This is a genomic window from Mycoplasma todarodis (assembly GCF_965212735.1).
Taxonomy (GTDB): Bacteria; Bacillota_I; Bacilli_A; order Mycoplasmatales; family Metamycoplasmataceae; genus Mycoplasma_K; species Mycoplasma_K todarodis_A.
The window spans coordinates 166,029-223,699 of sequence record NZ_CBDBYJ010000001.1; the positions used below are offsets into that span (position 1 = coordinate 166,029).

The window sequence follows — 57,671 nt, forward strand, 5'->3', positions numbered from 1 at the left end:
ANGATTTGCATTTTCAATTTGTTTTTTATTTAAGTTTAAATGTATAGTTAGTTGATTTTTACCAAAAACAATTTCCATATATTTTTTCGCTCTTTTAAATGATCAATAATCTTTATTTTTAACTAAGATCATTTCTAAATTCTCCTCACTGATATATTCTAATATTTTATTATATAGTTCTACTATGTTATCATTAGAAACATTGTTTAATCTATGTAAGTTGGTGACATCCTCGTTACCTTTTTTATTCCTTACATGTTCAGCTGTTTCCCAATCAGCTTCTAAACCAGTTTCAATATCGATTATTACGTTGATATTTTTACTTTCTGTACTAATTTGTTTTGAAGTTTTTGTTGTGATTTTATTATTTCTTTTTGATTTAATAAATTCAAGATTTATTATTTTGAAATTATCATAAAAACTATATTTAAACATCTCTAAATCAGCAACTCATTCAGTGGATGCTATGGTTCAAGGGTCGAAGTTTTGAGCTACCAATATAATTCTTATATTTCATGAGATATTATTTGCGCGATCTTCTCCCAGTTTATCTTTAACTTCTAAATAAAACTGTCTTCTATTTTTCGAAAGTCATTCTTTATAGAATAATGATTGAATGAGGGCGTGTTTAACTTCATCTCGCTTGTATTCAATTATTACTGGGCGATTATCGTCATCTAAAGCTAAAGAATCCATTCTACCTGTTCCTATATTATATTCGGTTGCTATTAAATCAGCTGATATCAAGTCTTTTAAATGCTTTTCGAAATAACTATGTATCTTTTCTTCTTTGAAACCCTCATCTTTTGGTATTTCTTTTATCTTGACTTCTTCTGTCATATATAATCTTGATTTTTCCATTATTCTCCTTCGTACATTGATAGGGGTATATTTCAACTTATTTATGTAATAAGTATACCCTAAAGGAAGAAATAAAAAAGTATTCACATCCACTTGAGATTTTGATTTTTTAAACTTTTTAAGAGGATAAAACTTAGAACTGAAAAAGTATTTAAATCAACAACGATATCAATGCCTGAAACCCAAATGAATAAAATACCAAGCAAGCTAACTAAACAAGGTGCAGAAAAAAAGGAACTAAATTAGCAAAGGGACACATTAAAGATAAAAAGACAAATACAAGAATTGGTTCTATATTTCGAAAATAAAAACAACCAAAAAGGTTGTTTTTATTTGAGGTTTGATTGAGATGGAGTCTCAATCAAACTTAAATACTATTCTTTGGGTTTGTTTTGTATTTCTTCTTGTATTTTCTTTTTTATTTCCTTTGTTCTATTAGAGAATAAGAGTGCACCACCCCAAAGTAAATCAAATGAAAATAATGCCACTCATATAAAACTAATTGGAGTGATATAACGTCAAGTTTTAAATCTTATCTTTTTCAAATGTAGTTTAAAGGTATCCTCATCAGCATCTAGTGAAGGTCAATTCATATGTTTGAGGATGATCTCCACATTTTCTTTACTATCACCAAAACATTCAAAGATTCTTTTGTAGGTAAAGAAATGTTTATAAACTAATCAAAGTATTTGTAAAGTCTGGAAAATTGTTGTTAAAAGCAATATTCAAAAAACCATTTGCCATTTATAAATTGAAGTTAGCTTGTTATAGAAAATATGAAAGGAAATGGGTAACGTTATTGCTAGAGAAAAAAGCAATAAAGAAATAATGGGTATAAAAATGGTGTGTAGTCCTATTCTATTATTTAACTTAATTGCGTGCTCTTGGATTTTTGCTTGATTGTTAGTTTTCATATATTTTTATTTTACTCCTTGTGTAGAGGGTTGAAATGGTATCTTTAACTAACAAAACTAAATGAACAGCTGAGAGATTATTTTTATCTTTAAAAAAATTTCAATTTGAAAAATAAGTTTATACAACTACTGAAAATCAAAGTCTAAAATTCAAGAAGTGAAATTCCCAATGTCTAACTAAACAAGATATAGAAATTAGATCCAAGTCATTGGTTATAACTGTTAAAGATAAAAAAGATATGAGATTTATTCTATAGAAATATTACATTATTAATATGTATAATTTAGTCCAATACGGAGGAAAAAATGAATAAAAAGATAATTAAAAGAATTGGTTTAGGGAGTATGACAATGGCGGTTGTAGCGACTCCATTAACGGTAATTGCTTGTGGGTTGGATGACGGGCTTAAACCCAAGAAATCTTTAACACAACATGAGGGGCAAGAGCATTTCGGAAAGATACTTGAAGATACTAATATTTCAGCGGCAATCAATTATCGCGTAATTCTTTCCAAAGAAATAGATCCTAGTAATCCAGGATTTACATTTTTTGTAACTATTAGTGAAATTAGTGCAAATCTTCTTTCGGATGGCAATATTGCTGAACAAAGCAATGAGTTTAATAGAATAAGCAGAAATCTTTGAGAAAATGCAAAAAACAAATTTTCAAACCCATTCCAAATGACTATAAATTGAAGAAATGATTTCTTTATTACAAGAGAATTTTATGGTTATGCCCACGGGTGTGAAAAATTATGAACGAATTCACCTTACCATCAAGATGGAAGTCTTTATCAAAGATAATTAGAATTTGCAAAAATAAAACACTGAATTTATCAATGTTTTATTTTTTATCTTGTTTCTTTAACTCAATAATATTAGACGTTATTTGTTCTGCATATGGATCTTCATAGCAAGTTAATTTTTTAAAGTTAAATGCATTTCATCTAAATGTTTTCTTATCTCATTTTCTATATAGTTTTATATCTCCAGTTTCTGAATTTATTTCAATGATATACCTTTGTGAAACTGTATTTGGCAAGCCATCAAGCAATCCAACATTCTTAAGGGGTGATGTTTTTACTTCTTTCGGATGTGTAACGGTTTTTGTTTTATTTTTTATGCGTTCTTGATTTGTTTGTTTTATTTTCAATTGATCTATTACCCTGCAGGCAAAGATATTCGTTTGATATCCACTTGGTTGTTGTATTTTATAACTCGCTAAGCCTTCATCATTCTTGATATTTACAATTTTTCACTTTTTGTGTTCTCATAAGATGGTTTTGCCAATGTGTTGTGTGTATCTTTTCGACTTTTCAATATCGGCATTCTCACTTTCTTCTTTTAATTCTTGGAAGTAATGCCCCCTTTTATCAAATCAAACGGAATGTTTTTGATTTTCTTTATATCTCGCATTACTTGCATAAGTATGTCTACCATCGTATTTTCTCGGAATGTATTTCCACTCGTTTGAGATGTAGTTATCAGCTCTTTCGCTCGCAAGGTTTCACAACTTCCTTTCTTTTAACTCTTTGGCTGAAGGTGCGTTTTTCATGTTGCAAGAAACACCAATAATGATAACGATTAGGAGTATAAAAAAGATAACAATAACAGGCACTATTCAATCCACATTAGATGTTGTATTGCCTGTTGGGGTGCTTCTATCTACATATGTTTTGTTACCATTTGCATTACGGTAATATTTTCCTCCTCTAGGACCCTCTTGAATTGTTCTACCGCACGAAATTAAAAATAAGGGTAATGTAACTGTAAAGAACGTTATCGCTGCAGTGAGTATTTTTTTCATGGTGACAATATTATAACTTATCAAACTACCTAATAACTACTCTTATTGGCGTTAATTTTGGTGTTGATTGAATTGTGTTTTGTTCATCGATATTTCCCTTTCTCTATTTTGTATTGAGAACATTATAATTTTGAAGAATTTCTAAAAAATCTTTTTAAACTTGTTATACCCTCATGTGAGCTTTGTGGTGATAATTTAAGGGTGTGTTCTTTTTGTTTTTCTGTACTGGATTAATGTTGTTTCAAAAGTTCTAATTTTCCCTAAAAAGTCGAAAAATAAATCGTTCATCCGTTTCATTGAGGAATACTGCATAACAAGTCTTGTATAGAGTAAAAACACAAGTTGTTATTCAATAAACTTCAGGTTCTCTTTTTATCATTTGAAAAGCAGTAAATATTTTCTGAGAAACATTCGTTAAAAACTGCATGCGTTCATTGCTTGCTATGTCCAAAATGTTATTATCCCAAATCGTTAAAGTTGATTTTAAAATATAGTTATTTAAACATTTTATTCAAGGTATTTGAGGTTATAATTTATAAATGAAAGGGGTTAAAATGGAATGAAAAAAGATAGATTTACACCACCACACATCAAATGATTTAGATGCTGCTAGACACGTAGGATTAAAAGATTACCAAAAAATATTGGATACTTTCAATGAGGAAGAGGGTTCTCTTTTAGCAATAACTAACCATGATTATATAGATACTTTAGAAAAAGAAAAATACGATGAATACATAAAAGTTAAAAAATATGGGATATCTGTTCTACATGGTGTTGAAATTTCTTTTGAATTAATCCCCAAAACAGATAAAAAACCTAAAAAAACAGGTCATATTATATTTATCTTCGATGGAACAAAAGAACAATGCGAAAGAATTAATGAAGAAGTTTTTAAAAACAAATTAGTCTATCAAAAAAATTCAGCAATAAAAGAAGGTTTGAATACCGTCCTAAATGAGATTAAAAAACATGATGTGCCATTTTACGCCATGCCACATTTTCACAAAGGCTCAGAGAACTTGGAATATGAAACAATTCCAGAGGAATTTTATAAAAGCATAATATCTTTTGACTTATTGGAAGGTAAATACAATTCATCAAAAAATAAAAAATCCGTTGATCAAGCCATTAAATTTATAAATGATGAAACAGGAATTAAGCCAGGTGTGATCCTAGGAACGGATGCTCATGATTACGGAGAGTTTGAAAACGCTATAAAAACAAGAGTTCCTTGAGTGTATATCGAAAATACTTTTTATGGAATTGAACAATTGATAAGATTCAATGAAACTAGAGTAAAGTTCGGAGAGAAACCTTCTTCTATTCAAAATTACATCAAAAGTTTTACGCTTGATGAAAAAAAACTTAGATTCGACAGGGGTTTAAATACAATAATCGGAAGACGTGGTACTGGTAAGTCTTTCTTGCTTGACTCTTTAAAAGAAGCAATAAAAAATGAAAGTAATTCCTTGGAATTTTATGGAGCAAAAATAATACTAAATGATATTTTATATATGAAACAGAATCAACTGACTGAAAATATTACTGATGTACTTAAAATAGCTTATGAAGAAAAGTCAAATGAATTAAATCTAATTAATGAGAGTGGTTTATCGGAAATTGATTTAGATAACGATGCACCAAAGAAATCATTGGGTGAACTTTTAACGATTATGTCTGAGGGGTTGTCTTCTGCAAAGAAAGTGGTTGAGGAAGGCATTGAGACTAAAAAATTCGAGAATTTAATCCAAATAAAAAATTCTATTTACGATTCTATTTCACAAGAAAATACACATATAGTTATAGAAAAAGATTTATCCGTTTTAAAAGCTATAAAGGAAGAGGAGAAGTCGGTGTGGCTTGCTAAAAAACTAAGTGTTCTAGAAGAAGAATTGAACCTATATTCAGATTCTCCCTTTGTAAAACAAAGTAGAAACAACGATAAAATTATCAAATCAATAAAAGCGCTTGATTTAACTGACTTTAATACTGCAAAAGATTCAATTTCTTCAAAATTCGAATCTTTTGCAGGTGAAGTTCTTACTAAGTGAACCACACTTGAAAAAGACTTAAATAAAATAACTCAAGCATTTTTAAAAATAGCTGATATTTATCTTAAATATTCGGCGGAGCAAATAGTAAATAGTATTACAACAAAAAAACCCGTTTTAACAAAACAAACAATAAAAATAAACACTGAAGATGTAGGTGTTATGGATTTTACAAATGAAGTTATTTCAATTTTTTACAAAAAAAATAATTTTATAAAAGATGCAACTTACACAAGTTTCCTCAATCTAACAAAAAGACGGAACAAAAAGAATATAGATGATTTATTTGTTGTTAATTTTAAACATTTTATAGATGATGTTAATATTGATGAATTATCCATAGGGCAAAAACACCAAAAATTATTAGAAAATATATTGCTAAATGACAAAAAAATAATATTTTTAGATCAACCTGATGACGATTTGGATGCCATAACAATTCAAGAACAAATTGTGGATAAGTTAACAAAGTGAAACGTCTCAAAACAAGTTATAATAGTTTCTCACGATCCAAAAATTGTCATTAATTCTGATTCGAAAGAGATAATATTGGCGAATTATAAGGGCGATTCTCAATTCGGAGAAGAGAATTATAAAAATGTTGATTTTAAAGATATTAAAGAAAACGTTTATAAAATATTGGATGCAAAAAAACAATACCCTTATATAAGGTTTAAGGAATATGGAGGATATGATGGAAATTAACAAAACTAAATACGATGCAATTATCTCAAAGGAAGAGACTACAATAATTGGTTTACTGAATTATATTATTGATAAAAAATTAGAAACTTCTATTCTGGATTCGTTCACTTTTGCGGACGATTTAAGTGATCAAGAAACTCAAGCGTTAAAATTGTTTATAGAAAAAATAGCGTTAGAGTTTACAAAATATGATCTTTCTAAAATAGAACTTTCTCAAAAGGTGGATAAAAGCGCAGGATTAGAAGAATATATTTCAACGAACGCGACAGACTAAAGTAACGCAATTCACAAAAATAAAACCCTAAATAAAATTGGGTTTTTTATTAAAGGTTTTTTAAAATCCACGAGGTTTCATTTGCTAATTTATTCATTATATTTTCATAATAATGCGATAATCTTAATATTCAGAGGGAATTAAGTCATATCCTAGTTTTTCTTTTAACTTCAATGGATTATTACCGCCATAAACTCACTAGGAAACATTTTAAAAACAAAAAAACACCAACTGTTGGTGTTTTAAATTCCAAGTATTTTACGTATTGTAGTTAGGAATGTTTTTAATTCATCCATAGTTCTAAAGGTTACTGCATTACCTTGTGGATAAGGGAAAGTATCGGAAGAAAATAAGGTTGTGTTATTCAGTGTTGAAAAAAAGCGTCAAGAATTATTGAAATCCACGGTGTACCCACCATCAATACAACTTATATTGATATTAGTCATTGTTTCCAAATCTGTTTCCATATTTTTAGAACCTTTGAGCTTGTAAATAATTTTATTCCTTTTAAAAATAATATCCCCGAGGCAAACTTCTAAATATAATTGCTTATACTTAACATTATTTCATTGGTATCTACGAGTTTTCACAGCAAACATACTTATTTTTTTAAAATACTCAGAAGTGCCACACTCCTCAAAAGCATCAACCCCAAAAGAATATATTCTTTTATAGGTTTAACCCCTATAGATTGCTTCTTGTAGTTATTTAATTCAAAGGTTTGCTTTAAATCATTTCAATAATCTTTCTCCCATCTTTTTATATCGATATTTACAAATGAGAAGAGTTATACTTTAGTTACATGAATACGAAGATTAACATTATATAACTAATCAAAAAAACGGAGGATTTTAATGAAAAAAATATTAATTATAGGAAATGGCATCCACCAAAATGGGATAACTAAAAACCAATATACAACTAGAAAAATCTTAACAAGACTTCAAAATAGTGAAGAAACCTTTTATTTACTGGATAATAATGAAATAAAAACTTTTCTTTTTGAATTGGTTTTATATCGCGAAAAATGAATGAATGCAATTTGATATAAGGCTAATAAAAATGATTTTACTCAGAGAATAATGTGGAGTGGAGTTTTCAATGAAATATATCAAATACACCGAATGAAACTTAAAGAAATCCTTAATGATATTGAATTACTTTATAAACTTTTTGGTTTTTGGGATTTTTATAAAAACAAAATACCGCTAGGGCCTATGTTTGATGAGGAGGCTTATGCTAAAAATAATGGTTTGATAAATCGCAGAAAGAGGATTATCCAAATGAGTTTTGCCAATGCGATTGCTAACGAACTTAAAATAAATAAAAATCTAAAAAATCTAAACCTTAATTTTTTATCCAATTTTGATATTGTTGCAACAACAAATTATGATGCAAGCCTTGAACAAAATAGTAATGCAGAAATATATCATATGCATGGATCGTTCAATGAGTTATCATTTGATTTAGATCCTCGTTTTGATATTAATCAAATTACAATACCTAATGCACCAACATATGATAATATATATACTCCATTTTTAAAGGAAGAACTGCTAAAAATTGAAAATGAAAAACCTTATTTATTGGGTAATTATATTCTTGCGCAAACAACGTTTCCAAAGGAGTCTCTTGCTTGTTTAAATAATGCATTTACAAAAACCCGTCCATCAGAGATGTTTGAACAGTATAAAGACGCTGATATAACATTTTTTGGTATAAGTCTTAAGAATGAAAGTTTTTTACGGATGGGAGTAGCTAAAAGAATTACTTATATTTATGCCACTAAAGAAGATGAAGAATATTTTATTCGATGAATTAAACGTTTAAAAAATCCTTATATCGATTCTGTTACAAAACCCTTGGAAAAGTTCCTTGAAGAAACAAACATGTTCAAAATTTAATTTGAGGATATTGAAAATGTAGGTAGGAGAGGTTGAGATGCCCTTCTTTTTCTAGAAGTATTCCTTGTGCCTTAAATGCTTGTTAAAGAAGTCTTGTTAGAATACACTTGGATTCTAGCTCTAACAAGATATAGGAATGGGTTCTTAATCATTAAATAGAACTATTAAAGATAAAAAGATAAGCGCAAGAATTAGTTTCTATGTTTCAAAAATAAAAACAACCAAGAAGGTTGTTTTTATTTGAGGTTTGATTTAGAACAAGCCTCAATAAAACCTGAATATTATTCCTTGTATTTGTTTTGTATTTCTTCTTGTATTTTCTTTTTCATTTCTTTTGTTCTATTAGAGAATAAGGGTATGCCACTTCAAAGTAAATCAAATGAAAATAATGCCACTCATATAAAACTAATTGGAGTGATGTAACTTCAAGTTTTAAATCTTATCTTTTTCAAATGTAGTTTAAGAGCGTCCTCATTACTGATACAACTATCTTTTTGTTGGAATGAAAAAAGATGACAAAACTCGAGAACTTTTTTTGGAATTGAAGAAATAATTCTTTCTAAATATTTTTTACACCAAATTATAATTTATATTTTAAAGAAATGACTAATACCAACAAAAATGTTACAAAAAATATAGGTAATGTACACAACCAATTTTAAAATGTATAATTAAATTATTACATCAAAAAGGGGCGTCATGAAAACATCAAATAAATTTTTAACTCTAGGGACAATCTCAACTATTGTAGTAGCGGCACCGTTAATTGCAATTGCTGCAAGGCAAGAAAATCATAAGTGAGTAGAAGTTGACATACAAAACGAGACTTTTAAAATAGATTTAGCAAAAGTAACTGGATATGGTGTTTATTCAGTAACTAAAACTGTTGGACAACCAAATCGAAACACAAATACAGGGGTAGAGGAAACAGTTACAACCTACTATATTAGAGTGCAATACAACGAAGTATCAAGAACTTATGAAATCAGCGAAAGCACTTATAGAGATTTAAAAAAATAAGACACTAAGACTTAAGGGGATTAATGAATAACATCGGCAACACTGGTGTTATTTTTTAAATGTTGATTACCATGTATAAATATGAGGTGGTCAATGCGGGAATTATTGGATATTAGAAAGCGTAGCTTTGATTCAATCATAAGAGAATGTTAAAGGGGATGTCTGCTGCATATTGGATAATTGTTGCATAACCAACTAACTATGTAATTAAGGTGCGAATAAAACTATAGAACAAATAAACATGAATAGAGAAATAGTTAAAGCTTATTCCGAACAAAAATATCCATGAAAGATTGGAAAGTATTTTAGAAACAATCTGTTGATCGCAAACTTCTCATGGGCCGAACCTTATAGAGTATTCGTTATTGAAAAGGATAATAAAATAAGGAAGAGTTAAAACCACTTATGTGAAATCAAGGGGTGGTTACTGGAGCTGATAAATTATTATTTATTTCGCTTAAAAGAGGAGCATTCACAAATGAAGAATGAGTTTTTAAAAGGTGTTATTGTCGTTTTGCTGGCGTTACTGGCAAAACTCATGAAGAAGCCTCTAAACTGGTCGAAACTATGAGTGAGACAGTTCTTAATAAACGCTTAAACAAAGATTAAGCAAATAGTGATAATTGAATAAGTGGATGTAATTTGTAATCATTAGCACACACAAAGCACACAAAATACAAAGTGTGTGTAAAATGTGTGTAAATCATCTATAATATTTATATGAAAGCACAAGAATATAAAAAAATAAATAAATCTTCCACTTCTGGTCCAGATTCTTTTTTGAGAAATTTAAGACAATACTATGGAGAAAAAGAAGTGAGAGTTCAATTAACTAATGAAGTTGGAAGTAATTTCGTTTATTTTAATAATGGGCTTAAAGATCCAAAACAAGAGTTTAAAGCATTGATTAAACAAGCTTTGGAACGAAGAGAGGTTGAAGTTCAAGATTATTTAGAAACTGCTTATATAACTTCAGAAATTAACTCTTCATTAAAAGCTGAGGGTGTCCACTCATCAAGGAAGATTGTTGATCAAGTTTTAAAAGCTAAAAAAAGTGGCGAAACCTTTAAGAAAGACACGATTCAAAGATTGGTTGCAAATTATTATGAATCAATTAGATTCATTATTTCTGGTAAAGAGGTAACAAAAAGAAATATATTTATTCTTTATGGTTTATTAACATCAGATTTAAGTGAAGTTATCGAAGAAGGAAATTTTTATAGAGAAGGTGTAGTTTCAATTGGTGAGGATCAAGGGATGGAGTCGACGCAAATTGAATCTAAAATGAATGAATTAATTGAATTTATAAACTTTGACGAAATGAACGATGATATACAAACAAAAGCAATAATTTCACATTATGTCTTTGAGAATATTCACCCTTACTATGATTATAATGGAAGAATGGGGAGGTTATTACACTTATGAATCCTTAGAAATCATTCAACAGAAGAGTTTTGAAAGTTGGTATTCTTATCAGAAAGTATTTATGCATTTAAAGGTAAGTTAGATACAACTTTTAGAAGAATAACAAAAGCTAAAAAGAATAAGGCTAATATTGATTTAACTTATTTTGTAAGTAATATGTATGAAATATTCAACGAACATACCAAAGCATATATAAAGATGAAAGATCTTGTTGTTGAAATGGATAAAAAACCATCGAGACACTTAAGGTTATTCATTATTGATTTATTATGTTCATCCGGGGAGTTTAATAAGTGATATGATATTTCGGAATTCAAGAGAAGATATGAAGATTATTCAAAAACAGTTTATGATAGAGTCTTAAAAGAAATAAAAGATTCAGGATTATTTGAAATAAGAGGTAGCAGACCAATTCAATTCAGATTGATACAGACAAAATAAATGGCTTGAACGTCATTTTTTTCTTTGAAGAAAATATCCTTAAAATAATCAAATAGAAAACATACCCGCTTTCGCGGATATGTTATTTTAAATAATTCAATATATATTGACTAACTTCAGAAAGTTGTTTTATATCTTGTTTGTTTCCATTAGTTCAAAAAGGGACATATTCTCTGGTATGCATATTACTTTCTAATGCTGGATTATTACCATGGTCGGAGGAAATGACTAAAATAGTATCTTTTTGTTTGGAAAGTTTTTCCAAGAAGTTATCGATTGAATTCAAGGTCTCTATATATTTTCCAATATCGCTGGAGTGCCCAGCTAAATCGGTTTGCTGAATATTTATGCAATGTAAAGTTTTATTGGATAAGTTGTTGTTAACTTGATCAAATATTTTCTTCACATGGATATCTTTGAATATTTCAAGGTTGTCATGTTGGAAGTTTATAATGTTTGAAAATTTACCATATTGAAATACCTTTCAACCCTTATCAGCATATTGATGTTGAAACGTTTGTGTGAAGTCATTCTTGACTGGAAGATGCATAACTTTAAATGTTTCGTTGTATACGCCTGATTTGGGTGTATTAATACCAAAGAAGTCTCCGTCGGATATTGCTTGGTTTTTATAATTATTAATGGTTACACCTTTTGCTGTAAAGGTGATTAGTCTAGGATTTTTTATTATATTGCGGATTTGTTTAGAAATTTTTAATTGATGCTCGAAAGGAAAAACATCTTCCGCACCAGCTATATTAATGGCTAATCCATGCTCGGCTTCGAAATTATCGTAAATTATAAATTTATCTTCTGCTACAATCATTCCTTTAAAGAGTTCGTATTCCAGGTTTTCTGAATCAAGTATCTCCAGAATTTCTTTTTTATAAAATGAAATTGGTTTCAATGACAAGTGGTTTGTTTTAAGTCCTGACATTGTTAAGTGTCCCAAGTATGAATCAGCACCCTTGTAATCTAGTTCTAGCGCTATTCATTCCTTGCTTATTTTTTTTATGAAGGGGAAATCATTGTTAGTAGAAGAAGAATTAACTTCTTTCCAGGTATTTGATTTAACTTTTGCATCATTCATTTGTCCGATGCCAAAGCCATCTATAGAGACTAGAACTACATTCATTCTATAAGATCTCCCTGAGAAGAGTAAGTGCCGATTATTTCTGGTTTACCAGCACTCAATCCTTTTACAACAACAACCTTTGCTCTTGTAACAAAGATTTGAGTTCTAAAAGACCCTATTACTAAATCTCCGATATTGATTTTTTTATCATTATGATTGAAATTTAAATAATAATCAATAGAATTAGGGTCGAATTCGTTAACTTTAAAATCTAATTCTTTATTTTTATTCATCACTACAATATTATTGAAATGACCCCTTCTATAATGACCACCACCATAGAAGTATGCTTTATCTTTTACAAAGTGAGAGACTTCCGAAACATACATAATTGCAAGCATTTCCGCCATATTCTTTTTGGAATTTATTGGCATTGTTCCTGTAAGTGCATGTCCAGGCTCTGCGTGAGTTCCGCCAAACCTAGAAATGTCTTTGAGTGTATTTACAGAATTCGCACTTGGCATATTGATATGTTTGACGTCTAATCCGTTGCTTCGACCGATTTCTACTGCTTTGTTGATAGTGTGTAAATTATTTGTTTTTGTTGTATTTGTACCATCGTATAAGAAGGCGGGGAAAGAGGTGAATCCCACGATTGTTAAATTAGAAAGTTTTTTAATTTGTTTAATTTGTTCTTTCAAATCCTTAATGTGTATACCACCATCTTGGCCTTTATATATGATGTCATTGTCATCATATACTTTTAAAATAATTTCTTGATGAAGATCTAACTCTTGAGCGGCCTTGTTCACCATAATGGCTTTTTCATAACCGAAAATAGTCATAACTTCTGGTTTGGCTGAAAGGATTTTTTTCAATGCATGGGTAGGTGTTTGAACTAAGTGTCCAACATTACCCATTTTTATACCATGCTTCATCAATATTAAAGCTTCTTCAAAATCTACACAAACAGCTTTTTCGATTCCTTGATCAGCGATTGCTTTTGCAACAATTGGGTTTCTACCAAATTGTTTAGTCATTTGGAATACTTGTATATTAAATTTATCTGCTTCTTCCTTCAATAATTTTGCATTATTGGTAATGGCATCTAAATCCAATATATAACTATTTGGCAAGATGCGCCCGTCGTCAAAAGCTTCTTTTGCAAATTCTATAAGCTTTGGATTTCTTTCTCTTAATTTATTTAAAAACATATTTCTCCTTAATTCTAAATATCTAGTACTTTTAAAATGTTATTAAAAGTTATTTTTTTTCATTGGATATCACTCAACTTATCTTTAACCAGTGGGTAGAACTCATTGATTAAATGTGCATAACCATGCCCACCTAATTTCTTTAGATAATCTTGTTTTGAAATATCTAATGAAAGTACTATTTGATCTTCGAAACCTAACTCTATTAGTTTGATAAGTTTTTCCGCTCTTATGCTATCTGATAAATATGATTGTTTTCCAATTGTGTCGATCCCTAAAAAATACCCATCTTTAAGAATTTTCTTAATTGTTTCTAACTCAACAAATTCACCGTGTCCGATAATTGTTTTGGAAGGTATGGCATTTAACTCGTTTAATAAATTTAAATGTTGTTCAGCCATATCTCCAACATTAATGTGTGTATAAATTGGGGTGTTTAATTTTTTTTGCACTCTAGTGGCTGCAGTGAATACCTTGCGTTCAAAACTATGTATTTTATCTGAACTTGTAGCTATTTCACCGATGATTCCTGCCTTGAGTTTATTTTTTCCAACACCCTCTAAAATGTGTTGTGTAAACTCTTTTTCTAGTTCACTGGTACTTTTATTATTATTCTTTTCATATTCATTCAAGTAGTAACCAGTTGCCCCTACTATTGGAATATTTAATTTATTGGAAAGGTTGAATAAGTTATCTTTGTTTGAATCCATGCTTTGATTGGAAACATCGACAATCAGACCTAATTCACCTTTCTTTACGTGGGATAATTCACTTAATACTAATTCTTCATCTTTTACAAATGAAGTCTCATCTTTTCTAATTGGCCTTAAATCAAAATCTAAATGTTCATGGGCAAATATATATTCACCCTTAATATCTTTCAATGGGATTTTTTTATTTAATGTTTGGATCATATTTATGCAATAAAGTAGATAATATTAAATAATATACCAACTATAATTGCCCCCATTGGTCCTATGGCAATATCCGCCATTTTTTTCTTAGAAATTTTATTAATAATTAATAATAGGATTACAATTCCCGCTCCCATTGAAGGTAGTCAGAATGCTAATCCCGCCATTGCTGTTGAGCTTCCTGAAATATGAGCTCCAACATGTTGCCCCATGATGAAAGCTGCAATGATACCACCGATTAGGAAGGCGTAATTTATTGTTTTTGTAATAGCACTTCTCATTGAATCAGATATTTTTTGTATACCTGGTACTCTTGTTAATAATACAGCTATTGATTTTAAAAGATATGTTTCTGCAAACATTGAAACTCCACCGAATACACCTGCTAATGCAATTGCGATAAAGTACATGTTTTGGTTGTTTGTTTTAGCAACTATAGAAGCACCTATAATTTTTGCTAAATCACCTCATACAAATACAGCTGTTACACCAACTGGTGAATATACACCAGTTAGCAACGCTGTTAACACTACTAATGGAATGAATCCTATTACTCATGTAGTATCTGCAATAATTGCTGAAGTAATGTCTCCAGCTTTATTTGTTGTTGTTTGTAAAGCCATTGATACTAATGGTGCGGATGCAAATGATGCAACTACCATTGATGCAATAGCTCCTGAAATTACAAGATATCATTTGTTTTTTGCGATAACAGCAGCATTATCATTAAACATAGCAAATTTTCTTGATTTAACAATTTCCTTTTTATCTTGTGTTTCTTCTTTTGAAGATTTTCTTTTTGCGCTAAAGTAATCTCATAGTGCAAATCCAAATAACATGGCTGAACCAACTAGTAATGTGATTGCCATTGGGTATAAATGTGCTTGGTTTCAACCAAATAGTGAAACCAAGATATAAGTAGTAACCGCCACAAGGATTGTTACTAGACCTCTTTTTCATCCTGATTGAATGAACACTGCGATTGCAGGGAACATTGAGAATATAAATGGGAAAGCTCCATCCACTATCATTCCTAAATCAAAACCAAATCCTTGGTATGTTGTTTTAGTTATGGCGACATTCAATCCTGAAAGTCCTCAGAATAATGCGGCACCAAAAGCCATAGCTATGACTCCTGCAATTATTGATTGCATTTTTCCTTTTTTAATTACTAGACCAATCATCTCAGAACCTAGTAAAACAGTATGTAATATAAGAATATTAGATACCAATGAGAACGGTATAAAACCAACAACATAACCAATACTCATTGCGAATGACATACCGGCTAATGCTTTGTATTTTAAGTTCCCTTGTCTTGCTTGACCAACCAAGGGTCTCACACCATCATTGAATACTGCAATATGTTTATTTGCTAAAAATGCGGTAATACCTGCCAATAACATAATCATTACTCCACCAAAATGGTGGAAAACATTATTATTGGCTAGATCTAGCAAGGTATTATTCATTGTGTTTAATTCATGCCTTAATTATATTTTCTACTGCGTATTCAACTTCACTTTCAACAAATCCGAAAGCAACAACTCCATCTTCAACCATTTGTGCTATTTCTTCATAAGATTTTTTTGAAGATTGTGTAGCTACAGTTTTAGCTTTGTCAATCCCTAAAAAAGAAATTGCCATAGCAAGAGCTCCACCTCCACCTGTATCACAAGAACCTAAATATAAATCGTACTCTTCATCCTGCATTGCTAACGCAGCATCAAGATCACTCATTATATCCACAGTGCTATCAGGGATAAGTTTAAGGACAAGACTTTGTATTTCATCTTTTTTAAGTTGTCCTCCAACTACTATTTTATTTTTATTCATTTTCTACTCCTTTTAATTATTGAAATTGTTCAAGATGTGTAACATTAAATACATTTTTTCATCTTCAACTATTGGATAATCAAAATCAATTAGCATTTCTTTTAAATTTGTTTCAGCTTCATTGAAATTTTGATTACTTTTTAATTCATTAGCTATCATAGGTGACATAGGGTCAACCTTTTCACCTTTTTTAATCCTTGATAAAGCCATCGCTAAATGTGTGATAAATCGTTCTTTATCATCTTGAGGTCAATTTTTACAATCACTTTCGATTTTGGAACAAGTGTCGTAAATTTCCTGGTCAATAACGTTTGCTTTTAATAAAATTTTTAATCTATTCATCTTCCTCCCTTCCAAATAAATTATAAGAAGGGAAAAAACAACCCCAACTTGTAATTACATGTTATATTTTAATTATGACAAAAAAAGAAACAATAAAAAATTATGTAATAAGTCTAATAATTGGGGGAGAGTTAAAAAAAGGTGAAAAAATACCTTCCGAAAAAGCTTTGTGTATTACATTTGACACTTCAAGAAATCCGGTTAGAACAGCATTAAAAGAGTTGGAGTATTCAGATTGAATACAATCAGAGGCAGGCAAAGGATATTTTGTTACAAACACTGGTTCATATGATGCACAATTTGCCAAAGAGGCATTTAAAATAAAGAAAACTATAATTCGAGGATTGAATCATTCTGAAGAAGCATTCTTGGAAGTTTTAGAAGGAGAAAAGGTTAATAATTCTAAAAAATTTGTGAAGGAATATTGAGGTCAAAATAAATTAATTATTAAAACAATCAATATGGTGAATAACGACTTCCTTTTTCATCTATCTCAAAAAGAATTGGAGGCTGGTTTAGTTCAGGGGTTAATTTGACACAAAATACCAATAACACATCAAAACAGAAAATTAGTTTTTCTAGATATTAAAGACGAAGACGTTTATAAAATGTGGAATCAAAAAGAATACCCCGCTATCCAAGCAAGTTTGTATACTGGTAGAACATTAATTGAGAATTCTTTAATATTAGTCGATAAAGAAAATTTTAAATTTGAAAAAAAGGTGGTATTTTAACAAGTGCAAATGTAATAAAAGAGTATTTAATAATGATCGAATGCATTAACTAGAGCTTCAAGCTTTGTTGGTACACCAATTACATGATTTTGAGTAGGGTGTATGTATTTTCAAGGGTTATATTGCTTAAGTTTTTTTAAGTGCTATAACCACTAAAATAGGGACTTATCCCTACTTTTTTTATTGTTTTTTACATTGTTGAAAACATTGTAGAACCAACCCTGAATATATAATTCACGTGCTTCAAAAAATATGAACAAATGTTCATAAAGTATTTTATAAAAGGGGATAAAAAATGAAACAGAAAAACAATATTGCTATAGGTGTCCTGGGTGCCACGGGAGCTATAGCTGCATCAACAACTGGTGTTGTGATAGCTATGGTTGTACAAGGACGGGAAGATCCTAAAAAAGCTAACATCAAAATACATGATTCAAAAAAGACTAATAAAACCTTTCCAAAAGTTAATAAACCTAATATGGATGGTTTAACAATAGAAGATATTAAAAAAATCGAAAAACATTTAAATGATAAAACAAAAGAATTTTTAAAACTTTCAAAAGGTGAATATATACCATTAGAAAAATTAGATATTATCAAGGAATTAGGTTTAAAGGAAAATGAAATAGTTCCTGTGAAAACTATTAAAGATTTCCTAGATAAGAAACTTAATAAATCTGTGACTGATACATGAAGAATCAAAACAAAAATAGATTTAAAAAGACTTAATGAACTTAAGGGTGAATATCAAGATATCAAAAAAGCTTTAGAAACAAATAAAATAAATGGCGAATCAATTGATAAGAAATTAGAAGAAGCAAGACAAAAACAAAAAGAGTTGAACAACGATCTTAAAAAGGCGAATGAGAAAGTTGAATCAATTAAAAAATCTTTAGGTGAAAAAGAAGGGCAAATAAATGAAAAGAATTCAAATGCCTCTCAAGCAAATAAGAAATTAAATGATGCTAAAGATGAAAAAGAAAAGATTGAATCAAGAATAAAAGAAATTGAAAAAGACATAACTGAAAAAAGCAACGAAAATATCAACTTAAATAAAAACCTAGATAAATTAAAAGATGATAAAAAGAAACTAGTTGATTCACTAAATAAAATCAATTCTGAAATAGCTAAAAATAAAACTGATAAAGATAAGTTGAAAGAAAATCTTGAAAAAGCTAAGAAAACTTTAAAAGATACAAAAGATGGTGATGAACTTTTAAAGAAAGAACTTAAAGAAGCTCATGAACAAACACCAATCTTAAAAGAAAAACTTAAAAAGGCAAAAACAGATAAAGAAAATGCTGTTAATGCAGCAAAGGTTGCAAAAGATAAACTTGATTCTGCGAATGCAAAAACAGCAGACTTGAATAAGAAGTTAAGTGATGCAAAATCAGAAGTTAAAAAGATAGAAGAAGCATTGAAAACAAACCAAGATAAACTTGATTCCGCAAATGGGAAATCAGTAGATCTAAATCAAAAACTTGATTCAGCAAAAGAAGCTCTAGCTAAAGTTAAAAAAGACATCGAAGCAGCAAAAGGTATTATTGATTCTGCGAATGCAAAAACACCAGAATTAAACAAGAAACTTAATGTTGCAAAAGAAGAAAAAAAGACAATAGAAGATAAAATAGGTAAAAACAACTTTAAGATTAAAAACTTTAAAAAACGACTGGGAGATTTTGAGGAACAATTAAAAGTCTTGAAAGAACTAGAGGGGAAACAAATATCAGAAAAAGAAGAATTATCAAAACAAAAAGCAGGTTTAGTATCTAGAAAAGAAAAACTACTTGAACAATTGCGGAAAACAACCGAAACAATTGAAAGTACAACTAAATCTATTAAAACAATAGAACAAAAACTAAAGAGTGCAAATGATAAACTTTCAAAAAGTAATACAAGACTAGGTGAATTACCTGACCAAATTATTTATAACGAAAATGAAATTTGAAAACTACAAAAGTGAATTAAAGACTTGAAAGATGAAGATGCTAAAAGGATTGAAGATGCTCAAAACAACTTACAAAGAATTGAAGGTGTAATCAAATGAGCTAAAGAGGTTATTAAGAGCCGAAAAAAAGAAATTATTGCATTAAGAGCTAAGGGTAATGCTAAAGAGCTTAAAAAGGCTGCAAAAGACATCGTAGAAAAAGAAACGATGTTGAACACTGCTTTAATTGAAAGAGAAGCTGCTCTAGCGAAAATTGAAGATGCTAATAATCAAGTTGAACAACACAAACCAAAAATAGAGAGATGAGAAAGATTGTTGAGAGATAAGTTGAGTATAAGGCTTAGATTAAAAGCAGAACAAACAAATCTTAAGAATAATATTCAAAACATCTCTAATGAAATCAATACCTTAACAAGAACTAAACGAGAAAAAGAAACATCGTTGAATAATTTAATAAATAGTAAGCAAGAAATTATTTCTAAAATAAGTGCAATAGATACTTCTTTAAAGGGTTTAAACAGTCAAGATATTGATTCTAGAATTGAAGAAACCAAAACAAAAATTAGAGCTGTCCTATTGAAAATATGGTGATTAAAAGTAATGATTGCTTCACTTGAAAAAGAAGGAACAAAATTAGAAGTATCTAAAAACAAAAACAATGATCTAATCAATAGCACTCAAAAAGATATTGATAACAATAACAAAGTAATTTCAAAAACAACAGAAGATAAAAAGAAATTGGACGAAGATTTAAAAAATACTCAAGCAAAAGTTAATAAAGCTCAAAAAGACGTTGATGACAATAATGGAGTAATTTCAAAAGTGACACAAGATAAAAAAGACTTGGATCAAAAATTAAAAGATGCTCAAGCAAAAGTCGATAAAGCTCAAAAAGACGTCGATGATAACAAAGATGAAATAAAGAAAGCTGATGAAGAAAAAACAAAAGCTGATAATGTTTCAAAAACTGCCGGAGAAAAAGTTGAAGCTGTTAAAAAAGAAATTGCCGATAATAAAAAGAAAATTTCTGATTTAGTCAAAGGTGGCGTTGATGAAGCTATTAAAGATGCAAATGAAAAAGTTAAAGATATCGAGAATAAAATAAAAAGTAATGAAGAAAAAGTTTCTAATGATAATAATTCAAAAGAATCTATAGAAAAAGATATCAAAACCAAAGATGAAGAAATAAACAATGTTCAAAAAGATATTGATAACAATAACGCAGACATTAAAAAAGATGGAGAAGACAAAAAGAACTTGGACAAAAAACTAAAAGATGCCCAAGCAAAAGTTGATAAAGCTCAAAAAGCTGTTGATGAAGTTAATAACGAAGTCAACAATCTTAATGAGGATAAACAAAAACTAAACAAGAAACTTGATGAAGCAAAAGCTGCGCTTGAAGCAGTTAAAAAATCCATTGAGGATAAACAAAAAACAATTGATAATTTATCTAACGCAAAAACAAAAAACAATAATCAATTAGATGGATTAAAAAATAATTTTGATAACTTAAAAGAAAAGCTTAAAAAAGAGTTGGAAACATGAGGTGAAGTTTCTAATAAAGAATTAAATCCAATTGATTTAGGTGGTATTAAAAACACAATTGATTCATCTAAAAATATCGGAGATCTTGAAAATGTGTTTGTTTCGTTAGGACAAAGTGTTTGAAAAATGACGAAAGTTAGAACTGAACAACTTAATGTTGAGGTTGTTGCTAGTGCTTACACCAAAGAAACTATAAAAGAATTTGAAAAGTTACTAGAGAAAATACTAAATAAAGGTTTAAATAAAGATCTAAAACATCAAATCAAATTAAAGTCTAAAAATATTGACGAACTATTGATGGAAGCAAAAAGTATATTCAACAAAAATAAAGCTTATACAATGAATGGTTCAGCAGGAGATATTTATTAATTAAGTTAAACATTTAGAAGAAAAAGAAACCATAGTGATGTGGTTTTTTCTTTGTGAGAATATTTAAGAACTTTAATTAGTTAAGTTAGAAAAGTCTAGTATGTATCTTTTATTATTTGAAGATGAATACTATATAATTAATCCATTATGATAGAAAAAATAAAATCAAAACATAAACTAAATCAATGATTCTACTTCATTCCTATTTTAGGGACAATAATTTACTCGGTTATTGTTGAATATGCAATCAACGGATTCGCACTTGACGGATATAAACAATTTAAGGTTATTAAAAAATATAAAACTATATTTGCATTGATATCGCTTGTAATAAGTGCTATATTCCTTACTCTATTCTTTACATTAAGGAATAAACATGGTTATGGATCTTATCCGTGATTCTTTTGAGTTGGACTGGCATTTGGATTATCTCAAAACTTGGTGCCTGTAATTCCTTGATTCCTTTACAAAAAAGGAATTGAAGATTTTGATAAGAAATACCCTGAAGGGATTGAGATTATTGAAAAAGTTATAGAACCAGAAAAAGCTAAAATCAAAGAGAAAAAAGAGGATACTAAATAGACGCCTGAAGGTGTCTTTTTATTTGCAATTAAGCATATTCCTACGCCAATCTATTCATTTTAATAAAATGACGGTTTATATTAATGAGTAATACCGCAATAAAAAGTTGTAAATTACACTTTTAGTTTCATAGTGATATAATATTTTAAATAATAAATATTAATAAGGGGAAAAATGAAAATAAAAACAAAGAAGGTTATGTTGGGTACACTTTCAGCAATTGCCGCCGTTTCAATGCCAACAATCGCCATAGTTGCATGTGGTAAAACACAAGATTCAAAAGAAGCTTCCAAGCCAGAAAAACCAACTTTTGATAAAAAACAAATTTCAAGAAAAATTGGTGGGATGTTCAGGAATCCTAGTCAAGTCCTAAGGATCGAAGTTCCAACAGGAATAACAGGGGTTAAACCTAAAGAAATAATTGCTGCTACTTTTGATCCTGAGCATGAAGAAATGCAACAAGGAGATATTAAAAAGGTGTTCGACATCATGAAACCTGAAGAAAAGAAAAAGATTCCTTGAGCATTTAAGGAACTTAATGTAAATAAAGCGATAATCACTTCAAGCAATGTTATAGAAGAATATGAGAAATATGTAAACCATATCGTTGACTTTGTTAAAGGTGTTGCTTCTATAATGGAATATGTAATTGTGGTGGGCGGACAAGAAAAACACATTACACTAGGTTCTATTCAAACAAGAAGTGAACTTGAAAGCTATTTAAATAAACGTATTGAAACAGCTGTATTCAAATTTGAAAAATACGCACCAGCTTATAAAAAACTATTGAAAACTCTTGAAGACAAAGGTCTAAAACAAGGGGATAAGAAAGCCGCAGCTATAGAAAGTAAATGAGAAAAAGAAAATGCCAATCTGTTAAAAGAGATTAAAAAGAACAAAGATGACAGAATTGCACAATGAATGATTTTTAAAAATGATTTCATAAAATAGATAAGTCAAGTGACTTATTTTTTTAATAAAAAAATAAGCATGAAGCTTATTTAATTCATTTGTCTAGTGAAGTGTAATCTGGATCTTCAACTAATTCATTGTTTAATGTGATTTCTTGAATCATGTTTTCTTCATCAAGAAGGATGAATCCTCTAATTAACTTGTTAATTTTTGGAACATATGCATTTGTTTGTTTTTGGAATTCTTTATATTTATCATCTGAAACGATAAGGATATTTTCTAGTCCTTTTGCTGCACATCATTCTTTTTGAATTTCTACTGAGTCAGTTGAAATTGAGATGAATGTAATGTCCTTGTGTTGTTGTGCTAATTTAGCGATTTGTTGTGTTTGAATATCGCAAATTCCTGTGTTGATATCTGGGAATAATGAGATTACTTTTTTACCTTTAATATCTTCAATATTTCAGATTCCGTTTTTGTCTTCAGCTTTAAAGCTTAATTTTGTGTTCTTTTCAATTGTCATACCACTTAATTCAAATGGTTCGTTATGTAATGTTACTTTGTTCATGTAGTAATTATACTAATTTTCAACACTATTAAAGTAAAAGAATGCTCAATGTTATAAAAACAAGCGAGTAAAAATGGATAAAGGCAAATGGAATGGTATAATTGCTTTACTTATCTAAAGGGAGAAAGAAATGAACAAAAAAGCCAGGAAAGTTATACTAGGTGTTTTAGTAGTTTTATTACTAGTAGCATTAATCGTTACACCAATAGTATTTGCGTTTGTATAATAAATACAAATAAACATATCAAGCAACCGCCAAGTTGCTTTTTATTTCTTTAAAAAAAATAAAAACCTCACAAGAGATTTTTATGACGGGTGTTGACTTTTATTTTTCTCAAGACTTAACTTCTTTTGTGAATGCATCAGAAGCGGCTTCAACTTTTTCTCTAAGTTTTACATTCATTTTTTGAGTTTTCATAAAATCATCCATTGCTTCTGAAGAAGCTAAAAACACTTTTGATAGTTTTTCAAGAACTTTATCCTCTAACTTAACCTTAACTTCTTTGTTTTTCCCTGTTTCATCAAAGAAAATAAATTCTTTAATTTTTAATAATTGAACTTGGTACTTATTTTCTAATTCAAGCAGCTTCTTCCCTTTATCTGTTGCGATGTCGCTAGCTTTGAAAGAATCAAGTAGGGTGTTTGCTTGTATGAATTGAGAGACTTTCTTTTTCTCTTTTTCATCTTTAATTAAGTCTATTAGGCTCCCTCCGTGATGAGATTCATTATCGATGAATTGTTTGATTTTACCTTTGTATTCTTCTAATGCAGCTTTTGGATCTTGTTCCTTAGAATAATAAGGAATTCTTAAAGAAACATTTTCCTTAAGTGATTTCTCAAACTTGCTCTCTAATTCTTCTAAATATGACTTTTCTTCTTTTTTTTCTCCACACGATACTACAGCAACAATTGGAGTTGCTATGGTTGCTAATGCAGAAAAAGCACCAAGTGTTATTTTTTTAGTTTTGTTCATTTTATTCTTTTCCTTTCATTTGTTAACTCATACTATTTATTTGTATACACAAATTATACACAATGAGAATAAAATTCAAAATGAACTGGTACGCCTTTATTATTTGCATTAAAAAACACTTACATAAAGTGTCATTATTAAGATATTCATGTTTGGAATACTTGCGCAGCTTCTTGCTCCATGCTAGTTCTCTTTACATTAAGTCTTTGAAGTTCACTTAGAGCACGTTGATCGTTGGGGTCTCCTTCAATTTTATCTATAACTTCTGGATCAGTACTTTGTAGGTTTTCAATTAGTTCTCAATTCTCTATTGATTTTTTAATGAATTCAAGATCTATTAAATCTTCTTCAGATACTTTCTTGAAAAGTTGAGGATCTAATTTTATTGTTGTGCCCACATCATCTTTCTTTGTTTCATCAAAAAATACAAACTCTTTAATAGAAAGTGATTGTCTTCCTGCTTTCTTGAATGCTTCAGAAGCTTCGATTAACTCATCTTTTGTTGGGTCAGCACTTCTTGAAATAAATTCTTTCAATTTAATGACAGCTGATATTTTTTTAGATTCTTCATCATCTTTAGTTGAAAGTATTGTGATAATCTTTCCATTACGTTTATAGTTAACGAAAAAATCTTTAATCATTTCTTTATATTCTTGTTCCGCAGCTAACTTATCTGTTTCTTTAGATACAAAAGGAATCCTTATTTGAACACGCCTTTTAATAGAAGCATCAAACTCCTTTTTAATTTCTTCAATATTGATTTTAGAAAAAACTTGCGCATCCTCATCTTTGATTGGTGTTGTAATTTTTACCTTTTCTTTTTCTCCACATGATACTGCAATCACTATTGGCGAAATAGTAGCTGCTAGTGCGGAGAAAGTTCCTAAAATAACTTTCTTCGATTTTTTCATCTTCTCTCCTTGGCGAGGCATATTTAAAATATATATATATAAATTATATAGCACGCAATATTTTTTTAAAAGAAAAAAGATAATATTAGTGCTTTAAAGTGCAATATATTCCCATAATACAATAAAAACACATAATTCGTTGGTTATATATTACTAAGAAAGTTATATAATTATGGAGTTATATGAAAATATAACAAACGGGTAAAGGAGAGAGATGAATCATTGAGAAAAGGAACAAAAATTGAAAACCATAACACTTAAAAATAAAGTGGTTATGGCTCCAATGTGTACATATACATCTAAAGATGGATACCCAAATTCATTTCATGTTCAACACTATGCATCGAGAGCATGAGGTAATGTGGGATTAATTATCCAAGAATCTACTGGAGTTTCAAAGATAGGTGGAAGAATTGATTATAGATCATTGGCAATCTATAATGATGATCAAGCTAAGGCTTACAAACCTATAGTTGATGCAGTTCATGAAGCTGGATCAAAAATATTTATACAACTTTCAAATGCAGGACCTAGAAACGAAATTCTTGGCGAATCGTTTTCTGCGTCTAAAGTTAAACTTTCCGATTCTTATGAAGAAGCTGTTGAAATGACTATACCTCACATTCACGAAGTTATCCAAGATTTTGTAGAAGCAGCAAAAAGAGCTGAGGCTATTGGTTATGATGGAATTGAAATACATGGTGCTCATGGGTACTTATTAAATTCTTTTATATCACCAGCTATTAATAAAAGGAAAGATGAATATGGCAAAGACAGATTCCTGATTATTAAAGAGATTATTAAAAATATTAAACAAGAGGTTGATATACCGGTTGGGATTAGAATATCTGCTTTTGAATGAGCAGTTGACCTACCAAACTCAACTATCGAAGACTTTGTACAAGGATTAAAACCAATTGAAGAACATTTAGAATACATACATGTTTCAACTGGTGGCGTTTTAGAAGAAGGTATTGATGTAAGAGGCGGATTACTTTATCAAATACCTTTTGCTGAGAAGATTAAGAAAGAGTTCCCTAACACCTCAATAATTGGTGTAGGACTGATTTCTAACAATGATCTACTTGAAGAAGTTGTATCTAAAGTTGATTTAGCCGCAATAGGTAGGACTTTATTGAAAAATCCAATGTCATTATTAGAATGACAAGAAGAATTTGATGATGAAGTAACTCCTAGGGTATATCAAATGATGAATGGTGGTAAAACACCTTGAGTGAAATAAAAAAAACGTCCAGCATTGGGCGTTTTTTATTTATCGTTAATTCATATTTAGAATATTCTTCGAACCTCTATTATTTCTTTCTAAGTTAATTTCTTAAAAACATAATAAAAAAATTAGCAAATGCTAATCTTATTGAACTTTATGTTCTTTACCTCTAAATCTTTTATCTAGAGTTTTCTTTCTTAATCTAATTGAAAGTGGTGTAACTTCTACAAGTTCATCAATTTCAATAAATTCAAGAGCTTCTTCTAGTGAAAGAATAATTGGTTCAGGAACTCTAGTAGCTTCATCAGTACCAGCTGAACGAATGTTTGTTAGTTGTTTATTTTTGATTGGGTTAACATCAAGGTCATTTGATCTTGCATTAATACCGATAATCATTCCTTCATAAACTTCTGTTTGTGGAGTAACAAATAAGTCACCTCTTTCAGAAATTTTTCATAATGAGTATCCCATTGTTTTACCTTTAACATTTGAAACAAGAACACCATTTTTTCTACCATCAAGAACACCAGCATATGGCCCGTATTCATGGAAAGTTTTTTCTAAGATCCCTGTTCCTCTTGTTTTAGTAATGAATGATTGTCTAATTCCGATTAATCCTCTTGTTGGGATAATGAAATCAATGTTTGTTTGACCGTTTGAAGAATGCATATCTGTCATTGTTCCTTTACGCTCAGACATTAATTGGATAACCGCTCCAGAGAATTCGTCATCACAAGTAACTTGTGCGATTTCATATGGTTCAAGTTTTTTACCGTCAACCATTTTAACTAGAACTTTAGGTTTTGAAACTGCAAGTTCAAATCCTTCACGTCTCATGTTTTCAATAAGGACTGATAAGTGTAACTCACCTCTACCTTGAACTTCGAAACCTTCAACACCCTCTAAGTTATTTACTTTTAGAGCTACGTTAGTTTCAAGTTCTTTGTTTAGTCTTTCTTCAATTAATGAAGATGTAACTTTTTTACCTTCTCTACCGTTAAGTGGTGATTTATTAACTAAGAAGTTCATTGAGATTGTTGGTTCTTCAATTTCAATTTTTTCCATAGCAACTGGGTTTTCTACTGTTGAGATTGTATCTCCGATTGTAATGTCGGGAATACCAGCAACGATACATAGATCTCCTGATTCTACTTCTTCAACTTCTTTTCTATCTAAACCATCGTTAACAAATATTTTTGAGAAACTGATGTTTTTAACATCACCTTCAGAATTTATTAATGAATATCTACCTTTTCTTTTTAGAGTACCTTTTCTAAGTCTCCCTAGTCCAAGTCTTCCAAGATATTTATCATATTTTAATGATGAGATTTGCATTTGCACTTCTTCATCTTTTCCATATGGGTAATCTTCCACGTGGTCGATTAGTGTCTTAAATAATGGTTCTAATGTTTCAGATGGGTCATCCATTGAAATTTTCATTATTCCATCTTTCGCTGCACCATATAGAATTGGGAATTCCATTTGTTCATCAGTAGCTTCTAGTTCCATGAATAATTCAAGAACCATATCTACAACTTCCGCTGGTCTTGCATCTGACTTATCAATTTTATTGATAACTAAGATTGGTTTTAGACCTTGTTCTAACGACTTCTTAAGAACAAATCTTGTTTGAGGCATTGGCCCCTCTGAAGAGTCAACTAACAGCATTACTGTATCAACATTCTTAATAATTCTCTCTACTTCACCAGAAAAATCCGCGTGACCTGGTGTATCTACGACATTAATTTTTGTGTCTCCATATTTAATAGAACAGTTTTTTGAATAGATTGTGATTCCTCTTTCTCTTTCGATGTCATCACTATCCATTACTTGTTCAATTCTTTCTTCTCTTTCGTTAAATGTTCCTGATTGCTCCAGCAGCGCATCCACTAATGTAGATTTCCCTGCATCAACGTGAGCAATAACTGCAACGTTTATAATTTTTTCCATACTTACCTCTATTCCTTATATGTCGCAATTATAGAGAGTAAAGTGTATATTATTACAAGTATTTTGTGAGCATGCCTTTTATTTCTTTATATAATAGGGGTAATATGAAATTAGAAATAGAGAAATTAAGAAAAATTTGAGACTTCATTAGTGCTCAAAAAACAATAACAATTTGTACGCATATCGATCCTGATGGGGATACTGTTGGATCATCAATTGCGCTTAAAGAGTTTATTGAAAACAATACAGATGTTGAACAAGTTAGGATATCTGGAGGAGATATACCACCTATGTTTGACTTCATATCATCAGATATTGAAGATGATGTGGAAGATGAATACTTTAACAATTCACAAGTAATTGTTGTAGATACATCAAATAAAGCCAGAGTTTGAGACAAAAGAGTTGTAACTAAAGATGCAGTTAAATTCGATCACCATAAAGATCATGAAGAATGACTAATGGGTATCGGTGGAGATAACTGACCTGCATGTGGTCAATTATTAGCTGAAATTGCATTTATGTTAGAACTAAAATGAACTGAAAAAGCCAGAGTTGGTATTTCTACAGCTATCGTTACAGATACAGAAAACTTTACTCAAAGAAACATTGGACCAGAAACATTTAATGTTATGGCGAAAATGTTAAAAGACGGACACAATTATCTAGATGTTGTTCCTAAACTTCTACCATCTGCTGAAGAAAAGAAAGTAATCAGTAAATGTTTAAGCCAAGTATCTTACGACCATGAAGAAGTTGCAGTATTCTATACAAAAGAAAAAGTTTCTAGAGATATCTATAGAGCTGCTGTTGCTGCTGTATCATCTGTTTCGGATAGAGAAGTTACATTATTTGTAGCTGAAGCTGATGTACCAGGAATGCTACGTGGTGGATTAAGATCAAAAGGAAATGTAGACGTTTCTAAAATAGCTGAAGCCCTAGGTGGAGGTGGACACCATGCATCTGCAGGGTTCAAAGTTCCAAATACTACTACCCTTGAAGAATTGATGAAAGTTGTTAAAGAGCACATTTAGTGTTCTTTTTTAACGTTAAAATGCTATAATATTTTTGTCAATAGAATATTAATTCATGAGATGCCATTGGTATCTCTTTCTTATTCTAAGGAGGTAACATGACAATTTTAGAAAGTTTAAAAACCAAATTCGAGGGCAAAATCACTTCTGTTAAGTGAGAAGAAGAGTTCGGAGCAACGTTTTTAAGAGTGGAAGTTCAAGAACCAAAATTAAATGAACTAACAATCTTATCAAAAGAAATCTCTGACTATCTCGATACCATTGACCAAACAGACAAGGAATATTTTTTAGATATTTTCTCTGGAGGAACAGATAAAGAAGTTTCTTTTGATGCGCTACCAGAAATGATTGAAGAAAACATTTTAGTCACATTAGTAAGACCTATAAAAGACAAGATTCAATTTGAGGGAACTCTACTTGAAGCAGATCCAAAAGGTTTAACAATTAAATGAAATGCCAAAGGGCAATTCAGAAAACAAAAACTAGCTAAAGAGGATATCGAAAAGGTAAATCTATCAGCTAAAGTTAAAAAGGAGGGCAAATAATGCCAAAAACATTAGATAAAGAACAATTATTCCAAGCGATTGAAGAGATTGCTATTAAACAAAGACTAAGTAGAGAAGAAATCGATGAAATTCTACGTGAAGCAGTAGAAAAATCATTCCACTCAAAATTCGATCCAGATGCTGATTTAACAGTAACTATCGATAGAGCTGAAAACGAATTCAAATTAGTTAACAATGGAAAAGAAGTTGTTGAAGACGAAGATGAAGAAATGGAAGCAGATTTAAGAACAATCGAAATCCCATTATCAGAAGCTAAGAAAATTAAACCAGATGCAAAAATCGGTGATTTCATTGCTGAAGAAGTTTCATTCGAAGTTTACTCAAGAACAATTGCTCAACAAATCAAACAATTATTCATCCAAAAAATTAAAGAAAAAACAAAAGCTATGGTTTATGCTAAACACAAAGGTTTAGTTGGAGAAATGGTTCCTGCAATCATTACTACATCAGCTGCTGGTTTTGCAATTCTACAATTAGAAGATGGAACACCTGCATTCATGCCTGGTAAACTTAAAAACCCTAGAATTAAAATGAAACTTGGAGAAAGAGTTAATGTATACGTTGAAGAAGTATTAGAAGATTCAAGAGATGCTCAAATCATCGTTTCAAACTCATCACCATCAATGGTAAGAAGAGTTCTAGAACAAGAAGTTCCTGAAATTATGGATGGTACAGTTGAGATTGCTGCAATGTCACGTATCGTTGGTGAAAGAACTAAAATTGCTGTTAAAGCTACAAACGACATGGTAGATCCAGTTGGAGCTATCATCGGTGCTGGTGGAGAAAGAATTTCTAGAATTGTTGAAAAACTACACGGTGAAAAACTAGATGTTATTAGATATTCAGAAGACCTAAACGAATTTGTTGTGGCTGCAATGTCACCTGCAAAAGTTGTTGGAATTCTAAACAAAGACGGTTTCGAAGATAAGAAAATCGTTATCGTTCCTAATAAACACCACACACTTGCAATTGGTAGACGTGGTTCAAATGCTAGATTAGTTGCTGAGTTAGCTAAAGTTAGAGTTGATGTTACATCAATTAACCAAGCTAGAGAAGCTGGAATGGAATTCACATTTAACGGAAACCTAACAGAATCAGAATTAGCAAGAATTGAAGCTGGAGAAAAACTTAACAAAAGACAAAGACCTGCATCAACAGGATTCGCAAAATCTTCAAACATTAATCTTGAAGACATCCAAGGAGAAATTGAAGACTTTAATGAAAACATTGAAGAAACTACATTTGTTCCAGTTGAGAAAGAAGAAGTTATCTTCTCAGACGCAGAACTTAAAGAAATGGAATCTCAATTCGAACTTGATGAAGAACTTGCAGATTTCGCAGATATTGATTTTACAGAGTTAGACAACATTGAAGAAAAATAATCAAAGAACCTGTATCGCAACAGGTCAGAAGTTTGACAAATCTGAATTAATAAGAGTTGTTAAATTTAACGGAGAGTATAGTGTTGATAAAGAACACAACCTTCCAGGTCGTGGTGCTTACTTTAAAAAAGATAAGGATCTTGTAAAAACAATAAAAACAAAAAAATTACTACATAGAGCTTTCAAAGAACAAGTTTCTGAAATGGTATATGAAGAATTAATTAAATATATAGAGGAGGAATAGTATGGCAGATAAAAGACAAACAAACCTAAGTAATGTTAAATCTCAAATGAAAGAGGTTAAGACAGAATTAAAAGATGGTGTATTCATTTATACTGGTCCAATGACAATTGCGGAATTCGCAACTAAAATTGAACAACCAGCAAACGAAATTATCAAACACTTCTTCATGCAAGGAAAAATGTACAACTTAAACATGACACTTGACGAAGAACAGATTGGTGAATTATGTATGGAATATGAATACGATTTCCAACACAAAGAGGAAGTTACAGCTGCTAACTTCATGGAACAAATGGAAATAGATGAAAAAGAAGAACACCTAATGGAGAAACCACCTATTGTTACAATAATGGGTCACGTTGACCATGGTAAAACAACTCTAATTGATAAAATTAGAAACGCAAACGTTAACGTTGTTGATGGTGAAGCTGGTGGGATTACACAACACACAGGTGCTTACCAAATTGATCATAAAGGTAAAAAGATTACATTTATCGATACTCCAGGACACGAGGCTTTCACAGCTATGCGTTCAAGAGGGGCTAAAGTAACTGACATCGTTATTATCGTTGTTGCTGCTGAAGATAGTGTTATGCCACAAACTAAAGAAGCAATTGACCACGCTAAATCAGCTGGTGTTCCAATGATTGTTTTCGTTAACAAAATGGATAAACCAGGAGCAAATGCTGAAAAAGTTAAAGCTGACCTATCAGCTCACGACGTTGTTGCTGATGACTGAGGTGGAGATGTACAATTCATCTACGGTTCAGGTCTAACAGGAATGGGTATTGATGAATTATTCAACGCTATTACTTTAGAAGCAGAAATGTTAGAACTAAAAGCTAACCCAGATAGATTACCAATGGGTGTAGTTGTTGAAGCTCACTTAGATAAAGGTAGAGGTTCAGTTGCAACAATTATTGTTGAAAACGGAACAATCGTACCTCGTGACTTCATCGTTGCTGGTGCTCACTATGGTAGAGTTAGATCTCTTGAAGATACAAATGGTAAAGCAATTGAATCTGCAGGTCCAGGTACACCGGTAGTTATTACTGGTCTAAACTATACACCTTCAGCTGGTGATAAGTTCGTTGGATTCAAAGATGAAAAATTCGCTAAAGCACTTGCTCAAGATAAAGCATTCGCTGATAAACAACAAGAACTTAAAGCAAGAAACGCTGTTCATATTGAAGATGGTATTAAAACACTTAACATCATTATCAAATCAGACGTTCAAGGTACAGCAGAAGCTGCAAAATACTCATTAGCAAGAATCTCAAACGAAGAAGTTGTTGTTAATGTTGTTAGAGCTTCAGTTGGAGCTATCACTAAGAGTGATATCTTACTTGCTCAAGCATCAAACTCAATCATTTACGGATTCAATATTCGTCCAACTGGTAGTGTTAAACAATTTGCTGAACAAGAAAAAATTATTATCAAAACACATACAATTATTTATAAAATGATTGAAGAAGTTGAAGCAATGCTTAAAGGTATGCTTGCACCTAAATTTGAAGAAAAAGTTACAGGACAAGCTAGAATCATTAAAGCTATCTTCTCTTCAAAAGTTGGTAATATTGCCGGTTCAGTTGTTATTGACGGGATTATTAAATCAGGTTCAAAAATGAGACTTATCCGTGATGGTAGAACAATCCATGAAGGAATTCTAGATTCACTACAAAGAGGTCCAGACCAAGCTAAAAAAGTTGAACTTGGTAAAGAATTTGGTACTCACATTAAGAAATTCAATGATATTCGTGAAGATGATATTATCGAATGTTACGAAGATGTTGAGATCGAGGTTAAATAATGTCTACAGTAACACATCAAAAGAAAGAAAAAATGTTCTTAAGAGCAGTTTCACAAATTATCTCTGAAGAAATTACAAATGTTAATGTTTCATATACAACAGTAACAGATGTAAAACTTTCAAGAGATGGTTCACACTTAAATGTTTACTTAACATTCGAAAATAATAAAGAACGTTCAATGGAATATTTAAGAAAAGCTACAGGATTTATTAGAACTCAAGTTTCTAGAAGAATTCATATGAGAAAAACACCAGAGATTCACCTGAAACACGATGAATCATTGGCTGTCGGAACAAGAATTAATGAAATCCTAAATAGCATCAAAGAAAAAGAAAACAAAGAATAAGCGTATGCTTATTTTTTTATTGTCAAAAACAAGCACACTTCATAAACTACAATCTACAAAAATGCAAATTGGTATGATTATTTTGCATAAGAGGAAATACGAATTATCCTTATATGCTAACAGGAGGTTATATGAATAAAAAAAGTGCAAAAAGAAGTAAGTCTTCAATAATCAAAAGATTAAAGAAACTTACGAAAGATAAAAATAAAATGATTTCGGAAATTATAGATATGGAAAATAAAAATAGAGTCATTTTCGAAAAAATGGAATTACTTTTTAAGTTAAGGGAAACTTTAACACATGAAATCTCAAACCCAGTAAAAAATAGTGCAGCCAAGGCACTAAAAAAACTAACTGATAAAAGAGAGAAAAACGAACACGTTATTTATAATGCCGAAAAGATAATAGAAGCTAATAAAAAGAAAATTGAAAGTAGAAGACTTGTCGTTAAAAGATTAGAAAGAACAATTAAAGAGTTGGATCGTGAACTAATCAGACAATGAGAAGTGAAGAAATTTAAACAAAGTAATGACCAAACAATTGAACTAATATTAAACTAAGGCTAAAAGCCTTGTTTTTCTTTTCTTTAATAAGTTAAAATATATGTATGTTCGTACTATTAGATAAAGAAAAAGGAATTTCTTCTTTTAAAGCAATTAATAACTTTAGAAGAGAAAATAATATTAAGAAGATTGGTCACACTGGAACTCTTGACCCACTAGCAACAGGATTATTATTAGTAGCTACTGATGATGATACAAAACTTATTGATTTTATAGATAAAGGAGAAAAGACATATGTTGCAACTATGCAACTTGGTGTTATCTCAAACACATATGATTCTGAAGGTGAAATAGAGCACGTTTCAGACACATTACCTACTAAAGAAGTCATTGAACAAGAACTTAAAAAATTCATTGGGATTCAAGAGCAAATGCCACCTGCATTTTCAGCTAAGAAAATTAATGGTGTTGCAGCTTATAAATTAGCTAGAGAAGGTAAAGAGGTTAAATTAAAAACTTCAACTATTGAAATCAATACAATTGAAATATTAGAATTTGATAAAGATATTGTTGTATTCGAAGTTAACGTTTCAAGAGGTACATATATAAGATCTATAATTCATGACTTAGGTCAAAGATTAGGTTGTGGTGCAATAATGACTGAATTAAGAAGAACTACTATCGGTCCATTAACTGAAAATAATATCGGTATCGATGTAGATATTGAAAAATTATTAACACTATCAATCATTGAACTTAAAAAAGAAGAAATAATGATTTTAATCAATGGTATTTCAATTGAAAATAAATACGGAATAGAAGGTAAATATGTTGCAAAAGTGAATGGTGTTATTTGTGGAATCATTCAAGCTGGTGAACGTATCAAATCACTAAAATTATTTGGTAAGAAAATAGAGGTACTATAAATGAAAGCATTTTATTTCCCAGAAAAAATAGAAGTAAAAGAACCAACAATAATAATGGGTTCTTTCGATGCTATTCATATAGGACATTTAGACTTAATCAAAAAAGCTAAGTCACTAAATAAACCAATCATCATGATGATGTTTGAAAAACCACATGAGTTACCAAATAAATCAAGAGAAATGTTTGAGCAATTAGAAGTAAGACTGCAAAAACTTGCAAATATGGATATTGATTTTGCAATGGTTTTAGAGGTTAATGCACACTTGCTAACTATGCTTCCAGAAGACTTTATGAACCAAATAAATGAAACATACAAACCTAAGAATATTGTTTGTGGTAAAGATTTCAATTTCGGTAGAGGTGGAGCAGGAAATCCTGAGATGCTTGCAAAAATATTCGAAAATGTTCATGTTATGGATATGAAAAAGATTGCAAATAAAAATATTTCTACTTCAATAATTAAGGAACAGGTTCCTTTTGGAGAGATAGAATTTGCGAATTCATTATTAGTTTCACCATGAACAACAAATGTAAAAATAGGTAAAGAAAATGAGTTTGTTTTAGAAGAATTACAAGTGAAACCACACTCAGGTTTTTACGCTATAACAGCGATAAATGGTGGAGTTATGTATCATGGAGTAGTTCATGTAACTAGACAAGGTAAATACTTTATTCATATGTTAAATAACACTGAAAACCTTCAAAATAAGGAACTTTCAATATCATGATGAAGACAATTAGAAATAACAATTAAAGACCAGGGTGACTCACTACGTGAAGAGCATTTAGAAGTTGCTAACCGATTCTTTAAAAATAGTTTATAATAAATAAGCATAAAAGCGTTGTAATGCTCGGTTTGGATACCTGTCCGGATTCTTGCTGGGGTTACATGAAATAAACATAGGAGGACAAAACATGGCTGTATCAAAAGCAAAAAAAGAAGAACTTATTATTAAATTTGGTGGAGACGCTAAAAACACAGGTTCTATTGAAGCTCAAATCGCTATCTTAACAGAAGATATCAACATCCTTACACCACACTTCAAAGCTAACAAAAAAGATAAACACTCTCAAAGAGGTTTCTTAGCTAAGATCCAAAAGCGTAAAGATTTATTAAAATATCTAAAAGCTCAAGACTTCAACAAATACCAAGCTCTAATTAAAGAACTTGGACTAAGAAAATAATGGCATCGCCATTATTTTTTTCTTGGGTTTTTATTAGCTGTTTTTTTAGTCTTAGGTTTAGATTTTGTTTGAGTAGATTTAGCACTCTTTTTCTCTAATGCTTTCTCTTCTGCTTTTTTAAGTCTTTCAGCTTGTTCTTTATTAAAGATTTCTCTTCTTTTTACGAATTCAATATATTCTTTTTCGTAACGTTCACCTCTGGTTCTACGTTTTTTAATAGTTGCTTTAGCTTTAACAACTGCTAATTTTCTTTTGGCTAATTTTACTCTTTCTTTTTGAATAACTGTTTCGTTTTTACTTTCATCAATCTTACGTTCACTTTTTTCTACTTTTCAAATTAGTTTCTCAAGTTTCTTTTCAGTGTCAGACGCAACTTCATAATCATATTCATATCTATATCGTTTATTAAATTTAAATAGGACTCAGTTGTGGAGATAAATCATTCCAGCCATACCAACTAGTATTCCTATCAATCCTAGGAATGCGATTCATGTTTGTTTAAAGTTTCCGGTTGTTGCTAAATCAGAAATTGGGTAAGGATCTTGTCAAATAATACTTATTAATAAATAAAATATTATGTATAGTGTTGGATAAATAATTCCTATTAATAAGAATTTTTTATTTAATCTTGAAGCTTCAGTCGCAAGGATTAAGTGGATAATTGAATAAATAATCATACATGCTGGGATTACTGCATGAACTAAGATAGTTGAAGCTTGAATTAAACCATCCATTAAACCATCAGTTGAATCATTGATACTACCAAAGTCTTTTGCAAGCGCTGATCAGAATACGATACCAACAATAGTGTCATACATTGTAACAATTGAAAGAGTTCTTTGTGAGTGTGTTCAACGTAATCATTTGGGAACTCTGTCATCATACATAAATAATCTTAAACATAAGATGAATGTAAGTAGTAAAGTTGTTTGTCATGTAAATTGAGTTAATGATCAAAAGAAATAAGGGTGAACTAATGCTCTATGCGCAAATTCTCTTGTTTGGCCGCTAATACCATCTGAGAAAGGTTTTTCACCTCAATGACTTTCTTTTAAAACTTCATTAACTTCTGGTCTATGTCAATATCATAAGTGGAATTCACCTTCATAATAACCAGTGTCCCAAAGTATTGTAACTACTGTTTTCATGGCGATCGTCACAAAAATGATAAATAAGAAAGTACCTAGAAGAATTTTGTTCTTTTTACTCTTACTTCAATTTGGTTTGAAGGGAATTTCCTTAATTTTTTCTTTTGTTCTTGTTAGTTTCTGTTTCATAGTTTTTATTATACCTTCTTATTATAAGAAGGATACAAATATAAGGTGTGTAATATAAAATGATTTTCTATTTGTATAAAACAATATTTATTTTTTGTATAAAACAATGCTTAAACATTAAAAAAATACCACTGTAAAGCAAAAGTGCTTGACACCTGTGAAATTTTATGATAAACTATAGTTACTTATTAAAAAAGTAATAAGGATTAAAGGAGAACCACATGGTAAAAATGAGACTAAAACGTCAAGGTTCTAAATTCAACGCATTCTACAAAATCGTAGTTGCAGATGCTAGAGCACCTAGAGACGGAAGATTTATTGAAGTTGTAGGATTCTACAACCCACATACAAAAGAACTAAAACTAGAAAAAGAATTAGTATTTAAATGACTAAACGATGGAGCTGTTCCAACAGAAACTGTAAAAACATTACTTAAAAAAGAAAAAATTAACGAAGAATTTGCTAACTCAAAAATTGCAAAGAAATAATTAATTATGAAAATAAACTTTATAACTCTATTTCCTAAGTACTACGAGCCATTCCAGTCAGAATCAATCGTTAAAAGAGCTATCGATAAAAAGTTAGTTGAAGTTAATGTTGTTGATTTTAGGAAATTCTCAATAGGCAAGCACAACAAAGTTGATGATATTGTTTATGGAGGTGGTCAAGGTATGTTATTAATGGTTGAACCCATTGATAAAGCTTTGGAAACAACAAAAGGTAGAAGAATACTTCTTTCACCTCAAGGTAATAAATTTACACAAGATAAAGCATTAGAATTATCTAAACTAGACGAAGTTACATTCGTTGCTGGACATTACGAAGGATTCGACGAAAGAGTTAGATCATTAGTTGATGAGGAATTATCAATTGGTGACTATGTATTAACAGGGGGAGAACTTCCTTCAATGGTTATGGCTGATTCAATCATTAGATTGATACCAGGTGTAATTAGAGAAGCTTCACATGTTAATGATTCATTCCAAGAAAACCTTCTAGACCATCCTCAGTACACACGCCCACGTGTTTACAAGGGTATGGAAGTTCCTGAAGTATTACTAAATGGTAATCATGCAAAAATAGAGAAATGAAGAAAAGAAAAACAAATGGAGAAAACTCTTAGAGTTAGACCCGATTTATTAAAAGGAGATCATAATGAGAAATAAATTACTTACAGCAGTAGAAGCAAATCAAATTAAAACAGACTTACCTGTATTCAAATCAGGTGACAACGTTGTTGTTCACGTACGTATTAAAGAAGGATCAAAAGAAAGAATTCAACTTTTCGAAGGTCTAGTAATTAAAAAACACGGTACAGGAACATCAGAAACATTTACAGTTAGAAAAATGTCATACGGGATTGGTGTTGAAAGAACATTCCCTCTACATTCTCCACTAGTAGCTCAAATCGATGTTAAAAGAAAAAACAAAGTTAGAAGAGCAAAACTTTACTACATGAGAGATAGAAAAGGTAAAGCAGCAAGACTTAAAGAACTTAGAAAATAGTTCTAAACGAAATGGCCCTAGGTCATTTTTTTATTATCTTTTAATTGGGAGTTTTTAATGTCAAAGACAAATCACTCCACCTGATTGTTTGTTGTGAGTTTTTTTGCTAAAAATGTTATGTTATAATTATTAAATGAATTCTATTTATATGAATAAAATTGAAAACGTTTGAATGCGTGTTTTCAATTCAATGACATTTAAAATAGTTGCTTTGATATCAATGGTTATTGATCATGTTGGAGTTATTATTTTCCCTGGAAACCAAGATTTAAGAATTATAGGTAGAATCGCTTTACCAATTTTCACATTTTTAATAGCATTTGGCTTTTCGAAAACTAGGAATCCTGGTTCTTATTTTCTAAAATTATTTTTTGTATTTATTTGTATTCAAATACCCACAACATGATATTTATATTCACAAGAAAACCCTGAAATTTCCCCTTTTTATATGAATATCTTTTGCAATTTATCTTTGGGTGCTGGGTTTATAGTTATTTATAAGAAAAATAAATTACTTTCTATTTTGTATTTTGCGATGATATTTTGATTTTTATATTTTGTTCAAGAAAATCCATTGATGATCACAAATGAAAAGACTGGTCTTGAAAGATTTGAAATAGATTACGGACTTTATGGATTTATGTTAATAGTTGGATTTTGAATGGTTAGAGAAGCAGTTAGTTCATTTTATAAATTAAGTGGTAAAAAAATAATAATGAATATTGCCTCAGCTTCTTGGTTGGTAATTATTACATTAATAAACCAATATTGAATGCATAGTACAGAAGCTCTTAAAGATATTCAAATGTGAGCATTAATTGATGTTGTTCTATTGTTGATGTTTACTGAATTCAGATTTAATATACCCAGTAAAAAAGTTAGAATTACAATTCAATACTTTTTTTACTTGACTTATCCTCTCACATTAGGGATTACTATATTATTTTCTAATCTTTAAATAGTTCAAAACGAAATGACCCTAGGTCATTTTTTTTTATTATCTTTTAATTGGGGTTTTTAAATTTTATAAAAATGTAAGAGTATAATTTATACATGATAAAAATCAAAGATATGGATCTTAACGCTGACAAGAGAGAGTTAGCTACAAATATTACTATGGAGTTAGAAAGAGGCGGGAAATACATACTATTAGGTCAAAATGGTACAGGTAAATCCACATTCATGAAAGAGATTTTCAAGGCTTCAATTATTGGTGGAGAAGGAATAGATATAGATAATAGTAATGCTTTTTATAGTGATAATTCTTCATTGACAGCATTTGATCAGTTTTCTGGATTTGAATATTTGAATACATATTTTGAACCTATTTATGGATATGAATGATTCAAAGAAAAAATAATTGATTTATCTAAATTCGAGGTTGATAATAAAGTTTTAGGAACTACGATGGCTGATTTATCTGGTGGAGAAAGAAGAATATTAAATGTTCTTGTTGCCATTTACGGTAAATACGATTTATTGTTAATAGATGAGCTTGAATCCAATCTTGATGAAGTGAAATTAGAAAAAGCCATAGATGAAATTAATAAGATGGAAGAATGTACAATAATTATTGCCACCCATAACCAAAAGGTTGTAAATAAGTTGCATCACAATAAAGTCTTTATGTTCAAAGAACAAAAATTAGAAGAAGCAAATAATGATAATGGTGATGGGGAATCACTTAAAGAATTATTTCAAAAAGAAAAGGGGTTAATAGATGAAAACTTCGAATTCTAATACACTAATATCCATTCAGGGATTGAAAGTTAACTTCGGTAGAAAAGTTTTAATAGAAAATGTTGATTTAGAAGTTAAGTCTGGAGAAATGATCCTATTAACTGGTGAAAATGGTGCTGGTAAAACTACTTTGATTAATTACATTACAGGTGTTAAAGATTCTAAGAATATCAAAAGAAAAGAAGGTCTTCAAGTATCATTTACTCCTCAAAGTGCTTTTTTAAAAGGGGAAGTGTGCAAATTAATTGAAAAATTTGCCGTTATGCTTGGAACTAAAGAAATCATTAAAAAGGTAAAGAACTCATTTTCATTAGAGAAGATTTGAAAATCGGATTATTCAATCATTTCTTCAGGAGAACAACAAAGAGTCAAGATGGCTATTGCATTTTTAAGGAAACCTGATTTAATCATATTGGATGAATTCTCAAGAGGTCTTGACGAATCTACAACTGGATCTTTTATTAATTTAGTTAAAAATTTAAATAAGAAATTCAACATTGCTATAATCCTAATTTCACACAACAAACGTGTAATTAAAGAATTGAGTAAAAAGCATCTAACAATCAAAGAAAAGCGTTTGGTGGAGGTGAAGAATGTTTAAGAATAAAGAAACTAGATATCGTCACTCGAGAATGTTCGGTGTATCAAATTCAAAATTTATTGGTTATGCACTTCTGATTGTCTACTTATTAATAATAGGTTCGGTGATATTTGGTATTGGTTGAATTATTACTATTACAAATAAATCAGGAAAAATAACAACATCTCTTTATGGTAAAAGTGTTGCATTTATGCTTGCCATTTCATTTATACCCCTGATATATTCATCTAATTACATATTTAAAGATGCAAGTAGAAATAATTTATTAATTAAAGTATCATTAGGTCTAACTTATAAAGAATATTTAAATAGTACAACCTTTATGATGAAATACATAATTTTCATTGGTACAACATCCGTTTTCATATCAATGGGTGTTCACACACATGAATGGTCTAGTGCTTTTCTGTTTTCAATAACAATTGGCGCATTAAGTTATGCTTTAGTTTCATTGCAACTTATGTTAGCAATATTTTCAGCTAATGTTTGAGTTATAAATAGTGTTATTGGGGTTATCTTTATGACGTTGATGATTGTAGCTGTAAAGTTTAAACCAAGGACTGATATTTGAGTAGAATTCTTTAATCCAAAAGCTGGTGTATATGCTGGTATTATATTTACTAATTTAATTATGATTGCTGGTGCTTCAACTCTACATAGAGTGGTTATGCCAAAGATGAATTATATAAATTGATATTCTGAAAAACCACAAAAACCACAAATTTAAAAATTAATACAAAATAAACGAATGGCCATGTAGTCATTTTTTTATTTTGTATTAATGGTGAAATACCTTTTAAATTGGGCTTTAATTCTTTTTTTCTCTATAATTTATATATGTTAAATATTTTAGGAAACAGATTACAAAAATCAATGAAAAAAATGCAGGCAAAAACTTCACTGAAAGAAGAGGATATTTTAGAAGTTACGAGAGAAATAAAGATGGCGTTATTAGAAGCCGATGTTAACTTATTAGTTGTTAAACAATTTGTTAAATCAGTTAAGAAAAAAGCTTTATCAGAAGCAGTATTAGCTCAACTTAACCCAGGACAAAATGTTGTTAAAATCGTTAAAGAAGAATTGACAGACATTCTTGGTGGTACTTCTAAAGAAGTTAAACTTAAGGGGAACTTACCAATCATCATGATGGTAGGACTTCAAGGTTCTGGTAAGACAACTACAACAGGTAAACTTGTTAATCACTTTAAGAAAAAGAAAGATGCAAAGAACCCTTTACTTGTTGCAGGTGATGTTTATCGTCCAGCTGCGGTTGAACAATTAAAAACATTAGGTAAACAATTAGGTGTTACTGTATTTGAAAAAGGTACAGGTTCAAAACCTCAAGATATTGTTACTGAAGCTCTTGAATTTGCGAAAGAAAATGATCATGACTTAATCATCATCGATACAGCTGGTCGTTTATCAATCGATGAAGAACTAATGAATGAATTAGTTGATATTAAGAAAATTGCAAAACCTCAAGAAATATTCTATGTTGCTGATGCATTATCAGGACAAGACATTATCAATGTTGCTACAACATTCCATGAAAGACTTTCACTAACTGGATCAATCATAACAAAACTTGATTCTGATGCACGTGGTGGAGCTGCACTTTCAATTACTAAAATATTAAATCTTCCAATTGTATTTATTGGTACTTCAGAAAAAATGTCAGGACTTGATCAATTCCATCCTGATAGAATGGCTGAAAGAATCCTTGGTATGGGTGACGTTCTTTCATTAATTGAAAAAGCTCAAGATGTTCTTGATGAAGATAAATCAACAAGAATGGCAAACAGAATGGCTAATGGACATTTTGACCTTGATGACTTATTAGAACAACTACAACAAATGAAGAAACTTGGTAAATTAGGAAGTATTCTTAAAATGATTCCTGGTGCTCAAAATATCTCTAAGGATAAAATTGAAGCAGCGGATAGAAAACAAAAATTATTTGAAATACTTATTTCATCAATGACTAAGCAAGAAAGAAAAAATCCTAAACTACTTAAAAATGCTAAACGTAAACAAAGAATTATGGCTGGTTCAGGTAGAACTGCTCAAGAGTACAACTCATTAGTTAATGAATTCGAAAGAATGGCAAAACAAATGAAACAAATGGCGAAAGCTATGAAAGACGGTTCATTCAATCCAGGTATGATGCGTGGAATGGGTGGAATGTAGTGAAAGAAACTCTGAGAAAGAACAAATACTTTTTAATTAGTGCAATTGTATCAACGATATTTATCATATTCATGATTATTTCAGATTCAACAACAGCATTTAATTGAACAGTCAAATTCCATAATAAAGGTAGTGTAGCCTTGGAAGACGCCAAATACCCAATAGAACATGTTAATTGAATTACTGTTTTTTACTTTACATTTCAATCAAACCTTTTAGTTATGATTTATCTATATCTAAGAGCATTTGGAGTTATGAAACCAAAAGAAAACAAACATCATAAGATGTTCCAATTAATCGTTACGCTTAATATAACAATCACAATGGTTACTTACTGAATGATACTTGCACCATTTTCATCAATTTGAACTCATGGTGGAGTAGCTGGAGCAATTAAGATAGTTGTTACATTTATGGTTCATTTAATAACACCTATATTGATGTTAATTGCCTTCCACAAAGATAAACTTCAAGAAGGTGAAGAAGGTGTCGTTATAAGCAAGAAGAAACTTCCTTTAGTGCTGATTTATCCAACAACATGATTAATCATTGCTATTATTGTTTACTTCACAACACAGACTGAAGGTCATTATTCACAAGTGATTGAAAATCAAGCAACAGGTAAGTATATGATGGTAAAAGACGGAGGTTCAATTGATCACTCTTCTGGAGTTGCAATTTACTTCTTCTTGAATTTTGCTGACGTTCCTATCGGTGTTACATTAGGTGCATCTGCTGCAATATCAATTGCCTTTATTGCATTCGGATTTTTATTCTTAGCAGTATCAAATCCAGAATCAAAATTAAATATAAAAATGAGAACTATAAAACAAAGGAAATAATCCCTTGTTTTTATTTATGCATATTGATAAGTGCTAAAATTAAGTTATGGAAAAAATATTTAAAATTCATGAAGATAACAATAAAAAGAAGGTTGTATTTTTACACGGTTTCAATAGTAATGGTAATTTCATAAGTCCTTTATTAAAGTTGGAAAGAAATTATGACATACTTTCTTTTGACTTTCCAGGATGTGGTAGCGAACCAGCTGGAGAAGAACCTATAACTATTGAGAGTTATTCAAAATTTGCAATTAATAAAATAAATTCACTTACCGAACCTTTTATCCTAGTCGGACATTCATTGGGCGGGGCTGTTGCAATGAATATAGCTAACCATCCATTGGTATCAAAAGTAGTATTATTAGCTCCATTAAACCCATTCGCATACAAAGAGGGTATAGAATCATGGTTATTACCAAGAAACACTCAGGACGCTCTAAATTCAATGGAATCATTGGTGGGTAATGATCAGAAAGATTTATATTTCCAGAATATTATTAATACAGCTGGAACTTTCTTCAAAAACACATTACCCAAAATGGATATATTTCAAAAGGTTGTTTTTGAACAAATAACAAATGAAAAATATCTAAAAGAAACGCTGATGGAAAAATACTTATCAAACCAAAAGGAAACTCTTTTAATACAAGGTGATATAGATAAATTTGTAATCAAAGAAAGTTCAGATCAAACATGCAAAACATTTAAATTCAGAAAAATTATTTTAAAGAATACTGGACACTCTATTGTTTACGAAAGAGAAAATGAAATCAACACAATTCTTAATTCAATTAATATTGATTAATGTATAAAAAAATCACTTATGTGATTTTTTTGTTATTGCTTTTTACGTTTTTTAATAAATAAGACAGTTGCTATAAGTATTCCTATAATAACGATTGATGCAATTGAAATACCTAATATCACACCTAAATTAGAATTATTATTTTTATTGGGTTTCTCAACTTTTTTATTTGAATCTTTGACAACTTTTTTATCGATTACTTTAGGCTTTTTCTTCTCAGCAACAATAACTTTTTTTGTATTGTCTTTTTTCTTGGATTTGGTTTTTTTCTTATCAATTACAACCTTGTTTTTAGAGGTGTCTTTTTGTTTTGGTTCGGGTTTCTTTTTATCTGCGGGAATTTTGTTATTGACCTTTTCTTTAATTTTTGGTTTCTCTAATTTGATGTGATTTGCATCATCTAATATTTTTTGTATTTTAGGTTCTGCATCCGCGTAAGTTTTTTCTGTTTTTTCCAAATCAAGTTCAAGATCTGATTTACCCTTAATTACCTTAGTTCAAGTTCTGTCGTATTTTTTTATGTGATCTATTGAAGTCTTTAACTCAATTTTAATAGTTCCATCTTTATTGGAAATTATTGTTATTTCATTTAAGTTAAAAGACATTTTCTTTTCGAAGAAACGAACCCCAAATACTTCTTGTATTTTATCAATCTTAGATTTTATATTTTGTAAAGAATTAATGGAATCTGCAATATCAGATACTTTTTGCTTACCTTGATTCACCATTCAAGCGGAATCCAATAAAGAATCAACCAAGGGATAAAAAATACCCTTTCTTAATTCTGCTTTTGCAACATCTTTAGCAATTCTGATTCTCTCTAATTTTTTACGCTCTCTTTCAAGTATTTTAGCTAATGCCTCAGTTAGAGAATCGTTGTAATTCTTTTGAGCTTTTAGAAACACATCAACTTGATCATTATATTCATGAGTTAGTCTTTCAGCTTTTTCTTGTTTTGTTTCTGGTTTTGTTCAAGATTTACCTTTTGCAGCTTCTGCATCAGTTTTACCCTTTATTGTAATGTTGATTTCTTCAATTGGATTTGTTGCATATTTTGTAAAGAGTTTTAATTTTGCGTTTATATTTCCGTTTGCACCATTGGTTAAAGTAACTTCATCAATTGTTGTTCCTTTTTTAGTTTCTGGCAAAACAATTCCTGTATATTCTTCTAATTTTCAAAGTTGGAATTTAGATTCTTCTAAATCATTTATTTCTTTAATAAATGTAGAGTTTTTAAGGTTACCTTGATTAATAATCTTTAAGTCTTTTGCTAGGGATTTGATATCTTCTCTGTTTTTGATTTGTTGAGCATCAATTTCTTTTTGAGAAAGAACTTTTTTATCTGAATCAATCTTTTTCTTATTATTATCAAGTTCTTTTTTAAGTTTTGTTAATTTCTCTTTTGATAAAAGAGCTTTTTCTTTTGCGTTTTTTATAAAGTTATATCTTTTAGTGGGTTCCATTCCTTTGGAAGTGTTGAAAGATTTTCTGTAATTATCAGCATCTTCATTTGCTGTATCTAATGCCTTTTTAAATTTTGATAAAACTTCACTTAAAGAATTTGAATTACTTGAGTAAGTAGTATAGATTGAGTGGTTAGAATAAACGATTTTATTTGAAATGTTATTAGTATTATTGATTGTTTCGGAGTTTGAAGAGAAGCTTAATGCTACTGCTGTCGGTACGATAATGCATGAGGCAATACTTGTTGATAAAAATAGTTTTTTCTTCTGCATTTCTCTACTCCTATTGCGATTTTGTTTGTTAAAAACAATGTGTGCGTTTCCTTTTATAGTTTATCATATGGAAAACATTATTTTGTGGAATAGGTGGAAATATAAAATAAAAAACCACTAATGCGGTTTTTTTAAGTTTAATATTACTTTAATTATTATTTACTTTTTCCAATGCTAATACAGCTTTTCTAGCTGCTTCTCAAATGATTTCAGAAACAGTTGGATGAGGATGTATTGTGTTTGCAATTTCATGTACAGTCATTTCAGAATCAGTTGCTAATGTTATTTCAGTAATCATATCAGTTGAATGTTTACCAACTAAATGAGCACCAATTACTTCACCGTATTCTTTGTCAACAATAAGCTTTATGAATCCTCTTTCATCACCATCAGCAAGAGCCTTACCAATTGTTGTCATTGAACCTTTAACAATTATGTAATTTAAGTTTTGTTCTTTTGCTTCTCTTTCAGTTAAACCTACAGCAGCAACTTCTGGATGTGTATAAATACATGAAGGAGTTGTTTTTGCGTTTATTGGAGAAGTTGGTTTTCCATTAATGTGATTAGCAGCTACAATCGCATGTTTGTATGCAACATGAGCAAGCATAACTTGACCTGTTACATCACCGATTGCATAAACACCTTTTACATTTGTTCTATTCTTATGATCTACAACAACGTTTTTACGTTCTCCAATTTTTATACCTGCTTCAACAAGTCCTGGGACTAATAACGGTTTTCTTCCAACTGATTGCAATACAACATCTGATTTCAGTTCATATTCTTGCCCATCTTTTTCATAGATAACAGCTTTGTTGGCATATTTTTTAACGTTAGCAGAAGTTATGATTTCTATCCCTGATTTCTTAAAGTCTTTTGTGATTTCTTTAATTACATCTTCATCTAGAAGATGGAGTATTTTATCTAGGTTTTGTAAGATAGTAACTTTTGCACCACTAGTAGAAAATACTTGCGCAAATTCTGCTCCTATGACTCCTCCTCCAATTATTGTCATTGTTTTTGGAAGTTTATCTAAATTAATCGCTTCTTTTGAAGTAAGGACTTCACCTTTTTTATAACCTTCTTCAAATCCTTCTAATGGTAGACGATTCGCAGTTGAACCGGAAGCAATGATTATATTAGTTCCTCTATATACTTTTCCATTAACTTCAACCTCATGAGCACCAACCATTTTGGCTTCACCCATCAATGTCATTGCATTATTAGATTTCATCAAGAATCTAACTCCATCAGTTAATTTTTTAACAACTTCCATCTTTCTTTTTTGCATCGCAACTCAATCTGGTTTTAAATCATGGATATTACCTTTTATCCCGAATTTTTCTAATTGCATTGCGTATTCATAAACTTCTATTGATTTGATTAGTGTTTTTGTGGGAATACATCCAACATTTAAACACACTCCTCCTCAAAATTCTTTTTCAATAATAAGTGTTGATTTACCAGCTTTAGCAACTTCTTCAGCAGCTAAATAACCACCTGGTCCAGAACCTATAACAATTACATCAAATTCTTTATCAATATCACCTTTGAATGCTAATCCTTCTTCACCAACATAACTGTGTGGAACTTTCTTTTCTTTTGATTGGGGTGCATCATTTTCTTTGACATTGTTAGGTTGCTTGCTTGTTTTAAATTTATCAAATGAGAATAAATCATTTGAAACTTTTATAGAACCAACAACACTTGCTCCACCTTCTTCTTTCTTTTCTTCTTCTTTGGTTTCAACTTCTTCAACAACTTCTGTTTCGAAATGAACTGTATCATCCCCAACATGAACTGTTTCACTTGGTTTGATTAAAACTTGTGTTACTTTTCCTGAAACGGGAGAAGGGATATCGGAAGTCATTTTATCTGTTTCCACAGAGAATAAAGAATCCCCTTCTGAAACTTCATCCCCAACTTTTACATAGACTTCCCCAACTACACCCTCATGTAGACCTTCACCAATATCTGCGAATTTAAATTTATACATTTCGTTCTCCTTAATACACAGCTAATAACATAGCTGGTTTTTCTAGTGATAGTCTAATATCGTATGCGAATCTTCCGATGTCTGCACCATCGATTCATTGGTGGTCTCCTGCAGTTGTTAAGTGAAGTACTTTTCCAGGAACTACATTTCCATCTTTGAAATAAACCTTATCTTTAATTGCTCCAACACCAGTTATTGCTAAGTTTGGATGATTTATAACTGGAACTCCATATAAAGCGTCAACAGAACCGTAATTTGTAATTGTATATGTTGACCCTCTTAATTCAGAAGGTTTGATTGACCCATCTTTACATGCTTTTGCAAGTCTTTCTATTTCTTGTGCAATTTCCACAAGAGAAAGTTGATCAGCATTTTTAATAACTGGAACCATAAGTCCTGATTCAGTATCTACTGCAATACCCATGTTTATATCTTTTTGATAAACAATCTCTTCTGTTTGTGGATCATATTTTGCATTAAATATTGGATATTTTTTCAATGCCTTAATTGTAGCCATAACTACAAATGGTAAGAATGTAATTTTTGTTCCTGTTTCATTCAATACGTCTTCTTTGATTTTTGATCTAAAGTCTCATAATTCAGTTGCATCGATTTCATTTACCAAGTTAACATAAGCAACATTGTTTCATGAGTTTTTTAATGCTTTTGCAATTCCCTTTCTCATTGGTGAAGGTTTAATTCTTTTGTCTTCCATGACGCTTTTTCTCTCAATAGAAGAAACATGATTTTCTTGTCTTGTTTCTTGCTTGATGTTTCCGTTATTTTTAAAATCTAAAATATCTTGTTTAAGAATCCTTCCATTTGGACCTGTTCCCATAACTTGTGTTATATCTATACCCTTTTTATTTGCCATAGCTCTAGCTACTGGTGTTGATAATATTTTTTTCATATCTCTCCTTATTAAGCTTTAAAAGCTACTACTTCCTTGATTTTTGCTGCAATTTTTTCAGGGCTAACCATATGGTGTTTTTCACCTGTTGCTAGAGGTATTGTTATGTCATAACCTGTAACTCTTGTTATTGGGGCTTCAAGATATTCAAATGCTTCTTCATTAATACGAGCAATTATTTCAGAAGAAACTGAAAATGATTTGACAGCTTCATGGGCAATAACCATTCTTCCAGTTTTCTTAACTGATTTGATTAGTGTTTCAGTATCTATTGGTGAAATTGTTCTTAAGTCAATTAACTCAACATCAATTTCAGGATTTGATTTCATCAAGTCTTCAATTGCTTTGATGGAATCGTGAACTTGTGCTCCGTAAGTAACTAAAGTAATTGAATTACCTTCTTTGATAACATTCGCTTTACCTATTTCTACTTCATACATTCCATCTGGAACTTCTTGTTTGAAAGCTCTATAAATCTTTTTAGATTCTAAGAAGACAACTGGATCTTCTTCTTTTATTGCTGCAAGCATCATACCCTTCATGTCATATGGGTTTGAAGGCATCACAACTTTAACACCTGGGATGTGAGCAAATATTGCTTCGATTGCTTCTGAGTGATGCTCTAATGCTCTAACTCCTCCACCCATAGGCATACGAACAATTAAAGGACAAGTGTATCTTCCTCTTGATCTACTTCTGATTCTAGCTGCGTGTGTAAATAATTGTTGTAGTCCCGCATATGAGAAACCTTGGAATTGCATTTCAACAATTGGTCTCATTCCAGCGATAGCTAATCCAACTCCTGTCCCCACTATAGTTGCTTCTGAAATTGGTGAATCAAAAACTCTTTCTGGACCAAATTTCTCTTGTAATCCTTGTGTGGCACGGAATACTCCACCTTCAAATCCGACATCTTCTCCAAATACAACAATTCTTTCATCTGCTTTCATTGCGATTTCAAGGGCGTTTGTTAATGCCTCAATATTATTTAGTTTAGCCATTATTTACCCCCTTCTTTGGAATCTCATTTAAGAGCTTCTTCTTTTTGTTTTTGTAATTCTGGAGTTAGTTTTTCAAAAGTATAATCAAATACATCATCAACAGATGTTTTATTCAGCTCTAATGAATCTTGATAAGACTTTTTAACTTCTTTTAATTTACTTTCTCAAAGTTCTTTGTCTTTTTCTTCAGTTCAAATACCTTTAGAAATTAAGAAGTTTTTAATACGATGCATTGGTTCTCATTTCTCTGCACGTTCTTCTTGTTCTTTTGTTCTGTAAATACGTGGATTATCAGAAGTTGTGTGAGGACCTTGTCTTCAAGTTATGAATTCAACTAATATTGGACCATTACCTTCACGTGCATATTCAACCGCTTCTTTAATAACTTCTGCTGATGCAAGTAAGTCATTACCATCTACACGAAGTGCAGGAATACCCGCTGCGACAGCTTTGGCAGCTAAAGTACCAGCATTTGTTTCCATCTTTGTTGGTGTTGAGATTGCTCATTGATTATTGTTAATGCAGAATACTGCAGGTCATTTATGAACACCCGCTATATTCATTGCTTCATAGAATTCACCTTCCGATGTTCCTCCATCACCAATGAAAGTAAGTGCAACCGCTTTTTTCTTTTGTTGTTTTAATGCGTATGCTACTCCAGCAGTATGAGAGTATTGTGTCGCAATAACAATGTTGATTGGGAAAACATTTACATCTTTTGGAATTATGTTTCCTTTTTCATTTCCGTTTCAATATAGGAATTGGTTAATTAAAGGAACACCCTTCATTAACATTGCTGCATTATTACGGAATGAAGGTATTAATCAATCTTCTTTCTTTAAGCTAAGTGCAGCAGCAACTTGCAATGCTTCTTCACCAAAGTTTGGTGCAAATGTTAACAATCTACCTTGTCTTTGTAGTTGTGTCATATAAGTATCTTGTTGTCTTGATAAAACCATATACTCATACGCTTTCAATAAATCTGCATCAGATGTTTCTAATTTAATTTTTGGATCTGTTAATTTTCCATCAACATCCAAAAATCTGAAGTAATCTTTCTTATCTAATCAAATTTTCTTTTTGTCTATAAATCTATATTTCATATCTCTCTCCTTATGCCATATTTATAATTTAGTAATTTCATAATTTTTACTTTTTCTTAATTAATAAAAAACCATTACTTTAAATCACCAATATAGATAGTTATATCTTTTTAATATTTGTATATACAACTATCAATTAAATTATACTCCTCCTTGAATAATGGATTGAAAAAAACAAGGGCATTCCCTTATTTTTCTCCACTTATTACTTCTATTAGATTTTCTAAAGTTAGAGATCCAAAGTATTCCTTTAAATTAATAGTTTTTAATACTTCTTCAATTGATTTCTTTGTAAAGTTAGTCCCATTCAATAAATTACACACGTATTCAACATCTTTTAAAGATAAGAAATCACCATGAATTTTTAAATCAGATATCTTTCCTGAGATAACATTTAACGAAACGGAAATATTTCCTCCATCAAATTTAATTTTGTTATTAATTTTTGCATCTGGTGATTTTCCATAGATTCATTCATAAGTCATCATTTCTTTAGACATTTCAATTGCATTATCAATTATATGTTGGGGTATTTCATGCAATTGTCCATTCCCATTTTCTTCAAAATACTTAATTAATTCTCTAACAAAATCATCTGCATTCATCTCTGTTTCGATGTGTTCTTTTATATTTGTAACACGCATCCTATTTGATTGAATACCTTTTGCTTCAAGTTTATGTTTATTAGTTAAAAGAGCTTTATTTAAAACGGATAAATCTGCATTGAATAAAAGGGTTCCATGAGTTGCTAAGTTATCTTCTAAAACAAACTGAGCATTACCTGAAATTTTCATTCCATCAACTAACACATCATTCCTTCCGTGGAATGTTGCGTTAACTCCTAGTTTATTCAAAAATCCAATTATTGGAGTTAAGAATTCTTCATAAGAAACTCTTTTATCCCTATTGGTCATTAGTGAAAAAAGAATGTTTCCCATGTCGTGGTAAACAGCTCCACCACCTGAATGTCTTCTTGCTACCTTGATATCTTTTTCTTTAACGAATTCTTCATTTATTTCATTAAAAATATTTTGATTTCTTCCGATGATAATCGCATTATCATTCAATCATAATAAGAGGATATCCTCTTCTGTTTTTTCTTTAAGTAAGTTATATTCGATTGACTGGTTTATATAGGGTGAATGTGATTTAGATAAATATATTTTCATATTAAAATTATATACCTGCTCATAACTAAAAGGTAAACTACACATTTAAAACTATTTTGGACTATAATTTCTTTATGAAAATAACAAACTTCAAAAACAAATTTAATTACAAATACTTTATTCCATTTGTATTTATGGTTTATGTGATCATTTTTGCTTTTTGCGATACTTATTTAATCCCCTTCAAAACTATTTCAGGTCCTGCGGGTGCTGGATTAGAACCAGGAACAAAACCTGGGATTGCACAAGTCTATGGATTTTGAGAACCATGGGATAAACTTTCTTTAATTTTCTACTTCACTATTCACAGTAATATTTTTGTTATGGTTTATATGTTTCTTAGAGCATTCGGTTTAATTGATCCTAGAAAAGGTAAACATGCCAAAAGATTTCAAATGATTGTAGCAACTAATATATTTGTAACTTTCTTAGTTTATTGAACTATATTAGCTCCTATAGATATGATTTGACATACTCCTGCCAAGATAATAGATAATCTTCAACTTCACTTCATCGCTCCATTAATTATGTTTGTTGCTTTTGTCCTTGAAACATCAAGAAGAAAAGTAAATAAAGAAAATATTAAGTTACCATATAAAGAATTATTATTTGCCTTAATATTCCCGCTGATTTGATTAATCATGGCTATAGTTCTGTATTATGCAACAAGAAGCAAATTACTAATTACTTTCAAATATAATGACGGAACAAAACATGCCTTTATATATACATTTGGTATAGCTATTTACCCATTCTTGGCATTTGACATCGTTCCTGTATGATTGCCAATAGTTTCATTAGTGGCTGTTTGTTTATTAGTGACTATTGTTTCAAGTTTAATAGTTGTTGCCAGCAACCACGATTCTTGAATTTATAAGGTCAACGACAAGATTAAAAACATATTTAAAAGACAATAGAATAAACCTTTTTAAACACACTAATCATTGTGTGTTTTAATAATGTATAATAAAGGCACTATGATACAATGATTCCCCGGACATATGGCGAAAGCCCTTAATCAATTAAGAGAAAAACAATCACTTGCAGATCTTTTTATAATTGTTCTTGATTCACGTGCACCAATCTCTTCATATAATGCAGAGTTTGATGATATTGCACCTCAAAAACCAAGACTTTTCGTAATTACTAAAAAAGATTATGCTGATGAAAACAAACTATCTAATATTGTTGAACACTATAGGAATGATGTTGATGACTGTATAGTTGTTAACCTTAAACAAAAAGCAGCTGCTAAACGTATTGTTAAAAAAGCTGAAAAGATGCTTGAAGCAAAACGTTTAAGAGATACAAACAGAGGTATTCTTAAACCAAGACTTAGAGCATTTGTTGTTGGAGTTCCAAACGCTGGTAAATCAACATTAATTAATGCACTTGCAAATAAACCTTCTGCAAAAGTAGGAAACATGCCGGGTGTAACAAAAGGTCAACAATGAGTAAACACAGGGAAAATTCAACTTCTAGATACTCCAGGTATTCTATGACCTAGATTTGAAGATGAATTAACTGGTGTTAAATTAGCAATTATTGGTTCAGTTAAAACAGATGTTATTCCACCATTAGAATTAGTTTATTCAGGATATAAATTACTTACAACTTATTACCCAGAAAAACTTGAAGCAATTGGACTTAAGCCTTCTGATGATACTAAAGAAATTTATTCAGAAATGATGAGATTCTGTGAAGTTAAAAAATTCAAGAGACAAGGTGATAAACCTGATATGGATAAAGCTCAAAGATGATTTATTAATTATCTAAGAGATTTAAAAGGTGTAACTTACGATTAATAATCAAAATACAATGAATAAAACCCAATAGGGTTTTATTTTATTTAACCTTTAATTTGATACAATTTATTCATAATGAATAAGAACTATGAAGCAATCGTAATAGGTGGAGGCCACGCAGGAATGGAAGCGGCCTTTGCTTTAGCGCACAAAAATCACAAAACAGCACTTATAAGTTTAGATAAAACAAAACTTGCTATGATGCCATGTAATCCATCAATCGGTGGACCAGCAAAAGGTATTTTAACTAGAGAAATTGATGCCTTAGGAGGAATGCAAGGTTACTTCTCAGATAAAGCAATGATCCAAATTAAGATGCTGAACGAATCAAAAGGTCCTGCAGTTAGAGCACTAAGAGCTCAAATTGATAAGGATTTATATTCTGAACTAATGTTTGAAGCGACTGAAAAATTAGAAAATTTAGATGTTGTTGAAGATATGGTTACTGAATTAATAATTGAAAATAATAAAATCACAGGTGTTAAGTTAGAAGATGGGACAATCATAACTGCAAAAGTTGTTGTAATTACTACCGGTACTTATATGGATTCTTACATCCTAAGAGGTTCTGATAAAAATGTTGGTGGACCAGACGGACAAAGAACAACTAATAAACTTTCAGAATCTTTAAAAGAAAATGGATTTGACTTAATTAGATTAAAAACAGGAACACCTCCAAGAGTATTAACATCATCTATTGATTTTTCAGAAGTAGAAGAAGAAATTCTTCCTGTTTCTGATTACACATTTTCAAATAGATCTGGTGTTAAATTAGAAAAACAAATTCACTGTTGAATTACATACACAAATGAAGAAACTCATAAAATAGTTGATGCTAATGTTAAAAGGTCATCAATGTATTCAGGACTAATTAATGGTGTTGGACCAAGATACTGTCCATCAATCGAAGATAAGATTGTTAGATTTAGAGATAAACCAAGACATCAAATATTCTTTGAACCAGAAACTAAAGAAGGGGATTTAATTTATGTAAATGGATTATCTACTTCTATGCCAATTGATGTTCAAGATCAAATGTTAAGAACTATACCAGGAATGAAAAATGCTGAAGTTGTTAAATGAGCTTATGCAATCGAATATGATGCTATTAATTCTCTACAATTAAAAAGATCATTTGAAGCTAAACATGTAGAAGGATTATTCTTCGCTGGACAAGTTAATGGAACTTCGGGTTATGAAGAAGCAGCAGCTCAAGGTTTATATGCAGGAATCAATGCTGGTTTAAAACTAGAAGGTAAGGATTCAATGGTTATTACTAGGGATGCTGGTTATTTAGGTGTTCTAATTGATGATCTTGTAACTAAAGGAACTAGAGAACCATATAGAATGTTAACTTCAAGAGCTGAGTATAGATTATTACTAAGAAACGACAATGCTGATAAGCGTCTTTCTCATCTTGGTAATCAAGTTGGTTTAATAAGTGATGAAGAATATGCAAAAGTTGTTGAAAAATACAAATCAATAGACGATGAAATCGAAAGATTAACTAATACATATCTTTCTTCTAATGCGGAATTAGCTAAGAAACACAACATAACTTCAGGACCTTCATTATTACAAGTTATTTCTAGACCTGAAATTAACCCTTCAGATGTTACTGATTTTAAATACATCCATGAATTAACTACACAAATTAGATTAAAAGGGTATATTCAAAAACAATTAACTCAAGCTAAGAAAATGCTTCGTCTTGAAAAATTAAAATTACCTGAAGATCTTGACTATGACACAATTGCTAACTTAGCAACTGAAGCTAGACAAAAATTAAATAAAGTTAGACCTACAACAATTGGTCAAGCTTCACGTATCTCAGGAATTAATCCAGCAGATATTCAAATGCTAATGTTCCACATGAACTTAAGACATAAAAAAGGAGAAGAAAATGAAAATTAATATTATTGCAGTCGGTACTCTAGGTAAAGAGTGAAAAACACTTTACAAAGATTACTTTAAGAAGTTAGGGTTTTACGCTCACGTAAGACTATCAGAGGTTAAACCAGTTAACGATAGAAATATTGAAGTTGTAAAACAAAAAGAAACAATGATTATTCAATCTCTAATCCCTAAAAATTCAAGAGTTGTTTTATGTTCACTTAAAGGTAAACAATATTCATCAGAAGAGTTTTCTGCTAAATTTACTGAAACAGATAACATCACATTCGTTGTTGGTGGATCATATGGAGTGGATGAATCTCAATTCTCAGAGAAATTAAACTTCTCTCCAATGACATTCCCGCACCAAATGTTTAGAGTTATGCTTGTTGAACAATTATTTAGAGCATTCTCAATCAAATCTGGTTCAAAATACCACAAATAATAAACTTAAATAAATGCACTTAATCTAGTGCATTTTTATTTTGTTCTTCTATTTCACTATGTGAAGTGTAGTTTTATTTGTGGTCTTTCTCTTATTTTCTTTATAATTTAAATATGTTTAAATGAAATAATAAAAAAATCGCTTATGT

58 protein-coding genes (1 of these 58 only partly in view) are annotated in these 57,671 nt (G+C 30.3%); 37 read left to right on the forward strand and 21 right to left on the reverse strand.

Annotated features, from left to right (window positions below):
* Both ACOMC1_RS00775 and ACOMC1_RS00780 read right to left on the reverse strand, forming a co-directional pair.
* Nucleotides 1-861: hypothetical protein (locus tag ACOMC1_RS00775; protein WP_420330741.1), on the reverse strand; the 861-nt coding region annotated here is incomplete at its 3' end.
* 374 nt (nucleotides 862-1,235) lie between these two features.
* Nucleotides 1,236-1,775 carry a hypothetical protein gene (locus ACOMC1_RS00780; RefSeq protein ID WP_420330742.1) on the reverse strand — a complete coding sequence of 180 codons (540 nt, stop codon included), beginning with the start codon at nucleotides 1,773-1,775 and terminating at the stop codon, nucleotides 1,236-1,238.
* A 306-nt stretch (nucleotides 1,776-2,081) separates the two neighbouring features.
* On the opposite strand from ACOMC1_RS00780, the gene ACOMC1_RS00785 reads away from it, so the two are divergent.
* Nucleotides 2,082-2,579 carry a hypothetical protein gene (locus tag ACOMC1_RS00785; RefSeq protein WP_420330743.1) on the forward strand — a complete coding sequence of 166 codons (498 nt, stop codon included), beginning with the start codon at nucleotides 2,082-2,084 and terminating at the stop codon, nucleotides 2,577-2,579.
* Between the two features lie 40 nt (nucleotides 2,580-2,619).
* Here ACOMC1_RS00785 and ACOMC1_RS00790 read toward each other — a convergent pair whose 3' ends face one another.
* Entirely contained in the window at nucleotides 2,620-3,582 is a 963-nt protein-coding gene (locus ACOMC1_RS00790) for a hypothetical protein (RefSeq protein WP_420330744.1), read from the reverse strand.
* Nucleotides 3,583-4,121: 539 nt separating this feature from the next.
* Between ACOMC1_RS00790 and ACOMC1_RS00795 the strand changes: the two genes are divergently transcribed.
* Nucleotides 4,122-6,341, forward strand: a complete 2,220-nt coding sequence (locus ACOMC1_RS00795) for a hypothetical protein (protein WP_420330745.1) — start codon at nucleotides 4,122-4,124, stop codon at nucleotides 6,339-6,341.
* The gene (locus ACOMC1_RS00800; protein ID WP_420330746.1) at nucleotides 6,328-6,615 is read left to right on the forward strand and encodes a hypothetical protein; all 288 of its coding nucleotides are present in this window, start codon (nucleotides 6,328-6,330) and stop codon (nucleotides 6,613-6,615) included. The genes ACOMC1_RS00795 and ACOMC1_RS00800 overlap by 14 nt, the downstream gene beginning before the upstream one ends.
* A 242-nt stretch (nucleotides 6,616-6,857) precedes the next feature.
* Here the strand turns inward: ACOMC1_RS00800 and ACOMC1_RS00805 are convergent, their stop codons facing one another.
* Nucleotides 6,858-7,082, reverse strand: coding sequence for a hypothetical protein (locus tag ACOMC1_RS00805; protein ID WP_420330747.1), 225 nt, complete (start codon nucleotides 7,080-7,082; stop codon nucleotides 6,858-6,860).
* A gap of 387 nt (nucleotides 7,083-7,469) precedes the next feature.
* Here ACOMC1_RS00805 and ACOMC1_RS00810 point away from each other — a divergent pair, with 387 nt between their 5' ends.
* From ACOMC1_RS00810 to ACOMC1_RS00825, 4 genes are all read left to right on the forward strand, one after another.
* Nucleotides 7,470-8,519, forward strand: a complete 1,050-nt coding sequence (locus ACOMC1_RS00810; protein ID WP_420330748.1) for a hypothetical protein — start codon at nucleotides 7,470-7,472, stop codon at nucleotides 8,517-8,519.
* Nucleotides 8,520-9,218: 699 nt separating this feature from the next.
* A complete protein-coding gene (locus tag ACOMC1_RS00815; RefSeq protein ID WP_420330749.1) occupies nucleotides 9,219-9,539 on the forward strand; it encodes a hypothetical protein in 321 nt (106 codons plus the stop codon).
* 405 nt (nucleotides 9,540-9,944) lie between these two features.
* The gene (locus tag ACOMC1_RS00820; RefSeq protein WP_420330750.1) at nucleotides 9,945-10,148 is read left to right on the forward strand and encodes a hypothetical protein; all 204 of its coding nucleotides are present in this window, start codon (nucleotides 9,945-9,947) and stop codon (nucleotides 10,146-10,148) included.
* A 111-nt stretch (nucleotides 10,149-10,259) separates the two neighbouring features.
* Entirely contained in the window at nucleotides 10,260-11,408 is a 1,149-nt protein-coding gene (locus ACOMC1_RS00825) for a Fic family protein (protein WP_420330751.1), read from the forward strand.
* Nucleotides 11,409-11,490: 82 nt separating this feature from the next.
* Here ACOMC1_RS00825 and ACOMC1_RS00830 read toward each other — a convergent pair whose 3' ends face one another.
* From ACOMC1_RS00830 to ACOMC1_RS00855, 6 genes are read right to left on the reverse strand one after another with little or no spacing between them, the layout of a single operon-like run.
* Nucleotides 11,491-12,543 carry a hypothetical protein gene (locus ACOMC1_RS00830; RefSeq protein ID WP_420330752.1) on the reverse strand — a complete coding sequence of 351 codons (1,053 nt, stop codon included), beginning with the start codon at nucleotides 12,541-12,543 and terminating at the stop codon, nucleotides 11,491-11,493.
* Nucleotides 12,534-13,697 (reverse strand): alanine racemase, encoded by a 1,164-nt coding sequence (locus ACOMC1_RS00835; RefSeq protein ID WP_420330753.1) that lies wholly within the window; start codon nucleotides 13,695-13,697, stop codon nucleotides 12,534-12,536. Before ACOMC1_RS00835 ends, ACOMC1_RS00830 begins: the two co-directional genes overlap by 10 nt.
* Before the next feature lie 14 nt (nucleotides 13,698-13,711).
* Nucleotides 13,712-14,611: a hypothetical protein gene (locus ACOMC1_RS00840; protein ID WP_420330754.1), complete on the reverse strand. Its 900-nt coding sequence runs from the start codon at nucleotides 14,609-14,611 to the stop codon at nucleotides 13,712-13,714.
* Nucleotides 14,612-14,613: 2 nt separating this feature from the next.
* The gene (locus ACOMC1_RS00845) at nucleotides 14,614-16,083 is read right to left on the reverse strand and encodes a YhfT family protein (protein WP_420330755.1); all 1,470 of its coding nucleotides are present in this window, start codon (nucleotides 16,081-16,083) and stop codon (nucleotides 14,614-14,616) included.
* Nucleotides 16,076-16,447: a DUF2620 family protein gene (locus tag ACOMC1_RS00850; protein ID WP_420330756.1), complete on the reverse strand. Its 372-nt coding sequence runs from the start codon at nucleotides 16,445-16,447 to the stop codon at nucleotides 16,076-16,078. The genes ACOMC1_RS00845 and ACOMC1_RS00850 overlap by 8 nt, the downstream gene beginning before the upstream one ends.
* Before the next feature lie 12 nt (nucleotides 16,448-16,459).
* Entirely contained in the window at nucleotides 16,460-16,789 is a 330-nt protein-coding gene (locus ACOMC1_RS00855; protein WP_420330757.1) for a PRD domain-containing protein, read from the reverse strand.
* A gap of 74 nt (nucleotides 16,790-16,863) precedes the next feature.
* Between ACOMC1_RS00855 and ACOMC1_RS00860 the strand changes: the two genes are divergently transcribed.
* From ACOMC1_RS00860 to ACOMC1_RS00875, 4 genes are all read left to right on the forward strand, one after another.
* A complete protein-coding gene (locus tag ACOMC1_RS00860; RefSeq protein WP_420330758.1) occupies nucleotides 16,864-17,523 on the forward strand; it encodes a winged helix-turn-helix domain-containing protein in 660 nt (219 codons plus the stop codon).
* Nucleotides 17,524-17,818: 295 nt separating this feature from the next.
* Nucleotides 17,819-21,385 carry a hypothetical protein gene (locus tag ACOMC1_RS00865; RefSeq protein WP_420330759.1) on the forward strand — a complete coding sequence of 1,189 codons (3,567 nt, stop codon included), beginning with the start codon at nucleotides 17,819-17,821 and terminating at the stop codon, nucleotides 21,383-21,385.
* Between the two features lie 147 nt (nucleotides 21,386-21,532).
* Nucleotides 21,533-21,967 carry a hypothetical protein gene (locus ACOMC1_RS00870; protein ID WP_420330760.1) on the forward strand — a complete coding sequence of 145 codons (435 nt, stop codon included), beginning with the start codon at nucleotides 21,533-21,535 and terminating at the stop codon, nucleotides 21,965-21,967.
* A 174-nt stretch (nucleotides 21,968-22,141) separates the two neighbouring features.
* On the forward strand, nucleotides 22,142-22,918 hold the full coding sequence (locus ACOMC1_RS00875) for a hypothetical protein (protein WP_420330761.1): 777 nt from the start codon (nucleotides 22,142-22,144) through the stop codon (nucleotides 22,916-22,918).
* A 46-nt stretch (nucleotides 22,919-22,964) separates the two neighbouring features.
* Here ACOMC1_RS00875 and ACOMC1_RS00880 read toward each other — a convergent pair whose 3' ends face one another.
* The 3 genes from ACOMC1_RS00880 to ACOMC1_RS00890 all read right to left on the reverse strand — a co-directional run bounded on the left by ACOMC1_RS00880 (nucleotide 22,965) and on the right by ACOMC1_RS00890 (nucleotide 25,331).
* Nucleotides 22,965-23,447 carry a redoxin family protein gene (locus ACOMC1_RS00880; RefSeq protein WP_420330762.1) on the reverse strand — a complete coding sequence of 161 codons (483 nt, stop codon included), beginning with the start codon at nucleotides 23,445-23,447 and terminating at the stop codon, nucleotides 22,965-22,967.
* A gap of 325 nt (nucleotides 23,448-23,772) precedes the next feature.
* Nucleotides 23,773-24,420 carry a hypothetical protein gene (locus ACOMC1_RS00885; RefSeq protein ID WP_420330763.1) on the reverse strand — a complete coding sequence of 216 codons (648 nt, stop codon included), beginning with the start codon at nucleotides 24,418-24,420 and terminating at the stop codon, nucleotides 23,773-23,775.
* Between the two features lie 137 nt (nucleotides 24,421-24,557).
* On the reverse strand, nucleotides 24,558-25,331 hold the full coding sequence (locus ACOMC1_RS00890) for a Vmc-like lipoprotein signal peptide domain-containing protein (RefSeq protein WP_420330764.1): 774 nt from the start codon (nucleotides 25,329-25,331) through the stop codon (nucleotides 24,558-24,560).
* Nucleotides 25,332-25,545: 214 nt separating this feature from the next.
* On the opposite strand from ACOMC1_RS00890, the gene ACOMC1_RS00895 reads away from it, so the two are divergent.
* Nucleotides 25,546-26,574: an NADPH dehydrogenase gene (locus tag ACOMC1_RS00895; protein ID WP_420330765.1), complete on the forward strand. Its 1,029-nt coding sequence runs from the start codon at nucleotides 25,546-25,548 to the stop codon at nucleotides 26,572-26,574.
* Nucleotides 26,575-26,703: 129 nt separating this feature from the next.
* Here ACOMC1_RS00895 and typA read toward each other — a convergent pair whose 3' ends face one another.
* Nucleotides 26,704-28,509, reverse strand: coding sequence for a translational GTPase TypA (gene typA / locus ACOMC1_RS00900; RefSeq protein ID WP_420330766.1), 1,806 nt, complete (start codon nucleotides 28,507-28,509; stop codon nucleotides 26,704-26,706).
* A 104-nt stretch (nucleotides 28,510-28,613) separates the two neighbouring features.
* Here typA and ACOMC1_RS00905 point away from each other — a divergent pair, with 104 nt between their 5' ends.
* The 10 genes from ACOMC1_RS00905 to rpsO all read left to right on the forward strand — a co-directional run bounded on the left by ACOMC1_RS00905 (nucleotide 28,614) and on the right by rpsO (nucleotide 36,507).
* Nucleotides 28,614-29,543 carry a DHH family phosphoesterase gene (locus tag ACOMC1_RS00905; protein ID WP_420330767.1) on the forward strand — a complete coding sequence of 310 codons (930 nt, stop codon included), beginning with the start codon at nucleotides 28,614-28,616 and terminating at the stop codon, nucleotides 29,541-29,543.
* A 98-nt stretch (nucleotides 29,544-29,641) separates the two neighbouring features.
* Entirely contained in the window at nucleotides 29,642-30,088 is a 447-nt protein-coding gene (locus ACOMC1_RS00910; protein WP_420330768.1) for a hypothetical protein, read from the forward strand.
* Entirely contained in the window at nucleotides 30,088-31,491 is a 1,404-nt protein-coding gene (nusA, locus tag ACOMC1_RS00915) for a transcription termination factor NusA (RefSeq protein WP_420330769.1), read from the forward strand. Before ACOMC1_RS00910 ends, nusA begins: the two co-directional genes overlap by 1 nt.
* Complete coding sequence (locus ACOMC1_RS00920) at nucleotides 31,478-31,735, forward strand: YlxR family protein (RefSeq protein WP_420330770.1); 258 nt, start codon at nucleotides 31,478-31,480, stop codon at nucleotides 31,733-31,735. The genes nusA and ACOMC1_RS00920 overlap by 14 nt, the downstream gene beginning before the upstream one ends.
* 1 nt (nucleotide 31,736) lies before the next feature.
* Nucleotides 31,737-33,545, forward strand: coding sequence for a translation initiation factor IF-2 (gene infB, locus ACOMC1_RS00925; RefSeq protein ID WP_420330771.1), 1,809 nt, complete (start codon nucleotides 31,737-31,739; stop codon nucleotides 33,543-33,545).
* Nucleotides 33,545-33,892, forward strand: a complete 348-nt coding sequence (gene rbfA, locus ACOMC1_RS00930) for a 30S ribosome-binding factor RbfA (RefSeq protein WP_420330772.1) — start codon at nucleotides 33,545-33,547, stop codon at nucleotides 33,890-33,892. The genes infB and rbfA overlap by 1 nt, the downstream gene beginning before the upstream one ends.
* A 131-nt stretch (nucleotides 33,893-34,023) precedes the next feature.
* A complete protein-coding gene (locus ACOMC1_RS00935) occupies nucleotides 34,024-34,452 on the forward strand; it encodes a hypothetical protein (protein WP_420330773.1) in 429 nt (142 codons plus the stop codon).
* A 47-nt stretch (nucleotides 34,453-34,499) separates the two neighbouring features.
* The gene (truB, locus tag ACOMC1_RS00940; RefSeq protein ID WP_420330774.1) at nucleotides 34,500-35,321 is read left to right on the forward strand and encodes a tRNA pseudouridine(55) synthase TruB; all 822 of its coding nucleotides are present in this window, start codon (nucleotides 34,500-34,502) and stop codon (nucleotides 35,319-35,321) included.
* A complete protein-coding gene (locus ACOMC1_RS00945; protein ID WP_420330775.1) occupies nucleotides 35,322-36,146 on the forward strand; it encodes an FAD synthase in 825 nt (274 codons plus the stop codon).
* A gap of 91 nt (nucleotides 36,147-36,237) precedes the next feature.
* Nucleotides 36,238-36,507 carry a 30S ribosomal protein S15 gene (rpsO, locus tag ACOMC1_RS00950; protein WP_420330776.1) on the forward strand — a complete coding sequence of 90 codons (270 nt, stop codon included), beginning with the start codon at nucleotides 36,238-36,240 and terminating at the stop codon, nucleotides 36,505-36,507.
* Nucleotides 36,508-36,518: 11 nt separating this feature from the next.
* Here rpsO and ACOMC1_RS00955 read toward each other — a convergent pair whose 3' ends face one another.
* Nucleotides 36,519-37,784 carry a hypothetical protein gene (locus tag ACOMC1_RS00955; protein ID WP_420330777.1) on the reverse strand — a complete coding sequence of 422 codons (1,266 nt, stop codon included), beginning with the start codon at nucleotides 37,782-37,784 and terminating at the stop codon, nucleotides 36,519-36,521.
* A gap of 221 nt (nucleotides 37,785-38,005) precedes the next feature.
* Between ACOMC1_RS00955 and rpsP the strand changes: the two genes are divergently transcribed.
* The 10 genes from rpsP to ACOMC1_RS01005 all read left to right on the forward strand — a co-directional run bounded on the left by rpsP (nucleotide 38,006) and on the right by ACOMC1_RS01005 (nucleotide 45,465).
* Nucleotides 38,006-38,272: a 30S ribosomal protein S16 gene (rpsP, locus tag ACOMC1_RS00960; protein WP_420330778.1), complete on the forward strand. Its 267-nt coding sequence runs from the start codon at nucleotides 38,006-38,008 to the stop codon at nucleotides 38,270-38,272.
* A gap of 6 nt (nucleotides 38,273-38,278) precedes the next feature.
* A complete protein-coding gene (gene trmD, locus ACOMC1_RS00965; protein WP_420330779.1) occupies nucleotides 38,279-38,950 on the forward strand; it encodes a tRNA (guanosine(37)-N1)-methyltransferase TrmD in 672 nt (223 codons plus the stop codon).
* Nucleotides 38,940-39,290, forward strand: coding sequence for a 50S ribosomal protein L19 (rplS, locus tag ACOMC1_RS00970; protein WP_420330780.1), 351 nt, complete (start codon nucleotides 38,940-38,942; stop codon nucleotides 39,288-39,290). The genes trmD and rplS overlap by 11 nt, the downstream gene beginning before the upstream one ends.
* Nucleotides 39,291-39,423: 133 nt before the next feature.
* The gene (locus tag ACOMC1_RS00975; protein WP_420330781.1) at nucleotides 39,424-40,248 is read left to right on the forward strand and encodes a TraX family protein; all 825 of its coding nucleotides are present in this window, start codon (nucleotides 39,424-39,426) and stop codon (nucleotides 40,246-40,248) included.
* A gap of 95 nt (nucleotides 40,249-40,343) precedes the next feature.
* Nucleotides 40,344-41,030 carry an ABC transporter ATP-binding protein gene (locus ACOMC1_RS00980; RefSeq protein WP_420330782.1) on the forward strand — a complete coding sequence of 229 codons (687 nt, stop codon included), beginning with the start codon at nucleotides 40,344-40,346 and terminating at the stop codon, nucleotides 41,028-41,030.
* Nucleotides 41,011-41,631, forward strand: a complete 621-nt coding sequence (locus ACOMC1_RS00985) for an ATP-binding cassette domain-containing protein (RefSeq protein ID WP_420330783.1) — start codon at nucleotides 41,011-41,013, stop codon at nucleotides 41,629-41,631. The genes ACOMC1_RS00980 and ACOMC1_RS00985 overlap by 20 nt, the downstream gene beginning before the upstream one ends.
* A complete protein-coding gene (locus tag ACOMC1_RS00990) occupies nucleotides 41,624-42,358 on the forward strand; it encodes a hypothetical protein (RefSeq protein ID WP_420330784.1) in 735 nt (244 codons plus the stop codon). The genes ACOMC1_RS00985 and ACOMC1_RS00990 overlap by 8 nt, the downstream gene beginning before the upstream one ends.
* Before the next feature lie 110 nt (nucleotides 42,359-42,468).
* Nucleotides 42,469-43,818, forward strand: coding sequence for a signal recognition particle protein (gene ffh / locus ACOMC1_RS00995; protein WP_420330785.1), 1,350 nt, complete (start codon nucleotides 42,469-42,471; stop codon nucleotides 43,816-43,818).
* On the forward strand, nucleotides 43,818-44,660 hold the full coding sequence (locus ACOMC1_RS01000; RefSeq protein ID WP_420330786.1) for a hypothetical protein: 843 nt from the start codon (nucleotides 43,818-43,820) through the stop codon (nucleotides 44,658-44,660). Before ffh ends, ACOMC1_RS01000 begins: the two co-directional genes overlap by 1 nt.
* 46 nt (nucleotides 44,661-44,706) lie before the next feature.
* Nucleotides 44,707-45,465: an alpha/beta fold hydrolase gene (locus ACOMC1_RS01005; protein WP_420330787.1), complete on the forward strand. Its 759-nt coding sequence runs from the start codon at nucleotides 44,707-44,709 to the stop codon at nucleotides 45,463-45,465.
* A gap of 32 nt (nucleotides 45,466-45,497) precedes the next feature.
* Here ACOMC1_RS01005 and ACOMC1_RS01010 read toward each other — a convergent pair whose 3' ends face one another.
* The 6 genes from ACOMC1_RS01010 to ACOMC1_RS01035 all read right to left on the reverse strand — a co-directional run bounded on the left by ACOMC1_RS01010 (nucleotide 45,498) and on the right by ACOMC1_RS01035 (nucleotide 53,380).
* On the reverse strand, nucleotides 45,498-47,201 hold the full coding sequence (locus ACOMC1_RS01010; RefSeq protein WP_420330788.1) for a hypothetical protein: 1,704 nt from the start codon (nucleotides 47,199-47,201) through the stop codon (nucleotides 45,498-45,500).
* Nucleotides 47,202-47,349: 148 nt separating this feature from the next.
* Nucleotides 47,350-49,197, reverse strand: coding sequence for a dihydrolipoyl dehydrogenase (gene lpdA / locus ACOMC1_RS01015; RefSeq protein WP_420330789.1), 1,848 nt, complete (start codon nucleotides 49,195-49,197; stop codon nucleotides 47,350-47,352).
* Between the two features lie 10 nt (nucleotides 49,198-49,207).
* Nucleotides 49,208-50,107, reverse strand: coding sequence for a 2-oxo acid dehydrogenase subunit E2 (locus ACOMC1_RS01020; protein WP_420330790.1), 900 nt, complete (start codon nucleotides 50,105-50,107; stop codon nucleotides 49,208-49,210).
* A gap of 11 nt (nucleotides 50,108-50,118) precedes the next feature.
* Nucleotides 50,119-51,108: an alpha-ketoacid dehydrogenase subunit beta gene (locus ACOMC1_RS01025; protein WP_420330791.1), complete on the reverse strand. Its 990-nt coding sequence runs from the start codon at nucleotides 51,106-51,108 to the stop codon at nucleotides 50,119-50,121.
* Complete coding sequence (pdhA, locus tag ACOMC1_RS01030; protein ID WP_420330792.1) at nucleotides 51,108-52,211, reverse strand: pyruvate dehydrogenase (acetyl-transferring) E1 component subunit alpha; 1,104 nt, start codon at nucleotides 52,209-52,211, stop codon at nucleotides 51,108-51,110. Before pdhA ends, ACOMC1_RS01025 begins: the two co-directional genes overlap by 1 nt.
* 188 nt (nucleotides 52,212-52,399) lie before the next feature.
* A complete protein-coding gene (locus ACOMC1_RS01035) occupies nucleotides 52,400-53,380 on the reverse strand; it encodes a lipoate--protein ligase (RefSeq protein WP_420330793.1) in 981 nt (326 codons plus the stop codon).
* Between the two features lie 74 nt (nucleotides 53,381-53,454).
* Between ACOMC1_RS01035 and ACOMC1_RS01040 the strand changes: the two genes are divergently transcribed.
* From ACOMC1_RS01040 to cysS, 5 genes are all read left to right on the forward strand, one after another.
* Complete coding sequence (locus tag ACOMC1_RS01040) at nucleotides 53,455-54,297, forward strand: hypothetical protein (RefSeq protein ID WP_420330794.1); 843 nt, start codon at nucleotides 53,455-53,457, stop codon at nucleotides 54,295-54,297.
* 60 nt (nucleotides 54,298-54,357) lie between these two features.
* Nucleotides 54,358-55,185, forward strand: coding sequence for a ribosome biogenesis GTPase YlqF (gene ylqF, locus ACOMC1_RS01045; RefSeq protein WP_420330795.1), 828 nt, complete (start codon nucleotides 54,358-54,360; stop codon nucleotides 55,183-55,185).
* Between the two features lie 75 nt (nucleotides 55,186-55,260).
* Nucleotides 55,261-57,099: a tRNA uridine-5-carboxymethylaminomethyl(34) synthesis enzyme MnmG gene (gene mnmG, locus ACOMC1_RS01050; RefSeq protein ID WP_420330796.1), complete on the forward strand. Its 1,839-nt coding sequence runs from the start codon at nucleotides 55,261-55,263 to the stop codon at nucleotides 57,097-57,099.
* Entirely contained in the window at nucleotides 57,089-57,523 is a 435-nt protein-coding gene (locus ACOMC1_RS01055; RefSeq protein ID WP_131613707.1) for a 23S rRNA (pseudouridine(1915)-N(3))-methyltransferase RlmH, read from the forward strand. Before mnmG ends, ACOMC1_RS01055 begins: the two co-directional genes overlap by 11 nt.
* 113 nt (nucleotides 57,524-57,636) lie before the next feature.
* A protein-coding gene (gene cysS / locus ACOMC1_RS01060) for a cysteine--tRNA ligase (protein ID WP_420330797.1) crosses the window boundary here: on the forward strand, nucleotides 57,637-57,671 show its 5' end (the start). Its footprint extends 1,936 nt past the window's final position; only the first 35 of its 1,971 coding nucleotides appear in the window; its start codon is at nucleotides 57,637-57,639; its stop codon lies off the right edge, out of view.